The organism is Flavobacterium sp. (assembly GCF_027531905.1).
Classification (GTDB): Bacteria; Bacteroidota; Bacteroidia; order Flavobacteriales; family Flavobacteriaceae; genus Flavobacterium.
In genome coordinates this window covers 115,343-173,013 of the sequence record NZ_JAPZSU010000002.1, presented here as the reverse complement: position 1 = coordinate 173,013, position 57,671 = coordinate 115,343, and the positions used below count along the sequence as shown (strand labels likewise).

General features: G+C 35.3%; 50 protein-coding genes (2 of these 50 running past the window's edge). 36 read left to right on the top strand and 14 right to left on the bottom strand.

What is annotated here, in order from left to right; all coding sequences use genetic code 11:
- The 7 genes from acs to O9307_RS00925 all read right to left on the bottom strand — a co-directional run.
- Positions 1 to 273, bottom strand: partial view of an acetate--CoA ligase gene (gene acs / locus O9307_RS00955; RefSeq protein ID WP_298294353.1) — the beginning only. Its footprint begins 1,635 nt before the window's first position; the window shows 273 of its 1,908 coding nt (coding positions 1-273); the start codon lies at positions 271 to 273; the stop codon falls past the left edge of the window.
- Between the two features lie 369 nt (positions 274 to 642).
- Positions 643 to 2,112, bottom strand: a complete 1,470-nt coding sequence (ilvC, locus tag O9307_RS00950) for a ketol-acid reductoisomerase (RefSeq protein ID WP_298294350.1) — start codon at positions 2,110 to 2,112, stop codon at positions 643 to 645.
- 96 nt (positions 2,113 to 2,208) lie between these two features.
- Entirely contained in the window at positions 2,209 to 2,727 is a 519-nt protein-coding gene (gene ilvN / locus O9307_RS00945; RefSeq protein ID WP_159685444.1) for an acetolactate synthase small subunit, read from the bottom strand.
- A 5-nt stretch (positions 2,728 to 2,732) separates the two neighbouring features.
- Positions 2,733 to 4,427 (bottom strand): biosynthetic-type acetolactate synthase large subunit, encoded by a 1,695-nt coding sequence (gene ilvB / locus O9307_RS00940; RefSeq protein WP_298294341.1) that lies wholly within the window; start codon positions 4,425 to 4,427, stop codon positions 2,733 to 2,735.
- Positions 4,428 to 4,477: 50 nt separating this feature from the next.
- On the bottom strand, positions 4,478 to 6,151 hold the full coding sequence (gene ilvD / locus O9307_RS00935; protein WP_298294338.1) for a dihydroxy-acid dehydratase: 1,674 nt from the start codon (positions 6,149 to 6,151) through the stop codon (positions 4,478 to 4,480).
- Between the two features lie 250 nt (positions 6,152 to 6,401).
- Positions 6,402 to 7,517 (bottom strand): 3-isopropylmalate dehydrogenase, encoded by a 1,116-nt coding sequence (gene leuB / locus O9307_RS00930; RefSeq protein ID WP_298294335.1) that lies wholly within the window; start codon positions 7,515 to 7,517, stop codon positions 6,402 to 6,404.
- 26 nt (positions 7,518 to 7,543) lie between these two features.
- Positions 7,544 to 8,713, bottom strand: a complete 1,170-nt coding sequence (locus O9307_RS00925; protein ID WP_298294333.1) for a 2-isopropylmalate synthase — start codon at positions 8,711 to 8,713, stop codon at positions 7,544 to 7,546.
- A 153-nt stretch (positions 8,714 to 8,866) separates the two neighbouring features.
- Here O9307_RS00925 and O9307_RS00920 point away from each other — a divergent pair, with 153 nt between their 5' ends.
- Positions 8,867 to 10,411, top strand: coding sequence for a hypothetical protein (locus O9307_RS00920; protein WP_298294330.1), 1,545 nt, complete (start codon positions 8,867 to 8,869; stop codon positions 10,409 to 10,411).
- 40 nt (positions 10,412 to 10,451) lie between these two features.
- On the opposite strand, the gene O9307_RS00915 is transcribed toward O9307_RS00920, so the two are convergent.
- Positions 10,452 to 10,673: a hypothetical protein gene (locus O9307_RS00915; protein ID WP_298294327.1), complete on the bottom strand. Its 222-nt coding sequence runs from the start codon at positions 10,671 to 10,673 to the stop codon at positions 10,452 to 10,454.
- Between the two features lie 136 nt (positions 10,674 to 10,809).
- The gene (locus O9307_RS00910) at positions 10,810 to 11,409 is read right to left on the bottom strand and encodes an NAD(P)H-dependent oxidoreductase (protein ID WP_298294324.1); all 600 of its coding nucleotides are present in this window, start codon (positions 11,407 to 11,409) and stop codon (positions 10,810 to 10,812) included.
- A gap of 100 nt (positions 11,410 to 11,509) precedes the next feature.
- Between O9307_RS00910 and O9307_RS00905 the strand changes: the two genes are divergently transcribed.
- Positions 11,510 to 12,406 carry a LysR family transcriptional regulator gene (locus O9307_RS00905; RefSeq protein WP_298294321.1) on the top strand — a complete coding sequence of 299 codons (897 nt, stop codon included), beginning with the start codon at positions 11,510 to 11,512 and terminating at the stop codon, positions 12,404 to 12,406.
- Positions 12,407 to 12,448: 42 nt separating this feature from the next.
- Here the strand turns inward: O9307_RS00905 and O9307_RS00900 are convergent, their stop codons facing one another.
- The gene (locus O9307_RS00900; RefSeq protein ID WP_298294318.1) at positions 12,449 to 14,425 is read right to left on the bottom strand and encodes a dehydrogenase E1 component subunit alpha/beta; all 1,977 of its coding nucleotides are present in this window, start codon (positions 14,423 to 14,425) and stop codon (positions 12,449 to 12,451) included.
- A gap of 171 nt (positions 14,426 to 14,596) precedes the next feature.
- On the opposite strand from O9307_RS00900, the gene O9307_RS00895 reads away from it, so the two are divergent.
- The 8 genes from O9307_RS00895 (at position 14,597) to O9307_RS00860 (ending at position 20,628) form a co-directional block, all read left to right on the top strand.
- Positions 14,597 to 15,550 (top strand): 2-oxoglutarate and iron-dependent oxygenase domain-containing protein, encoded by a 954-nt coding sequence (locus O9307_RS00895; protein WP_298294315.1) that lies wholly within the window; start codon positions 14,597 to 14,599, stop codon positions 15,548 to 15,550.
- 117 nt (positions 15,551 to 15,667) lie between these two features.
- Entirely contained in the window at positions 15,668 to 16,051 is a 384-nt protein-coding gene (locus O9307_RS00890) for a GxxExxY protein (RefSeq protein WP_024981221.1), read from the top strand.
- A 64-nt stretch (positions 16,052 to 16,115) separates the two neighbouring features.
- Entirely contained in the window at positions 16,116 to 16,445 is a 330-nt protein-coding gene (locus O9307_RS00885; RefSeq protein WP_298294307.1) for a translation initiation factor, read from the top strand.
- A gap of 293 nt (positions 16,446 to 16,738) precedes the next feature.
- The gene (locus tag O9307_RS00880) at positions 16,739 to 17,605 is read left to right on the top strand and encodes a nucleoside phosphorylase (protein WP_298294304.1); all 867 of its coding nucleotides are present in this window, start codon (positions 16,739 to 16,741) and stop codon (positions 17,603 to 17,605) included.
- A gap of 9 nt (positions 17,606 to 17,614) precedes the next feature.
- Positions 17,615 to 18,151 (top strand): GNAT family N-acetyltransferase, encoded by a 537-nt coding sequence (locus tag O9307_RS00875; RefSeq protein ID WP_298294301.1) that lies wholly within the window; start codon positions 17,615 to 17,617, stop codon positions 18,149 to 18,151.
- Positions 18,152 to 19,003 (top strand): substrate-binding domain-containing protein, encoded by an 852-nt coding sequence (locus tag O9307_RS00870; protein WP_298294298.1) that lies wholly within the window; start codon positions 18,152 to 18,154, stop codon positions 19,001 to 19,003.
- A 20-nt stretch (positions 19,004 to 19,023) separates the two neighbouring features.
- Positions 19,024 to 19,956: a transglutaminase gene (locus tag O9307_RS00865; protein WP_298294295.1), complete on the top strand. Its 933-nt coding sequence runs from the start codon at positions 19,024 to 19,026 to the stop codon at positions 19,954 to 19,956.
- Between the two features lie 201 nt (positions 19,957 to 20,157).
- Complete coding sequence (locus O9307_RS00860; protein ID WP_298294293.1) at positions 20,158 to 20,628, top strand: DUF1572 domain-containing protein; 471 nt, start codon at positions 20,158 to 20,160, stop codon at positions 20,626 to 20,628.
- 53 nt (positions 20,629 to 20,681) lie between these two features.
- On the opposite strand, the gene O9307_RS00855 is transcribed toward O9307_RS00860, so the two are convergent.
- On the bottom strand, positions 20,682 to 23,867 hold the full coding sequence (locus tag O9307_RS00855; RefSeq protein ID WP_298294290.1) for a glycosyl hydrolase: 3,186 nt from the start codon (positions 23,865 to 23,867) through the stop codon (positions 20,682 to 20,684).
- Between the two features lie 156 nt (positions 23,868 to 24,023).
- On the opposite strand from O9307_RS00855, the gene O9307_RS00850 reads away from it, so the two are divergent.
- The 22 genes from O9307_RS00850 (at position 24,024) to O9307_RS00745 (ending at position 48,766) form a co-directional block, all read left to right on the top strand.
- Positions 24,024 to 24,566: a hypothetical protein gene (locus O9307_RS00850; protein ID WP_298294287.1), complete on the top strand. Its 543-nt coding sequence runs from the start codon at positions 24,024 to 24,026 to the stop codon at positions 24,564 to 24,566.
- Between the two features lie 26 nt (positions 24,567 to 24,592).
- The gene (locus O9307_RS00845; RefSeq protein ID WP_298294284.1) at positions 24,593 to 25,105 is read left to right on the top strand and encodes a GNAT family N-acetyltransferase; all 513 of its coding nucleotides are present in this window, start codon (positions 24,593 to 24,595) and stop codon (positions 25,103 to 25,105) included.
- Between the two features lie 212 nt (positions 25,106 to 25,317).
- The gene (locus tag O9307_RS00840) at positions 25,318 to 25,863 is read left to right on the top strand and encodes a TetR/AcrR family transcriptional regulator (RefSeq protein WP_298294281.1); all 546 of its coding nucleotides are present in this window, start codon (positions 25,318 to 25,320) and stop codon (positions 25,861 to 25,863) included.
- Positions 25,864 to 25,980: 117 nt separating this feature from the next.
- A complete protein-coding gene (locus tag O9307_RS00835) occupies positions 25,981 to 27,030 on the top strand; it encodes an alkane 1-monooxygenase (protein WP_298294278.1) in 1,050 nt (349 codons plus the stop codon).
- A gap of 18 nt (positions 27,031 to 27,048) precedes the next feature.
- A complete protein-coding gene (locus O9307_RS00830; protein WP_298294275.1) occupies positions 27,049 to 28,623 on the top strand; it encodes a GMC oxidoreductase in 1,575 nt (524 codons plus the stop codon).
- 409 nt (positions 28,624 to 29,032) lie between these two features.
- Positions 29,033 to 30,115 carry a glycine cleavage system aminomethyltransferase GcvT gene (gene gcvT / locus O9307_RS00825; RefSeq protein ID WP_298294272.1) on the top strand — a complete coding sequence of 361 codons (1,083 nt, stop codon included), beginning with the start codon at positions 29,033 to 29,035 and terminating at the stop codon, positions 30,113 to 30,115.
- 6 nt (positions 30,116 to 30,121) lie between these two features.
- Positions 30,122 to 32,149, top strand: a complete 2,028-nt coding sequence (locus O9307_RS00820; protein ID WP_298294269.1) for a S41 family peptidase — start codon at positions 30,122 to 30,124, stop codon at positions 32,147 to 32,149.
- Positions 32,150 to 32,243: 94 nt separating this feature from the next.
- The gene (locus O9307_RS00815) at positions 32,244 to 32,954 is read left to right on the top strand and encodes a YebC/PmpR family DNA-binding transcriptional regulator (RefSeq protein ID WP_298294266.1); all 711 of its coding nucleotides are present in this window, start codon (positions 32,244 to 32,246) and stop codon (positions 32,952 to 32,954) included.
- Positions 32,955 to 33,073: 119 nt separating this feature from the next.
- Complete coding sequence (locus tag O9307_RS00810; protein ID WP_298294263.1) at positions 33,074 to 34,255, top strand: hypothetical protein; 1,182 nt, start codon at positions 33,074 to 33,076, stop codon at positions 34,253 to 34,255.
- 485 nt (positions 34,256 to 34,740) lie between these two features.
- Entirely contained in the window at positions 34,741 to 35,358 is a 618-nt protein-coding gene (locus O9307_RS00805; protein ID WP_298294472.1) for a GNAT family N-acetyltransferase, read from the top strand.
- A 57-nt stretch (positions 35,359 to 35,415) separates the two neighbouring features.
- Positions 35,416 to 36,615, top strand: coding sequence for an argininosuccinate synthase domain-containing protein (locus O9307_RS00800; protein ID WP_298294260.1), 1,200 nt, complete (start codon positions 35,416 to 35,418; stop codon positions 36,613 to 36,615).
- Positions 36,616 to 36,946: 331 nt separating this feature from the next.
- Positions 36,947 to 37,924, top strand: coding sequence for an N-acetyl-gamma-glutamyl-phosphate reductase (argC, locus tag O9307_RS00795; RefSeq protein WP_298294257.1), 978 nt, complete (start codon positions 36,947 to 36,949; stop codon positions 37,922 to 37,924).
- A gap of 83 nt (positions 37,925 to 38,007) precedes the next feature.
- Positions 38,008 to 39,144: an aminotransferase class III-fold pyridoxal phosphate-dependent enzyme gene (locus tag O9307_RS00790; RefSeq protein ID WP_298294254.1), complete on the top strand. Its 1,137-nt coding sequence runs from the start codon at positions 38,008 to 38,010 to the stop codon at positions 39,142 to 39,144.
- A gap of 325 nt (positions 39,145 to 39,469) precedes the next feature.
- The gene (locus tag O9307_RS00785) at positions 39,470 to 40,666 is read left to right on the top strand and encodes a glutamate-5-semialdehyde dehydrogenase (RefSeq protein ID WP_298294252.1); all 1,197 of its coding nucleotides are present in this window, start codon (positions 39,470 to 39,472) and stop codon (positions 40,664 to 40,666) included.
- 70 nt (positions 40,667 to 40,736) lie between these two features.
- Positions 40,737 to 41,183, top strand: a complete 447-nt coding sequence (locus tag O9307_RS00780) for a hypothetical protein (protein WP_298294249.1) — start codon at positions 40,737 to 40,739, stop codon at positions 41,181 to 41,183.
- 88 nt (positions 41,184 to 41,271) lie between these two features.
- Positions 41,272 to 42,033, top strand: a complete 762-nt coding sequence (proB, locus tag O9307_RS00775) for a glutamate 5-kinase (RefSeq protein ID WP_298294246.1) — start codon at positions 41,272 to 41,274, stop codon at positions 42,031 to 42,033.
- Between the two features lie 64 nt (positions 42,034 to 42,097).
- Complete coding sequence (locus O9307_RS00770) at positions 42,098 to 43,072, top strand: N-acetylornithine carbamoyltransferase (RefSeq protein WP_298294243.1); 975 nt, start codon at positions 42,098 to 42,100, stop codon at positions 43,070 to 43,072.
- 8 nt (positions 43,073 to 43,080) lie between these two features.
- Entirely contained in the window at positions 43,081 to 43,857 is a 777-nt protein-coding gene (argB, locus tag O9307_RS00765) for an acetylglutamate kinase (protein ID WP_298294240.1), read from the top strand.
- Between the two features lie 54 nt (positions 43,858 to 43,911).
- Positions 43,912 to 45,012, top strand: coding sequence for a M20 family metallo-hydrolase (locus tag O9307_RS00760; RefSeq protein WP_298294237.1), 1,101 nt, complete (start codon positions 43,912 to 43,914; stop codon positions 45,010 to 45,012).
- A gap of 159 nt (positions 45,013 to 45,171) precedes the next feature.
- Positions 45,172 to 46,452: an argininosuccinate lyase gene (gene argH / locus O9307_RS00755; protein ID WP_298294234.1), complete on the top strand. Its 1,281-nt coding sequence runs from the start codon at positions 45,172 to 45,174 to the stop codon at positions 46,450 to 46,452.
- 144 nt (positions 46,453 to 46,596) lie between these two features.
- Positions 46,597 to 47,598 (top strand): DUF2157 domain-containing protein, encoded by a 1,002-nt coding sequence (locus O9307_RS00750; RefSeq protein WP_298294232.1) that lies wholly within the window; start codon positions 46,597 to 46,599, stop codon positions 47,596 to 47,598.
- 1 nt (position 47,599) lies between these two features.
- Positions 47,600 to 48,766, top strand: coding sequence for a hypothetical protein (locus O9307_RS00745; RefSeq protein WP_298294229.1), 1,167 nt, complete (start codon positions 47,600 to 47,602; stop codon positions 48,764 to 48,766).
- 48 nt (positions 48,767 to 48,814) lie between these two features.
- Here the strand turns inward: O9307_RS00745 and O9307_RS00740 are convergent, their stop codons facing one another.
- Together O9307_RS00740 and ytxJ are read right to left on the bottom strand one after the other, a co-directional pair.
- A complete protein-coding gene (locus O9307_RS00740; protein ID WP_298294226.1) occupies positions 48,815 to 49,339 on the bottom strand; it encodes a GNAT family N-acetyltransferase in 525 nt (174 codons plus the stop codon).
- 80 nt (positions 49,340 to 49,419) lie between these two features.
- A complete protein-coding gene (ytxJ, locus tag O9307_RS00735; RefSeq protein WP_298294224.1) occupies positions 49,420 to 49,809 on the bottom strand; it encodes a bacillithiol system redox-active protein YtxJ in 390 nt (129 codons plus the stop codon).
- Between the two features lie 255 nt (positions 49,810 to 50,064).
- Between ytxJ and clpB the strand changes: the two genes are divergently transcribed.
- Complete coding sequence (clpB, locus tag O9307_RS00730; RefSeq protein ID WP_298294221.1) at positions 50,065 to 52,665, top strand: ATP-dependent chaperone ClpB; 2,601 nt, start codon at positions 50,065 to 50,067, stop codon at positions 52,663 to 52,665.
- A gap of 196 nt (positions 52,666 to 52,861) precedes the next feature.
- Positions 52,862 to 53,119 (top strand): hypothetical protein, encoded by a 258-nt coding sequence (locus tag O9307_RS00725; protein WP_298294218.1) that lies wholly within the window; start codon positions 52,862 to 52,864, stop codon positions 53,117 to 53,119.
- An 85-nt stretch (positions 53,120 to 53,204) separates the two neighbouring features.
- Here the strand turns inward: O9307_RS00725 and O9307_RS00720 are convergent, their stop codons facing one another.
- The gene (locus tag O9307_RS00720; RefSeq protein WP_298294215.1) at positions 53,205 to 54,035 is read right to left on the bottom strand and encodes a M57 family metalloprotease; all 831 of its coding nucleotides are present in this window, start codon (positions 54,033 to 54,035) and stop codon (positions 53,205 to 53,207) included.
- 537 nt (positions 54,036 to 54,572) lie between these two features.
- Between O9307_RS00720 and O9307_RS00715 the strand changes: the two genes are divergently transcribed.
- Together O9307_RS00715 and O9307_RS00710 are read left to right on the top strand one after the other, a co-directional pair.
- Complete coding sequence (locus O9307_RS00715; RefSeq protein WP_298294212.1) at positions 54,573 to 57,287, top strand: S8 family serine peptidase; 2,715 nt, start codon at positions 54,573 to 54,575, stop codon at positions 57,285 to 57,287.
- 274 nt (positions 57,288 to 57,561) lie between these two features.
- Positions 57,562 to 57,671 carry the 5' end (the start) of a DUF808 domain-containing protein gene (locus O9307_RS00710; RefSeq protein ID WP_298294209.1) on the top strand. The gene runs 763 nt beyond the window's last position, so 110 of the gene's 873 nt are visible here — the first part of the coding sequence; the start codon lies at positions 57,562 to 57,564; its stop codon lies beyond the right edge, outside the window.

The window sequence follows — 57,671 nt, the reverse complement described above, 5'->3', positions numbered from 1 at the left end:
TTCGTCTGGATTGTTAGGCTCAAAAATGATGGCGTTTTTTTCACCTCGTTTGGCTAAATGTCGATCGATACAGTTTTTGGTGATATTCACTTTAGCTTCTGTAAACCACTTAACTTCAGCGGTTGCCATATTAAAATCTACTACTTTATCCCAATATTGATACCATGTAAAATTTTCTTCTGCAATTTTGCCCCAAAATTTCCTAGGTTCTCTAACCGATTTATTATAATGCTTAAAATATTGTTCTAAATTTTCGATCTTAAAATAACTCATGCTTTTAATTTTTTAATAAGGTATTAATGCTAATTTTTATTGCTTTTAATGGAAATCAAATATACTAATTCCAAAATTGATGTAAACATCATACCAAACAATATTTTAAGTATTTTCTATCGTTTTCATAAAAAAAGGCACACTATTTAAAGTATGCCTTTTGAAATAACAATTTAACTACAATTAACAACAATTTATAACATTTTTATTGGATTACATTCACTTAACTCTCTAATAAAGTTAAGTGAATCTGAGAATATCGTATCGTTTTGCCCAATCTTAAATTTAATAACTAATTCAAACTAAAACCATGAGAGTATCGATAAGATAGTTATTCAGCACACGCTCCCTGTGTGGTAATTCCATTTATTAACCTATTTTTTTCATCGCAGTCATAGATTCACGTAACCAAGCGCCAACTTCTTCTATTGGGTGTTGACGGATGCTATTATTAACAGCAATTAATACTGCATTGTCAATTTCATTTGAAGTAGAGAATGGTTTTCCAATCACATTGGTATCGATAGCTTGCATAAAATCTACCAACAAAGGTTTACACGCATGATCAAATAAATAACAACCATATTCAGCCGTGTCAGAAATGATTCTGTTCATTTCGTATAATTTTTTTCTAGCAACCGTATTAGCAATCAATGGCAATTCGTGCAACGACTCATAATATGCAGATTCTTCGATAATTCCAGACTCTGTCATGGTTTCGAATGCCAATTCTACCCCAGCCTTAACCATCGCAATCATTAAAACACCATTATCAAAGTATTCTTGTTCTGAAATTGGCGCCTCTGTAGGAGCTGTTTTTTCAAAATTAGTTTCGGCTGTAGCGGCTCTCCATGACAATAAATTGATGTCATTATTCTCCCAGTCTATCATCATGTTTTTAGAGAATTCACCAGAAATAATATCATCCATATGTTTTTGAAACAAAGGACGCATAATGTCTTTTAATTCATCAGCCAATTCATATGCCTCAATTTTAGAAGGATTGTTCAAACGATCCATCATGTTAGTGATTCCACCATGTTTTAAAGCTTCAGTAATTGTTTCCCAACCGTATTGAATCAATTTTGAAGCATAACCTGGCTCGATTCCTTTTTCTACCATTTTGTCAAAACACAAAATAGAACCCGTTTGTAGCATTCCACACAAAATGGTTTGCTCTCCCATCAAATCTGATTTTACTTCGGCAACGAAAGAAGATTTCAATACGCCAGCTCTATGACCACCTGTTGCCACTGCATACGCTTTTGCTTGCTCTAAACCTACTCCATTAGGGTCATTTTCTGGGTGTACTGCAATTAAGGTAGGCACTCCAAAACCTCTTTTGTATTCTTCTCGAACTTCTGATCCGGGACATTTTGGTGCACACATAATTACCGTAATATCTTTACGAATTTGCATTCCTTCTTCAACGATGTTAAAACCGTGAGAGTAAGCTAAAGTAGCTCCTTCTTTCATCAAGGGCATAATAGCACTTACTACAGCAGTATGTTGTTTATCTGGCGTTAAATTACAAACTAAATCTGCACTTGGAATCAGTTCTTCATAGGTTCCAACTTTAAAACCATTATCCGCAGCATTCATATAAGAAGCTCTTTTTTGAGCAATTGCCTCTGCACGTAAAGCATAAGAAATATCTAAACCAGAATCTCTCATGTTTAAACCTTGGTTTAAACCTTGAGCTCCACAACCTACAATGACTACTTTTTTTCCTGCCAAAGCTGTTATTCCATTTGCAAATTCGGATTGGTCCATGAATTCGCAAACGCCTAATTGTTCTAATTGTAATCTAAGTGGTAATGAATTGAAATAATTTGCCATTTTTTTAATATTTAATGAATGTAAAATTTTATAATTAATAGTTTTATTTGGTTTTGTTTTGAAATTCTAGTTATAGTAATTTCGAAAGCTATTGCTTTATAAATTCTCTAATATTGCCGAAATTTCCATTTTCGTTTTTGAAACTGAAATACGTCCTGATCGCACAAATTGCATGATTCCGAAAGGCTTTAACTTTGCATACAACTCCTCTATTTCAGAGCGCTTTCCTGATTTTGAAATCACAAAAAAGTCTCTCGAAACGGTTACAATTTGTGAATTGCTTTCTTTGATTATATTTTGAATTTGTCGTTCATCAAAAAGTAAACTGGATTCGATTTTGAAAATAGCGCTTTCCAAGAAAATTGTCTCTTCATCGATATGGTAAAAAGCCTTAATTACTTCAATCTGTTTTTCGATTTGACCTACGATGTTTTGTACCCATTTTTCGGTTGTATTTACTACAATTACAAATCGAGAAACGTTTTCTATCTCTGATTCGGATACGTTCAAACTCAAAATATTAATATGTCGTTTCAGAAATATGCCTGAAATCCTATTCAATAAGCCTACGTTGTTTTCTGAATATACAGAAATCGTGAATGTTTTATTTTCCATAACTTTTAACTTAATCTGATATCAGAAACTGAGGCTCCTGTTGGAATCATCGGAAATACATTATTTTCTTTTTCTACCATTACTTCTAAGAAATAGGCTTCTTTTGAAGCTAACATTTCAGCTACGGCAGCATCTAAATCCTCTCTTTGGGTCACCTTTTTGGCTTTGATATAATACCCTTCGGCAATTGCAATAAAATTGGGGTTAATCATCTCGGTAGACGCATAGCGTTTGTCAAAAAACAACTGCTGCCATTGTCTTACCATTCCTAAAAATTCATTGTTTAACACCACAATTTTTACTGGAACCCTAGTTTGAAAAATAGTTCCTAATTCCTGAATCGTCATTTGAAATCCGCCGTCACCGATGATGGCAACCACTTCTCTATCTGGCTGTCCCATTTTGGCACCGATAGCTGCAGGCAAAGCAAATCCCATAGTTCCTAAACCACCTGAAGTAATATTACTTTTTGATTGATTGAATTTAGAATAGCGACAAGTAAACATTTGGTGTTGACCAACATCTGAAACCATAATAGCATCGCCATTAGAGTGTTTGTTTATCATTTCAATAGTTTCTCCCATAGAGATTCCTTCTCCTTTTGGACTTAATTCATCGTTAATGACACTTTCCAATTCTATTTTGTACTTTTCCTTGAATTCGTTATGCCAAGCTTCATGTGATTTAGCTTCTACCAAAGGTAAAAGTGCAGCCAAAGATTCTTTTACATCACCTAAAACAGCTACATCCGTTTTTACATTTTTATCAACTTCAGCTGGATCTATTTCAAAGTGAATGATTTTGGCTTGTTTGGCGTACGTAGCTAAATTACCCGTTACACGATCGTCAAATCGCATACCAATGGCAATCAAGACATCGCATTCATTGGTCAAAATATTTGGCCCATAATTACCATGCATTCCAAGCATACCAACGTTTAAAGGATGATCTGATGGTAAAGCAGAAAGACCTAAAATCGTCCAAGCTGCTGGTATTCCTGTTTTTTCAATTACCGCTTTTAATAATTCCTCGGCTTGCCCCAAAATCACACCCTGACCAAAAACGATATACGGTTTTTTGGCACCATTAATCAATGTAGCTGCTTCAGCAACTTTTTGGTGATCCAAAACAGGTTTTGGAAAGTAACTGCGAACTCCTTTGCATTTAGTATAACTAAAATCAAGTTCATCAAACTGAGCGTTTTTGGTAATATCTACCAAAACTGGTCCTGGACGCCCTGAACGAGCGATGTAGAAAGCTTTAGCGATGATTTCAGGAATTTCCGAAGCTTCCGTGATTTGATAATTCCATTTCGTTACTGGAGTCGAAATCCCGATAATATCTGTTTCTTGAAAAGCATCAGAACCCAATAAATGTTTCCCAACCTGACCTGTAATGCAAACCATTGGAGTCGAATCGATTTGAGCATCGGCTATTCCAGTGACTAAATTCGTGGCTCCTGGTCCAGAAGTAGCTATCGCTACTCCAACTTTCCCTGTAGCTCTTGCATATCCTTGCGCGGCGTGTGTAGCGCCTTGCTCATGGCGCACTAACACATGATGCAATTGATCTTGAAATTTATATAATTCATCGTAAACAGGCATTATGGCTCCCCCTGGATATCCATAAACGATGTCTACTCCTTCTTCTAAAAGGCATCTGATAATTGCTTCAGCGCCTGTGATTTTATTTGTTACCATTGGTATTCTTATTTTGAAATGAAATTGCTTTCATTTTTTATATCAACTATCTATTTATCGGTTACACATCCTGTAGAAGCACTAGAGACCGATCTAGCGTATTTAAGTAAAACCCCTTTTGTAACTTTTAGTGGTGGTTGTACCCAATTGGCTTTTCGTTTTGCAAATTCTTCATCAGAAATTTTAAGGTTAATCGTGTTCTTGACGGCGTCAATGCTAATTACGTCTCCTTCTTCGATTAGAGCAATTCCACCACCATCATAAGCTTCTGGAGTGATATGACCTACCACAAAACCATGAGAACCACCTGAGAATCTACCATCTGTAATTAAAGCTACAGAATTTCCTAATCCTGCTCCCATTATGGCAGAAGTAGGTTTCAACATTTCGGGCATACCGGGACCTCCTTTTGGACCGCAGTATCTAATGACGACTACATTACCTGGTTTTACTTTTCCAGCTTCTATTCCAGGAATCACTTCAAATTCACTTTCAAAAACTACGGCTGTACCTTCAAAATATTCACCTTCTTTACCACTTATTTTGGCTACACAACCTTCTTCAGCAAGGTTTCCGTATAAAATCTGAATATTTCCTGTAGGTTTTAAGGCTTTTTGTATTTCATGAATCACATCTTGTCCATCATTCAAATCTGGAATATTCGCCAAGTTTTCAGCTACCGTTTTACCAGTTACTGTCATACAATCCCCATGAATCAAGCCGTTTTTCAATAAATATTTTAATACTGCTGGAACTCCTCCTGCATAATGAAGATTCTCCATCATGTATTTACCACTTGGCTTCAAATCTCCTAGCATAGGGGTTCTGTCACTGATATTTTGAAAATCTTTCAAGGTAATTTCAATATCAACTGAATGTGCCATTGCGATTAAATGCATAACCGCATTTGTAGATCCTCCAAGAACAGCTACAATCGTAATCGCATTTTCAAACGCTTTTCGAGTCATAATATCCCTTGGCTTGATGTCTTTTTCAAGCAATAACCTAATATATTTTCCAGCCTCTAAACATTCGTTTTGCTTTTGCTCACTCAAAGCGGGGTTCGATGAACTGTAAGGCAAACTCATTCCCAAAGCTTCAATAGCCGAAGCCATAGTATTGGCAGTATACATTCCACCGCATGCACCTGGTCCGGGACAAGAATTTTGAATTACTCCTTTAAAATCTTCATCAGAAATAGTCTTTTGCAATTTTTTACCTAAAGCTTCAAAAGCTGACACGATATTCAACTTCTCACCTTTCCATTCTCCTGAGTGAATGGAACCTCCATAAACCATAATGGCTGGTCTATTTACTCTTCCCATAGCAATTAAAGCGCCTGGCATGTTTTTATCACATCCCGGTATAGCAATCATAGAGTCATACCATTGCGCTCCCATTACAGTTTCGATAGAATCAGCAATCACATCTCTGGAAACCAATGAATAGCGCATACCATCAGTACCGTTAGATATTCCGTCGCTAACCCCTATAGTATTAAAAATTAAACCTACTAAATCGGCATCCCAAACGCCTTGTTTGACTTGTTTTGCCAAATCATTTAAGTGCATGTTACAAGTATTTCCCTCATATCCCATGCTTACAATTCCTACTTGTGCTTTTTTTAAATCTTCTTCAGTTAATCCAATTCCGTACAACATAGCTTGTGCAGCAGGTTGTGTTTCGTCTTGTGTAATTGTCTTACTGTATTTATTTAATTCCATGTTAGTGTATATATTTTAATTTTTGCGTAAAAAAAAACCTTCCAAATAATTTGGAAGGTTTATATGAAATATGTTTTACATATGTCTATACCATTCCTCTTGCCTGCGTAATAATCACGATGACATTAATAATAGAGGTAATAATAATGATATGTTTTTGCATTGTTTTAATAATAAAGTCCAAAACTAGTAAAAAAATTGGAACAAACAAGCAATATATCTCTCTATTTATAATGTTTCTCTTAAAAAGCTATACTATAGTTGATCGACCAATTTGCACAAAATCTTTTTTAAAGTACAAATCTTCTTCATCCATAATATGATTCGCAATAAAATCCCCTACTTCGTTGGTTCCAAATCTTGAATCTACCTTAAGATCAACCGTGACGACTTGATTGCTTATGGCAGCTTCTACCGCAGCAATAACTTTTTTAGCTTCTTCAAATAATCCAAAATGTTCTAGCAACATTGCCACCGACAAAATCGAAGCGATTGGATTAGCAATATTTTTATCTTTAGCTTCGGTATAACAACCGTGAATAGGTTCAAATAAAGAATGATAATCTCCAATAGAAGCAGAAGCCATTAACCCGATTGAACCCGAGATAACGCTTGCTTCATCTGAAAGAATATCACCAAACAAATTATCAGTCAATAAAACATCAAACTGTCTTGGATTCAAAATGATTTGCATTGCTGCATTGTCAACATACAAGAAGTTCAATGCAACTTCTGGGTAATCATTTGCGATTTCGGTCACCACTCTTCTCCAAAGACGTGAGGTTTCTAATACATTGGCTTTGTCGACTAATGTGACTTTTTTACGTCTAGCCTGAGCAGCTTTGAAAGCCAAATGCGTGATTTTTGCAATTTCAGATTCATTGTATTCACACAAATCCGAAGCATAGGTTTCGGTTTCGTTGGTTGTTTTTTTACCAAAATACAAGCCTCCATTCAATTCTCTGTATACAACAAAATCAGTTCCTTCTAAAACTTCTTTCTTAATAGGAGAAGAACTCATTAAATGAGGATAAGCTTTTATCGGACGAATATTGGCATACAAGCCCAATTCTTTTCTTAGTTTCAGTAATCCTTGCTCTGGACGAACTTTTGCAGTAGGATTATTATCATAAATAGGATCTCCGATTGCACCAAACAGTATACAATCTGTATTTCTACACAAATTCAAAGTTTGATCTGGAAGTGGTTTTCCTGTTTTTTCGATGGCAATGGCACCAATATAAGCGTCTTCAAAAACAAATTCATGGTTAAAAACCACACCAATTGCATTCAGCGCTTTTTTGGCCTGCAAGGTAACTTCTGGACCAATTCCATCACCAGAAAGTACAGCTATTTTTAAATTCATAATTTTTGTTTTTAATATTGTAAGACCTATGCGGATTGAATGTTAATTTTACAAACTTCTATAATTTGATGAATATCGGTATCAACTACTTCTTTTTTAATGTCGGCAAACTTTAAAAATTCTTGATAGACAATATCCAATTGCACTTTGGTTAGTTCATAACCTACTTTTTTAGCTCGGTATGCTAAAGCAGCGCGACCACTTCTTGCTGTCAAAATAATGGATGATTCATTGACACCAACGTCTAAAGGATCCATAATTTCATAAGTCGCTCTATTTTTAATCACACCATCTTGATGAATTCCTGAACTGTGAGCAAAAGCATTGGCACCTACTATCGCTTTATTAGGTTGCACAATCATTCCCATACTTTCAGAAACTAAGCGACTCATTTCATTCAATTGGCGGGTATTGATATTGGTATCCAAATTCAAATAAGGATGTTGTTTAAAAATCATAACCACTTCCTCAAGTGCTGTATTTCCAGCACGTTCCCCTATTCCATTAATGGTACATTCTATTTGTCTGGCTCCGTTAATAGCTCCTGCTATAGAATTGGCTGTAGCCATTCCTAAATCGTTGTGGCAATGGCATGAAAGAATTACATTTTCAATACCTTTTACGTTTTCTTTTAAATATTTAATTTTGGCACCGTATTCTTCTGGTAAGCAATAACCTGTGGTGTCTGGAATATTCAAAACGGTAGCGCCTGATTTGATAACTTCTTCACAGACTCGTGCCAAAAATTCATTGTCGGTACGACCAGCATCTTCAGCATAAAATTCGACATCTTCTACATATGATTTTGCATGAGCGACAGCCGCTTTAGCTCTTTCAATTACATCTTCTCTTGTCGTATTCAATTTGTGAATCACATGCGAATCTGAAGTACCAATTCCTGTATGAATTCTAGGTTTTTTGGCATGTTTTAATGCATCAGCAGCTACATCTATATCTTTTTTTACAGCACGTGTTAATCCACAAACTGTGGCATTTTTTACAATTTTGCTAATTTCTGAAACAGATAAAAAATCACCTGGACTAGAAACCGGAAAACCAGCTTCTATGATATCAACTCCCATTTCATCTAATCGATTTGCAATTACTAGCTTTTGGTTGGTATCTAGCTTGCATCCAGGAACTTGCTCTCCATCTCTTAGTGTGGTGTCAAAAATTTGAACTTTCTCTCTATTCATTTTAATTTATTTAATGTAATTTCACATCTCTAAACAAAAATAGAGTACGTTATACCAACACAAAAACCAATATACTCAAATATACTCTTTATAAAACCAATTAATTGTTTTTAATTAATTGATTTTCAGTGATTTAAAACATAATATTTTACAATGGCTAACCATCAAAAAGATTTTTTATTTGTACTGATAAAGTCCCTTTCTAAGTCTGAAAAACGTCAATTTAAGATTTTTGCCAGTCGATTGGAGACTAGTTCAAATACTAAATTCATCGAGCTTTTCAATATTTTGGACAAATCAGAAGTCTATGATGAAAAAATGATTTTAAAGAATGGATTAATCAAAAAAGTACAATTGTCCAATTTGAAATCATATCTGTACAAACAAATCCTTGTTAGTATTCGCTTAAATATTCCAAGTCAAAATATTCGCTATCAATTGCGCGAACAAATTGATTTTGCCACCATACTCTACAACAAAGGGTTATACAAACAGAGTTTGAAGATTTTGGATAAAACCAAAGCGTTGGCTCTTGAGAATGACGAAAAATACATGGCTTTTGAAATTGTTGAATTTGAAAAACTAATTGAGTCACAATACATCACACGAAGTATTCAAGGACGTGCAGACGAGTTAGTGATACAAGCCAAGGAATTAAATTACAAAAACACCATTTCGAGTAAGTTATCCAATCTTTCCTTGCAGTTATATGGAACAATGCTAAAAACGGGTTATGTAAAAAGTGATACCGAATACAAGTATATTGATGATTATTTCAAAAAACACATATCCAAGTTAGACGAAAGCAAGTTTGGTTTTAGAGAAAAATATTGGTTTTATAATGCCAATTTATGGCGTAGTTTCTTAGTTCAAGATTTTTTGGCAAGTTATAAATATGCCTCTAAGTGGGTAACCTTGTTTTATGACAATCCCAATATGATTTATTTGAATCCCGTTTTTTTCTTAAAAGGAAACAACTATCTTTTGGAGTCATTATACATGCTCAAATACAAATCAAATTTCAAAAAATACTTGGTTTTGTTGGAAGAAACTATCAAAGATCCTCGTTTTCCAATCAATGACAATATTGCCTGTTTGTCCTTTTTGTATTTGTATAACAATAAACTCAATTATCACATTCTCGAAGGCTCATTTGTAGAAAGCGAATATTTGATTCCAGAGATTTTGAATAAACTCAAAATTCACAACGACCATCTTGATGAGCATCATGAAATGTTGTTTTATTACAAGATAGCTTCTATTTACTTTGGAAACGAAAAATATGCAGAATGTATCAATTATCTTGAAAAGATAATCAATAACAAAAACTTATCGATGCGTGAGGATTTGATGTGTTTTTCTAGACTTTTATGCTTAATTGCTCATTATGAGCTAGGCAAAGATTTTTACATTGAAAACCAAATCAAAAACACCTATAAGTTTTTGATTAAAATGAATGATATGCATGAAGTGCAAAAAGAAATCATTCGTTTTATGAAAAACTTGAACTCTATTTATCCAAGTGATATTAAAAAAGAGTTTATAAAAATGAAAGAGCGTTTCGTAGAACTCGAAAAAAGCACTTACGAAAAAAGAGCCTTTTTATACTTGGATATTATTTCTTGGCTTGAAAGCAAAATTGAAAACCGAAAAATTAGTGATATCATTAAAGAAAAAGCCAAAATAAACAATCGATAAACAAGAAAAAGGAGGTGCAAATTAGTACCTCCTTTTTGGTTTATAATTCTTTTCTTCCTCTCAGAATATCTTCAAATGTACAGCATTTTACTATTTCCTGCTCCCCTTCTATCATCATTGGCAAATAAATCCATTCCACCTCCGAAAGATCTTCTTTTAAGTAAAAAGCGATGTCATCTAAATTGAAAAAACACTCTGTATCATATTGCACTTTATGAATTGTAGCATCTTGAATAAGAAGTTTTTCTTTAAGTGGTTTCATATTTAATTTCTCATACCGTTAGTTTTCAAAAGTAAACCATACTAGTTGAGTGTACAAATTTTTTATGCAGTTCTATTGGTAAAATGTTGCAAGGATTTCATTTGTAGTAATAATTTTGAATGAACCTACATTTATTTTATGATTGATTCAAAAACAATTTTTTCAAATGATTCTGATACATTTCAATGTAATTTTCAATAGTTGCATTTTTTTCAATATCATAAAAATGAATACTTTGTAAAGGTGTTAATCCTATAAATGCATTCATTCTGTGAAAACCAAATAATGGTCCTTCATCAACAGAATGTTGGTTGAAAAACTCACCTGGTAAAGTAAACGCTTCTTTGGGAGCATTCCACGAAGTAGTTACCATATATTTTCTTCCGTTAAGCATTCCTCCTGTTCCATAATTGATCGCAGGATTTTTTCTAGATCGACCATCGTTTTTGTAAATTCCTTTAGCATGACCTTCTGTGAAAACGATATCTAAATATTTTTTAAAACCATAAGGCAATTGAATCCACCAAATTGGAGTATGATAAATAATGACATCAGCCCAAACAAATTTCTCTACCTCTGCCTTTGGATCATATTCCTCATTAATATTAGTTGTTTTGACCTCAAATTCTGGATTGCTTTCAAAAAAAGTTAATGAAGTGTTGGCTAAAGTTTCATTAAATCTTCCTCCTAAATGACCAAATTTTTGTCCAGCATTAATAATAAATATTTTTTTCATGATGTATATTTTTAATTATTATGACGTTACAAAGTTACAACGAACTAAACTATTACGAAAACAATATAAATCATACCTTTGTATTATAATTATAATAGTTATGGTGAATTTTGAATGGTATCGAACCTTTAAAGCGATTTATAAAACAGGAACTTTAACGAATGCAGCAGAGGTGCTATTCATCTCTCAGCCTGGCGTAAGTTTGCATTTAAGTGCTTTAGAAAATTATGTAGGATATAAATTATTTGTAAGAAGTGGTAGAAAAATGATTCCAACGGAAAGAGCAAAAGTGCTCTACAATTTTATCGCTGAAGCATTGAATAAACTAGAAGAAGCAGAAAAGATGTTTCAGCGAAGCACCGAAAAAAACACACCAACCATAAGCGTAGGAATGTGTTTTGAAACCTTTCAAATCACTTTAGAACAGTTTATTTCAAGCTTGCCTTTTAATATTATTATTCAATTTGGATTGTATCCCGAGATGATAGAAAGTTTAGAAAAAGGAATATTAGACCTTATCATAACTCCGCAAATGGTAGTTAAAAACGGAATTGATTATCAAGAGTTTTCTAAGGAAACCATTGTTTTGATTGGAGGAAAAGATATTGATAGCAATGAGTTTAATGCAATACTTAAAAATCAGAATTTACATGAAGTAGAAGAATGGTTAAAACAGCAAAAATGGTATGGAAACACAGGAGATATGGAGCATTTGCGAAAATTTTGGCAAATAAACTTTAATAAAAATCCTGATTTTAGACCTAATTATATTGTGCCTAATATCAATTCTATTGTTCGTTGTTTAAGTTCTGGTATGGGTTTAGCCGTTGTTCCTGATCTATTTTGCAAAAATGAAATTAAAAATGGCACTATTCAATTAATTTGGGAAGGAAATAATCCTTTGATAAATAAACTCTATTTTGCTTCAAGAAAGAAAAACGAACATTCGGCTGAAATAAACTTAATAAAAGAAAAGTTTCTGTCTTTATTAAAATAAAAAGGTTGCTCATATTCTAGAATATAAGCAACCCTTTTGTTATTAATAAGCTATTAAATCCAGCAATTCTTTTTCGAATCTGCCTTTGGGCAAATATTGGTCTTCCAACGCCTTAGTAAAAGGGATTGGCGAATCCAAACTGGCTACTCGTTTTACAGGCGCATCCAAATACTCAAAGCAATTTTCCATAATCAATGCGGACAAATCACTTGCAATTCCGCCAAAAAGACTGTCTTCTTGAACAATAATTGCCTTTCCTGTTTTCTTTACAGAAGCAAAAATAGTTTCGGTATCCAACGGTTGCAAGGTTCGTAAATCAATCACATCAGCACTAAGCTGTGGATTTTTATCCAAGGTTTCCAATGCCCAATGAACAGTGGCTCCAAAAGCAATAATAGTGATTTGTTCCCCTTCTTTTAAAAGAGCTGCTTTACCTAAAGGAAGCGTGTAATACTCTTTTGGAACCTCTTGATAAATTGAACGGTATAATAATTTATGTTCGAAAAATAAAACAGGATTAGGGTCATTAATCGATTCGTTTAATAAACCTTTGGCATCATAAGGAAAAGCAGGATATACTACTTTTAATCCCGGTGTTTTGGTAAACCAAGCTTCGTTGGTTTGCGAATGAAAAGGCCCAGCTTGAGTTCCTCCACCGCAAGGCATGCGGACAACAACATCGGCTTTTTCCAACCAACGATAATGCGATTTAGCCAAAAGATTTACTATTGGATTAAAACCTGTAGACACAAAATCTGCAAATTGCATTTCCATTATGGCTTTATACCCATTAATGGACAATCCCATAGCGGCAGAGACTACTGCACTTTCGCAAATAGGCGTATTCCGAACACGTTCTTTACCAAATTCAGCCACAAAACCATCAGTTATTTTAAAAGCTCCACCATATTCAGCAATATCTTGCCCCATGATAACTGAGTTTTCAAAGCGCTGCATGGATTGTCTTAATCCTTGACTAATGGCATCTATAAAACGAATATTTTCAGTAGCTCCTGATGGTTCAACAATTTCTACAACGTAGGGTTTATAAACATCATTTAACTCTTCGTCGAAACTAGCTTCAATTTCTGGTTCGGCATTCGCCAAAGCCCAATCGGTATCGATTTCCTGTTTTATTTTTGCTTTGATTTCAGCATCTTCTGCTTCTGTAAGAATGCCATTTTGAAGTAAAAAGTCTTTATAATTCGCAACAGGGTCTTTCACTGCCCATAAATCCATCAACTCTTGAGGAACATATTTAGTACCGCTTGCTTCTTCGTGACCTCGCATTCTAAAGGTTTTAAACTCTAGTAAAATAGGACGAGGACGTTCAACCATCGAAGCTTTTAATTCACTAATCAAAGTAAAAACTTCCAAAATATTATTTCCATCTACAATATGACTTTCCATACCGTAACCTTTTCCTTTATCGGCTAGGTTTTCACAACGGTATTGTTCATTTGTTGGTGTAGAAAGACCATAACCATTGTTTTCAACTACAAAAAGAACTGGTAAATCCCATACAGCAGCAATATTTAAAGCTTCGTGAAAGTCGCCTTCACTTGTCGCTCCTTCTCCTGTAAAAACAGCTGTAATTTTATTATTCTTTTTCAAGGTGTTGGCCAAAGCAATCCCATCGGCCACTCCCAATTGAGGGCCTAAGTGCGAAATCATTCCAATAATTTTATATTCTTGGGTACCGAAGTGAAAACTGCGATCTCTACCTTTTGTAAAACCATTTGCTTTACCTTGCCATTGAGAAAATAATCGGTGTAAAGGAATAGCTCTTCCTGTAAAAACTCCTAAATTTCTGTGCATTGGCAAAATATACTCATCTTGGTCTAAAGCAGCGGTAATACCTACAGCAATAGCTTCTTGACCAATGCCTGAAAACCATTTGGATACTTTACCTTGTCGTATCAAGATTAACATTTTTTCCTCAATAAGTCTAGGAAGTAGTATTTTTTCATAGAGACTAATTAATTGTTCGTTGCTAAGTTCTTTTCTATCAAAAGTCATGGTTTTCGATTTTTATGAGTGCTTCAAAGATATAAAAATATAACAGTTTTGATTATTTTTGTTATATTTTTTGATTTTCAAATGATTTTTTAAAAAGTCAGAATTGAAAATATTCTTTACATTTGTAACTAGAAGTTTAAAAAGCTTCTAAATTATCAAAATTCAAATAATATGCAAAACATTCCTAGTGTTGACTTGCGTGATTTCCTTTCGGATGACCCGAAACGTAAACAAAAATTTGTAAATGAAATCGGAACAGCTTACGAAGAAATAGGCTTCGTAGCATTAAAAGGTCATTTTTTGAATGACGAATTAGTGGAGAACTTGTATACCGAAGTTCGTAACTTTTTTTCACTTCCTCTCGAAGTAAAAGAAAAATATGAAATTCCAGGTATTGGTGGACAAAGAGGCTATATTTCTTTTGGAAAAGAACATGCCAAAGGACGCTCAGCTGGAGATTTGAAAGAATTTTGGCATTTTGGCCAATATGTAAGCGAAGGTTCAAAATACGCTGGTGAATATCCTGCCAATGTTGAAGTTTCAGAATTAGCCAATTTTAATACAGTTGGAAAAGAAGCCTATCAAATGTTGGAGAAAACAGGAGTTTATGTACTAAGAGCATTAGCCTTGTTTATTGGTTTGGATGAATTTTATTTTGACCAATATGTAAAAGATGGTAATAGCATTTTGCGACCTATTCATTATCCTCCAATTACAGATGAGCCAAAAGACGGCGCCGTTCGTGCAGCAGCTCACGGAGATATTAATTTGATTACCTTACTAATGGGGGCTCAAGGAAAAGGGTTGCAAGTGCAAAATCACGATGGCGAATGGATTGATGCTATGGCACAACCTGACGAATTAATGATTAATGTTGGTGATATGTTATCCCGTCACACCAATAATCGTTTGAAATCAACCATTCATCAAGTAGTGAATCCTCCAAGAGAATTATGGGGAACCTCACGTTATTCTATTCCGTTTTTCATGCATCCTGTTAGCGATATGAAGCTGAATTGCTTGGAAAATTGTATCGATGACCAACACCCTAAATTGTTTGATGATATCACTGCTGGCGATTATTTATATGAGCGTTTGGTGGATTTGGGTTTAATCAAAAAATAATTTTTTTACTTTTATACAATACAAAAGATGTCAAGCTCGCTTGATGTCTTTTTGTTTTTATAAAAAAAAGGAACGCGGATAACGCAGATTTTACAGATTTACGCAGATTAATTATTTATGAGTAGTATTTTACATCAAGAATTAACCAAATCAATATTAAAGATATTTTTTGAAGTTTATAATGAGTTAGGATACGGTTTTCTAGAAAGAGTGTATCAAAATGCTTTGTATTATGAACTTAAAGCAAATGGATTTCACGTTGAAGCTCAAAAGAAAATCAAAGTTTATTATAAAGAGATTGAAGTTGGGGATTATTTTGCCGACATTATTGTAAATGATTTAGTAATTTTAGAATTAAAAGCGCAAGATTATTTGGTTGAAGCGAATGAATTTCAAATATTGAATTATTTAAAAGCAACTTCGTGTGAAGTTGGTTTACTTTTAAATTTTGGCAAAAAACCTGAATTCATTAGAAAAGTATATCAAAATAATAGAAAATAAGACTTCATAAATCTGAAAAATCCGCGGCATCAGCGTTCAAAAACATACACAAAACACACAAAAAATGGATTTACAAGACCAATTAAAGCATCTTTTTCCAGATTATCAACCCCTTCCTGACGAACCTTTCGAGGAAGTAGCGCACGAATTGTACGTGCAAAAAGAACCGATGATTTGTAAATACGAAAAACGAAAAGGCAAAGCCACCACGATTATAGAAGGCTACGAAGGAACCGATGAAGATTTCAAAATTCTAGCCAAAGAAATAAAAACAAAATTGAGTGTTGGCGGTACTTTCAAAGAAGGAGCGATAATCATTCAAGGGGATTACCGCGATAAAATTATGACCCTTTTAAAAGAGAAAGGCTTTAAAACAAAAAGAGTTGGAGGGTAAATCCCCCTAACCCCCGAAGGGGGAATATAATTAAGTTAAGAGATTTTAGATTGAAGGTTAACGATTCTTGATTTTAGATTTTGGAGCAAGTGAATAAAAAATTAAATGATTTTCAGTATCTTATACATCCGAAATCAAAAATCGTTAATCAAAAATCAGCAATCAAATTATTGATTATTTCTTAACTTAATATAATTGCTCCAAGGGGGGAATAGTATACTTGATAATTAATATAAACTACACCTATTCACCTCTAATAGGCATTCCCCCTTTGGGGGATAGGGGGCTTTGTTATGATAAAAGATTCCGAATTAATACTCAACCCTGATGGTAGTGTCTATCATCTTAACTTAAAGCCAGAACAAATTGCAACTACAATTCTGTTTGTGGGTGATCAAGATCGAGTAGAAAAAATCACTAAGCACTTTGATGCTGTTGAGTTTACCGTTCAAAAAAGAGAATTCAAAACGCAAACCGGAACCTATAAAGGCAAGCGAATTAGTGTGATTTCTACTGGAATTGGTCCAGATAATATAGATATTGTACTCAATGAACTCGACGCTTTAGTCAATATCGATTTAAAAACCAGAAAGATAAAAGACACCCTAACAGCGTTACGAATCATCAGAATTGGAACTTCAGGTTCTCTACAAGCTGATATCCCAGTAGATCATTTTGTGATGGCGCAATACGGACTAGGATTAGACAATATGCTTCGCTCCTATTTGATTGATTCAATTTCTGAAACTCGTTTGGAAAAAGCCTTTATCGAACATACCCACTGGGATTTAAAAAAAGGAACACCTTATGTTATTGGTTGTTCCACTGAGTTGGAGCAATTAATTGAAAGTGAACAAATTCATAAAGGAATTACGGCAACAGCTGGTGGTTTTTATGGTCCACAAGGACGTGTGTTGCGTTTAGGAATTCAAGATTCAGCATTGAATTCTAAAATGGATTCCTTTAGTTTTGAAGGGCATCGCATTACCAATCTAGAAATGGAAACTAGTGCTATTTATGGACTCGGTAAGTTACTAGGACATCATTGCTTATCTATGAATGCCATCATTGCCAACCGCGCCAACGGTACTTTTAGCCAAGATCCTTATAAAGCCGTAGACGAACTTATTTTGTATACGCTCAATAAACTAGCCCAATAATTACCACAAATGGATGTACTTCTCGAAACTGACCGATTAATGCTGCGACCATTTACGCTTGACGATGCCGAAGCCATGTTTTTTATGGATTCCAATCCTAATGTTCATAAATATTTATGGAACAAACCCGTTCAAGATATTACAGAAATCTATCCGGTGATTGAATCGCTTCAAAAACAATATGCAACCAATAAAATTGGCCGTTTTGCTACTTTTTTAAAAGAAGACGGACAATTTATCGGTTGGACAGGTATTAAATTCATCAACGACCATATAGAAAACGGAAACACCAACTTTTACGATTATGGATACCGCTTGGACGAGCGCTTTTGGAACAAAGGATACGCCACCGAAGCCACAAAATTTTGGCTGGAGTATGGTTTTAATGAAATGCAAATACAAGAAATGAATGCTTACACCCACACCCAAAATGGTGCTTCCAATCATATCTTAAGCAAATGCGGAATGCAGTTTATAGAAGAATATACGGCTGAAGATGGCATCAATTGGAAATGGTGGCAACTATTGAATCCAAATCAAAAATAAATGACAACAATACGAATAGCTGGTGTTCCAGAACATTTTAATTTACCTTGGCATTTAGCCATAGAAAATGGAGATTTTAAAAAAGCAGCCATCGATTTGCAATGGACAGATGTTCCAGAAGGGACGGGTAAAATGTGCCAAATGCTTCGCGATGGAAGTACGGATATTGCTATTATTTTAACCGAAGGTATCGTAAAAGACATCACCGCTGGCAATCCTTCAAAAATAGTTCAAGTGTATGTTGAAACTCCATTAATTTGGGGAATTCACGTAGCAGCCCAATCCAAATACAAGACCTTAGCGCAACTTGAAGGCACCAAAGCCGCCATTTCAAGAATAGGCTCTGGTTCTCAATTAATGGCGTATGTCAATGCTGGTAATCAAAAGTGGGACGCTAATTCCTTGAAATTTGAAATTGTAAATACGATTGATGGAGCTGTCACTTCTTTGACCGAAGGTACTGCTGATTACTTTATGTGGGAACGATTTATGACCCAACCACTTGTAGACAAAGGAATTTTCAGGAGAATTGCTGATTGTCCCACACCTTGGCCTTGTTTTGTTGTTGCTGTTCGAGAAGAAATTCTAAATCAAAACCCTGATGTAATTGCAAAAATACTTGAAGTAATTAATTTCAATACATTAAATTTTAAATCGTTACCGAATATCATTGAAAAGTTAGCAGTACGTTTTCATCAAAAAGAAGAAGACCTTGAAAAATGGTTGGCTTTAACCGAATGGTCACAAAATCAGTTAAGTGAAAATGTGTTAAACAATGTCCAAAATCAATTGTTAAAACTCGGAATTATTGATAAAAAAAGTACATTTGCTGAAATAGTAAAAGTGGTATAATCGTACTCCTTTTTTAAGATATGATAGACCAAAAAAAAATTGATTTAAATAAGCTAAAAACCCAACTTCAAGTCAAGAAACCTTGGGACATTATTATTATATCTTTTTTGAACTTGGTCATCACCTTCCCTGTTTTCATCATTATTCATCACAATGTTATTGATTTCAATTGGCCTTTTAATTTAGACAGAATTCTTATATTCTTGTTGGTCTTCATTGCTATTCATTTCGTTCTGAATGCAATGCGAACCTTTATGATGATTGTCATTCTGATTTATTTTTTTGTTCTTATTTACGGGAGCATTTTTGGAAATTACGGATTTAATAGCGTCGTTGAAGATTACAATTCAATGGTCTATACAATGTCTGACAGTCCTTACCCTCAAGACATTATTATTGCCAAACTCCTTCCCTTTCCCAATAAATCAAAGATTTTGAGCGCCATTGAATATGAAAATCCAAAAGTGCGCAATTTTGCCATTATGGCTACTACAAAACACTTTCGAAATCTAAAAGGATATAGCGATTACAGAACCATTATTCAGTGTTTTGCTGTTTTCAAGGAAATCAATTCGCGTTGGAATTACGTTCACGACCCTAAAGAAGGCGATTATATTGCTACAGCAACAGAATCTTTGATGTATTTCTCTGGCGATTGTGACGACCATTCCATACTTATGGCAGCTTGTGTTAGAGCAATTGGTGGCACTCCAAGATTAATTCACACCAAAGGGCACATTTATCCTGAAATCTTAATTGGCTCGATGGAAGATTTAGAAAAAGTGAATTATTTAATCAAAAACGAACTATTCCCGAGAGAAAGTGCCAAGAAACAATTGCATTATCACATCGATGAACGCGGACAAGTATGGATGAATTTGGATTATACCGCGAAATACCCTGGAGGCCCTTTCTTATTCGAGGAAATTTTAGGAGCCTTGACCTTAAACTAGATTATTGCTTTGTTTTTTGATGCAATTGTCTACCAAGTTCTGCTAGAAAAGGAAATCCAATTGAATCGTATTCATAAATTCCATCGTTAAAAATTTTGTTTTTCTGTATATTTAACCAAGATACAAACACGGTTCTTAGAATCATACTTTAGATAAGGGATTGGATTAGACAAAAGACTAACTTCATTTAATCAATACATTATGAGTCATTTATTAACTTCACAAATTGCATTGCATTTAAAACAGGTCTATTTTGGTGGGAATTGGGCCACCTCAAATTTTAAAGACCAATTGGCTGACGTGAGTTGGCAAGAAGCGAATTTTGCTTTGAAAGAAGGGAATAGCATTGCCACCTTACTGTTTCATTGCAATTATTATATAGCTGGATTGATTCCGGTTTTGCAAGGTGGAAGTCTTGACATTAAAGACAAATTTAGCTTTGACAGCCCTAAAATTACTTGCGAAGCAGATTGGAAACAATTGAAAAATAAATCTTGGGAAGAAGTACAACTTTTTGCGACATTGATTGAACAATTGCCGGATAGTTGTCTTTTTGAGGATTTTGTAGAATCAAAATATGGAAACTACTATAGAAATTTAATTGGTCTAATTGAGCATTTTCATTATCATTTAGGGCAAATTGCATTGCTAAAAAAGGAAGTAAAATCATAAAAAAAGGCAGTGAACGGAATCCATTCACTGCCTTAAGCTCAAAGTCATTTATCTTATTTGGTCCAAATTCCTCCTACGCCAGCTTCCCATAATTTTTTGTTGAAAGCAGGCAATTCTTGATTGAGGATTTGATTGCCTTCGGTTTTTAATTGTTGCCATTTGGTTTGGTATTCCTTCCACAAGTCCTTTACGGGTTGCGTCACTTTTGGAACAACGCTTTCGGATTGATTGATTAGGTATAAGAAATCGGCATTGAACTTATTGGGGAAGTTTTCTACGTCATCATAAGCCTTTGATTTTCTTTGCACCATCAATTCGTCCCAAGCTTTCATTTTCTGTAGCACTTTTTTTCCTTCTGCTAGTGTTGTAGCTTGTTCGGGATGTGTGGCCAATTGTGTGGTTAATGTTGTTAATTGCTGTTGTTTCGAGTATAACGTATTAATTAAGGTTTGCATTTCATTGAAAGCCTGTTCCATCTCGAATTTAATCGCGTGGTATTCTTGATACGCTTGGTCTGTGGCTTCAAACAAAGGATTGGCCAACACTTTCGCTTGAGTGGTCAATTCTTGCGTTGGCGTTTTGATTGCAATCGTATACTCACCAGGACCAACTTTATGTCCTTCATAACTTCCTTCAATATATACATTTGGATTCCCAAGTAATGCCGCATATCGCAAGTCCCAAACGAATCGGTTAAGGCCTTTATTTTTAGACAGTACAGCATCCGCTTTTGGACCACCATCATAGGATTTGAATTCAGTATCCGCTTTTGAACTGAAAGTTCGAATCGTATTTCCAGCTTTATCCTTGATTAGAATTTTGACTTCATCCGTTTCTTTCAATTCTGGTAATTGATAATACAGCACTACTCCAGAAGCTGGATTTACACCTCGTGTAGTTCCCATACCAGTAAACTCGGCATCGGTTTGATCCAATTCGCTTCCGCTATTGGTTAAATAGGTTGGATTAGGAGTAAAAATTTTGAAAGTGTCATTTTGGGTATTCCCTGATGTATTATCTTTCGCAAATTCACGGATGAGATTTAAATCGTCTAAAATCCAAAACCCTCTTCCAGAAGTTGATGCAATCAAATTGTTTTGATGTACTTTCAAATCAGTGATAGGTGTTAGCGGTAAATTCCCTTGAAAAGATTGCCAATGCAGTCCGCCATCAAAAGAAACAAATACCCCTAATTCGGTTCCGGCATACAATAGGTCTTTTACGGTGTCATCTTCGCGAACAACGCGGGTAAAAGCGTTCGCTGGAATTCCTTCGTTGCTTTTTTTCCACGTTTTACCATAGTCTGTGGTTTTGTATAATCCTGGTGCGTGGTCGTTGAACTTGTATCGTGTCGTTGCCACATAAGCAGTCGCCTTATCAAAAGGAGACACTTCAATGGCGTTGATTAGGCATTCTGCCAAATTAGCTGGAGTTACATTCTGCCAAGTTTTACCTCCATCTCTAGTTACATGTACCAAACCATCATCACTACCGGTATATATTACTCCTTTTTCTAGAGCGGATTCTTGAATATAACTTAGGGTTCCGTAGTTTTCAGCTCCAACGGCTTCATTAGTAAAAGGGACTCCTGGTTTTCCTTGTTTGCTTTTCTCGTTTCGGGTCAAATCAGGAGAAACTTCTGTCCAACTTTGACCTAAATTTTCGGTTTTTAAAAGCAATTGAGAGCCGTGATAAAAAGTATTGGGTTCATGCCTACTTCTAATAATAGGCGCATTCCAGTTGAAACGGTATTTCATGTCTTTGGCATCGCGTCCTAAATACAAAATTGGCGCTGCCATAACGTTGGTACTGGTTTTGGTTTGCGTATCCAATACTTCGATGGTTCCTTGATAACTTCCACCCAAAACAAACCTAGGATTGGCGGGGTCAAAAGCTAAGAACGCACTTTCGCCTCCAGCCGAAGCAGTCCATTCTTTTTCGGATATGCCATAGCCATTTAGGTTTCTGCTGGCGATTTTAACCGAGGTATTATCTTGTTGTCCTCCGTAAATATTGTATGGAAATTGGTTGTCTACCGCTATTCGGTAAAACTGACCTGTGGCATAGATGTTTTGACTACTCCATGACTTGCCTTTGTTGAAACTAATCGCAGCTCCTCCATCATCAGCAATAATCATATTATTGGAGTTTTTAGGATTGATCCATAAGTTGTGATAGTCTCCATGTGTTTTGGAAATGTCTTCCCAAGTTTTTCCACCATCAGTGGAGCGCATCGCTGGAGCACTCATTACGTAGATTGTATTTTCGTTATTCGGATCGATAAACAACTCGATATAATACCAAGCTCGTTGGATCAATCGATGATCTGTAGTCACCTGAGACCAAGATTTCCCCGCATCATTAGAAACATACAATCCACCAGCTTCTTTTTCCCAATCGCTTTCAATTAGCGCGTATACTTTTTCGGGATTGGAAGGAGCTACTGCTATTGCCATTTTTCCCATTGCCGTAGGAAGCCCCTCTTTTAAAGGAGTCCAAGTAAGTCCACTATCGACTGACTTATAGAGACCACTACCTGCTCCCCCACTTATTACTTGCCAAGGCTTTCTTCCGTGTTCCCAAAGGGCAGCATATAAAATTCTTGAATTAGTGGCATCCATAGAAAGTTCAACAGCACCCGTTTGATCGTTTTTAAACAATACTTTTTGCCAAGTGTTTCCGCCATCTGTTGTTTTATAAACTCCTCTCTCAGAAGATTTACCGTAAAGTGCCCCTTGAGCCGCTACATAAACAATATCTGGATTTTTAGGATCAATACAAATACGGGCAATATGCTGTGTAGCCTCTAATCCTATCTTTTTCCATGTTTTCCCTGCATCAGTACTCTTGTACATTCCATCACCATGATGGGTCATTACGCCTCTTACAGCGTGTTCGCCCATTCCCACATAAATCACATTAGGATCACTTTCGGCTACACTAATAGCGCCCACCGAAGTCGTTTTAAAAAAACTATCCGAAATAGGAGACCAACTTACTCCCATGTCTTGTGTTTTCCATAAACCACCTCCTGTAGTCCCCATATAATAGGTCGATGGATCTGATGTAACTCCAGTAGCCGTAACGGATCGTCCACCACGAAAGGGACCAATAGAACGCCATTTGGCTGCTTTAAAATGAGCGTTTAAATCGGTTGCAACTGCAGTTTTGCCTTTTTGCGCCGATACAGCCGTGCTTAAAACTAGGAAAAGAATTCCTAAAAGAAGTTGTTTATTCATACGAGTGCTATATTGTGTTGTTTCAAAAATAGACATTGTTTGGCTAACAATTGCATTCTTACTAAAAATCATTTTTTGCTATCTTTTAAATTTAAACTTAAGGTAACAGTGAATTCCTAAAAAAACTATATTTGAACTTTCTAAAACGATACTATCATGAAAGCGTCTTTTTCTCTATTACTGTTGTCTTCTTTGCTTCTTTTTTCATGTAAAAAAGAAGAAGAAACTGCCTCAACCAACGAAAGAACCAATGTAGTTCCTTTTACACAAATGGCTACCGCTCCTGCGACTGCTGCTCCACCGACAGCCTCAAATAATTCCGCTTATGTCGGTAAAGAAGAAAAAAAGGAAAGTGTTATGTATCAGTACAAATACACTATGGTGAAGAATCCAAATGCGGTTGCTACAACAACCAAAATAGTCACTCCTCCTGGGATAAATCCACCACACGGACAACCTAAACATAGATGTGATATTCCAGTGGGCGCACCACTTAATTCACCAGCAGCAAAAACTGCACCGGCGCAAAAAACAACAATTGTCTCTACTCCTACCGTCACTAGTGCTACAAATGCTGTTCCGCCACTTTTGGCCACTACTCCCGAAGCAACCCCGACAGCAGAAGGTATGAATCCACCGCATGGACAGCCAAAACACCGTTGTGACATTGCCGTTGGCGCGCCTTTACCCAAAGAATAATACAAAAACCATTTTATTTATAACTCATGATTACTCAAGCTACCATAGCAGATGCTGCTGAACTATCGATATTAGTTAACTCAGCCTATCGTGGAGAAACTTCCAAAAAAGGATGGACCACCGAAGCAGATTTGCTTGAAGGAACACGCACGACAGAAGAAGAGTTAAAGACAATTATTACATCGTCAAATCACTATATCTTAAAGTTTACACAAAACGAAAAAATCATTGGAAGCGTCTTACTAATTGCAAAAAAAGAAGTGTTGTATTTGGGAATGCTAACAGTATCTCCCGAATTACAAAATGGTGGTATTGGTAAACAACTCCTTCAAGCTGCTGAACAACTCGCTCAACAACTTGAACTTTCAAGAATTCAAATGACTGTAATAGGAATTCGAAAAGAATTGCTGGCTTGGTATTTTCGAAACGGTTATGAAGATACAGGATTGCGCGAACCTTTTCCTTTTGGTGAAGGAGATAAAGCCCTTACTTCGGCACCATTGGATTTTATGGTATTAGAGAAAAAAATCACTTCCTAGCGACCTTATTCTTTTCTGAAATTTAGACTTAATCGATACTTTACAAAGTGAATTTTTATTTTTTCATTATTTAAAAAATAGAAAAAGAAGTATGTTATTAAAAGAGAAAGACGTTATTTAACAAAGCGTTTTGCAGTAGAGATCGATGGTCTATATTTACTTTACTTAATGCAATTATAATTACTTCATCAATTGTATTTTAATTTTTTATAATGAAAGAAACAATTAAGGATCCTTGGATAAAAATAGGCTACGATTTGTTTGCTAATGATGGCCCCAAAGGGTTAAAAATCGAATTATTGGCTAGAAAAGTAGCCAAAAATAAATCCTCTTTTTACCATCATTTTGCCGATATTGAAGTTTTTACCGATCAATTATTAGCCTACCACCTTAAACAATCTAAAGCAATAGCTGAGGAAGCTATGAGCTGCAAAGCGATTGATCCTGATTTGATTCATTTGCTAATAAAGGTAAAAACTGACATTCTTTTCAATCGACATTTGCGTATTCATAGAGATAATCCGGTTTTCAAAAAATGTTTTCTTGAAGCGAACCGACCCGTTGAGGAAGCTTTATTACCGATTTGGACCGCAGCCTTGGGATTGAATACTAAGAAAAACTTAGCAAAAATCATTTTAAACTTAACCATCGAGAATTTTTATCTTCAAGTTACCGATACCAATCTTACCTACGAATGGCTAGTCAGCTATTTTGATGAAATCAAAAAAATGGTAGTGGCTATGGAAATTTCAAATTAAAATCAAAAAATAAACGGTAGCGTCTAAAAAAATGCTATTTATTGGGTCATATTTGTACAACACTTTGAAGTAAATATGTTAATTCAATTTAAAACTTCTAAATCAATTGTACTAAGTATGAAAATAATAAAATGGAAATACCTAACGGTTTACATTACCCCCTTAGTTGTGATTTTTTCGCTACTAAAAACGAATTATTGGTCCTATTTTGCTCTTTTTTTCATTTTTATGATAATTCCGCTTTTCGAATTATTCACCAATAAAAACGACTATAATCTGAGTAAAATTGAAGAGGAAATTGCCGCCAAGGATTCTTTATATGATTGGGTGCTTTATGGACTGGTTCCTTTGCAATATGGTATTTTAATTTTCTTTCTATTCCAAGTGTCCTCCGACAATTATGATACTGCAACAAAGATCGGTTGGACCACAGCTTATGGTATTGCCTGCGGCGTTTTAGGAATTAACGCGGCGCATGAATTGGGACACAGGAATACCAATAAAGAGCGTACGATGAGTAAAATGCTTTTACTCACTTCGCTCTACATGCATTTTTATATCGAACACAATAGAGGGCATCATCAAAATGTGGCAACCAACGAAGATCCAGCCTCAAGTAAACTTGGCGAAACGGTTTATGCTTTTTATATTCGTTCTATTTTTAAAGGATGGCTCTCGGCTTGGCGATTAGAAGCGAATCGGTTGAAAATTGTAAAAAAATCATTCTGGAGCAGCCAAAACCAAATGCTAGGATTTCAAATCGTGCAACTATTGCTATTGCTTTTGATTTTTGGAATCTTTGGTTTAAGTACAATGGTCTACTTTTTGGCAGGAGCATTTATTGGGATTTTGCTATTGGAAACCGTGAATTATATTGAACATTATGGATTAAGAAGAAACAAAAAAGGAGAACGCTACGAACGGACCTTACCCATTCATTCTTGGAATTCCAATCATCCTATTGGGCGTTTATTACTTTTGGAACTCTCGAGACATTCGGATCATCATTACATTGCCAGCAGAAAATACCAATTATTAAGACATCACGAAGAAAGTCCGCAAATGCCCACGGGATATCCAGGTATGATGCTCTTATCCTTTGTTCCGCCTTTATGGTTTTACATTATGCATGATCAACTTCAAAAGTTTACTATACGTACAGAATAAATTTACTAAAACAGCAGCATGGCAACATCTTTCGATTATGATTATGTAATTATTGGCAGTGGTTTTGGAGGATCTGTTTCGGCATTACGTTTGACTGAAAAAGGACATAAAGTAGTTGTCATAGAAAAAGGAAAATGGTTCACTAAAGCCGAAGATTTCCCTAAAACCAATTGGAATCTAAAAAAATGGCTTTGGCTACCTAAATTAGGATGGAATGGTATTTTAAAACTCACTTTTTATAGACATGTTGCCGTGTTAAGCGGAGTTGGCGTTGGTGGAGGTTCTTTGGTTTATGCTAATACACTACCCATTCCAAAATCACCTTTTTTTAAGACCGGACAATGGAATGAATTATGTGATTGGGAAACTGAATTAGCTCCTTTTTATGCTTTGGCTAAAAAAATGTTGGGTGCCGAAAAACATCCCTACCACAGTAAAAGCGATAAAGTAATGCAACAATTGGCTTCCGAATTAGGAGAGCCACAATCATTTGAAAAAACAGATGTAGCCGTTTATTTCGGAAAACATGGAGTAACAAAGTCCGATCCATACTTTGACGGAAAAGGACCTGATAGAACTGGTTGTATACAATGTGGTGGTTGTATGCTGGGTTGCCGATACAATGCCAAAAATACTTTAGACAAAAACTACTTGTATTTAGCACAACAATTAGGATGTAGCATCAAAGCAGAAAAAGAGGTCTATGATGTAGTTCCTTTAAGCGAAAATGGCGCTGATGGATACGAGATCTACTTCAAAGACTCGCTTTCGTACTTTCCAAAAAAAGAAAAAATTACAGCAAAAGGAGTCGTTTTTTCGGGAGGTGTATTAGGAACACTAAAATTATTACTCAAACTACAATCGACTTCGTTACCCCATCTTTCCCAAACGCTTGGAAAAGGCGTTCGAACCAACTCTGAAAGCTTAATTGGAGTCACTACTTTTGACCGAGATATTAGTTTCTCTGACGGAATTGCCATTGGCTCAATTGTGCACATAGATGAAAACCGACATATAGAACCCGTAAAATATTCTGCTGGATCAGGCTTTTGGAGGCTATTAATGGCGCCAATGATTCAAGGACATTCATTGGTGAATCGATTAGCAAAAATGGTTTTAGCCGTTATAAAGCAACCCTTAACCTATCTCAAAACCTTTTTTGTAGATGATTGGAGCAAAAGAACGCAAATTCTATTGTACATGGAAAGCATTGAATCAACACTAAAAATGCAACGCTCCAAATGGGGTTTTCTGAAAACGCAACTTGACAAAGGTCCCGCACCAACAGCTTTTAATCCCATCGCTCAAACTTTGGCAAAAAAAGTAGAAGTTATTATCAATGGCAAAGCAATGGTTGTCAATACCGAAGCCCTATTCGGAATCCCAACTACAGCGCATATTTTGGGAGGAGCCTGTATGGGCAAAGATGCCAATGAAGGCGTAATCAATCAAAATAATGAGGTTTATAATTACAAAAACATGCTTATTTGTGATGGTAGCATGATCTCTGCAAATATCGGAGTCAATCCAAGTTTAACCATTACAGCGCTTACAGAAAGAGCAATGAGCAGAATAAAAAACAAACAGTACTAATTAATGTAGTGTGCAAATTGTTCAGGGCATTCGTATTTAAAAAAGTGATTCTACCCTGACTTGTGTAGGTTTTACTTTTTTACATAATGTCTATACTAATACAAACTATCCTTGTTTTTTTTAACCATTTAAGGCATTTAAGGTCATATAAGTTTGGTCAATATACGCCTCTTACTTCTTACATTTGGGATTTAGCCGTCGTTCTATTCTCTTAAAACGAAAACAGGTTAGAATAGACAATTGCCAAAATAAGGTACGATTCTACATTCATTTTTTTCAAAATCATAATGATTTTTGATTTTACTACAATAATTTTAAAAATATAGAAATGAATATAGATAATGAATTCTTTGTTACCCAAAATTAAATCAATAAATTAGCGCCACTAATTTTTATACAAAAACACACAATGAAAAATACGGCGCTTACGCACATACACGAGGGATTAGGAGCAAAAATGCTACCATTTGCAGGATACAATATGCCAATTCTTTATGAAGGAGTAAATGTAGAACACGAAACCGTGCGTAACGGTGTAGGCGTTTTTGACGTTTCACACATGGGAGAGTTTATTCTTTCGGGGCCAAATGCCTTGGCTTTGATCCAAAAAGTAACTTCTAATGACGCTTCGACCCTTACTATTGGAAGAGCCCAATATTCTTGTTTGCCTAATAATGATGGTGGAATTGTAGATGATTTAATCATTTACAAAATGGAAGAAGAAAAATACCTTTTGGTGGTTAATGCTTCAAACATTGAAAAAGATTGGAGTTGGATTTCTTCACACAATGATTTAGGGGTGGTGATGGAAAATCTTTCGGATGAGTATTCCTTATTAGCTATTCAAGGACCAAAAGCGGTAGCAGCCATGCAATCATTGGCTACCATTGATTTATCGGCTATTAATTATTATCACTTTGAAGTAGCCGAATTTGCAGGTTTTCAAGATGTAATTATCTCCGCAACAGGATATACTGGTTCTGGAGGTTTCGAAATTTATTGCAAAAATGACCAAGTTGAAAGTATTTGGAACAAAGTTTTCGAAGCTGGTGCAGCATTCAACATTAAACCAATTGGATTGGCAGCAAGAGATACTTTGCGTTTAGAAATGGGATTTTGTTTGTATGGAAATGACATCAACGATACAACTTCACCTTTAGAAGCTGGTTTAGGATGGATTACTAAATTCACAAAAGAATTTACAAATTCAGAAAACTTAAAAAAACAAAAAGAAGCTGGCGTAAGCAAAAAATTAGTGGCTTTTGAAATGCAAGAACGTGCTGTACCAAGACAAGACTACGAAATCGTAGATGCAACTGGGGCTGTAATCGGTATTGTAACTTCTGGAACCATGTCCCCTTCTATGAATAAAGGAATTGGTCTTGGCTATGTAACTACTGCCAATAGTGCGGTTGATAGCGAAATTTTTATTAGAATTAGAAAGAATGATGTTCCTGCCAAAGTGGTAAAACTCCCTTTCTACAAAAAGTAAACGATTATGAGAAAAATTTTACTGGTAGCCTTAGTGTTCTCTAGCCAAATATGGGCTCAAAATAATGTTGCCGCTTGTAAAATTATTTCCAAAATAAATGCACTTATTCAAAAAGAGCATGTACAACCTAAACCGGTAGATGATAGTCTATCGGTTTTTGTTTTTGATAACTTGATTAATGATTTAGATCCCGCTCGTAATCTCTTTTTTAAATCAGAATACGATTCTTTAGCTAAAAATTATCGCCTAAAAATTGATGATTTACTACAAAATGAAGATTGTCAATTTATTTCCACAATTGAAAACATTTATAAAAAAGGACTTCTTCGAAACAAAATTCTTTTAGAAAAATTAGCAACAGATAGTATCGATTTTTCTTTTCGAGATACCATCAGAATGTATAAAAAAGCCTTTCCTGTGTACATGACAGAAAGTAATTTTGAGAAAATATGGCGAAAAAAAATACGCTTTGATGTTTTAACTGAAGTGGCAGGTAGCAGCAAAAATTTAGATTCTATCCAAACGCACTTCAAATCCCTCAGCGACTACTATAAAGAAATCGGTATTCAAAATGAGATGTGCAAAATAAATAATCAACTCAAACGAAAAAGTACGATTGCTGAAAAAGTATATTCTTTTTTCTGTACATATTTTGATCCGCATACCAATTATTTTAGTGTCGACAGTAAGTCCAATTTTGTTTCCTCATTATCTAAAGAACGACTATCACTAGGATTCCTGGTGACTTTAAATGAAAAAAATCAAATCATCATAGATGAAATTGATCCCAATGGACCAGCATTTAAAAATGGAAAACTCAAAAAAGGAGATCAAATTCTTTCCATATCCAACGAAAAAGAAACACTTAAAGTTACTTGTGCCTCACTAGAGGAAATTGGAGAATTAATCATTTCTGACGTCAATAAAATCATTACTTTGGGGATCAAGAGAAAAGGAGAAAAAAGTTTTAGCGTAACACTTGAAAAAGAAGTCATCAAAGACGAGCAAAATACTGTTTTTAGCTATGTTGTTGAGGACAAGAATAAAATTGGTTACATCAAAATTCCAAGTTTTTATTCCAATTTTGAAAGTAATGACAAAACAGGTTGCGCTGATGACGTAGGTACAGAAATCGTAAAACTACAAAATGACAATATTGATGGTTTAGTCATTGATTTAATGGATAATGGAGGTGGATCAATGGAAGAGGCTATAAAATTAGCAGGCTTGTTTGTACACCACGGCCCTATTTCTATAGTGGTTGATAACACCAAAAAACAGCAAGTTATTCAAGATCCTTATCGTGGTTATTTATATAAAGGTCCAGTAATCATTCTGGTTAATGGGAATTCGGCTTCGGCTAGTGAATTTTTTGCTGCCATTTTGCAAGATTATAATCGAGCAATGGTTATAGGAAGCAGCACACTCGGCAAAGCGACCATGCAAACTATTTTACCCTTAGAAAGCGCGGAAGAAAATTTTGTAAAGGTTACCATCAATAAATTCTACCGAATTACAGGCAAAAGCCATCAAAGTATTGGGGTGATTCCTGATGTTCAAGTTCCAATAATTTATGAATCAATCGTTCAAAAAGAAAAGGATTATCCAACAGCTTTCAAAAACGATGTATTACCAACTTCAATTACTTTTAAGCCTTATGTAAAAAACAAATTGATCAATCAATTGGCTAAAAATAGTCAAAAACGTGTGTTTTCGAGTTCATACTTTAAAAGCATCATTGGAATGAACAAAAAAATTGATGAATTGGTCAAAAACCCAAGAACAATTATTCCAATGCAAATTGATACCGTTTTCGAGGAACAAAAAGCAGTAACTTCTCTATGGGAAAGCATTAGCTCTTTTAAGGACGAGAGCATCAATTTGAATGTAAAAAACTCTTCTTTCAATGAGTCGCTTTTAGAAGTCTATCCCTCCGAAAGAACTATCAAAGAAACACAAATCAAAGCATTAAAGAACAATCATTACTTAAATGAAGCCATTAAAATCATTAACGACTATTTTGTTTTAAAATAATAGGTTGCATTATAAAAATGAGGCAAAAGAATCCGAAATGAATTTGGTAAAATAAGGAATAACTGTATTTTTGCAGTTCAAAATAAAAATAAAAATGGGAAGAGCTTTTGAATTCCGAAAAGGTAGAAAAATGAAACGTTGGTCAGCAATGGCCAAAGCCTTTACTAGAATTGGTAAAGATATTGTAATGGCTGTAAAAGAAGGCGGACCAAATCCTGACGCTAATTCTAGACTAAGAGCCGTTATTCAGAACGCCAAGGCAGCCAATATGCCTAAAGACAACGTAGAACGTGCCATTAAAAAAGCAACCGATAAAGATACTGCCAACTATAAAGAAGTTTTATTTGAAGGGTATGCGCCTCACGGTATCGCATTATTGATAGAAACCGCTACAGATAACAATAATAGAACGGTTGCCAACGTAAGAAGTTACTTTAATAAATGTAATGGTACATTGGGAACACAAGGATCTGTAGAATTTATGTTTGATCATACTTGTAATTTTAGAATTCCAAAGGAAGGAATCGATGCTGAAGAATTAGAATTAGAATTAATTGATTTTGGTGCCGAAGAAGTTTTTGAAGACGAAGACGGAATTTTAATTTACGCTCCATTTGGTAGCTTTGGAACCATTCAAAAAGAACTAGAAAACAGAAGCTTAGACATCTTATCTTCAGGTTTTGAAAGAATTCCTCAAATTACCAAAAAACTTACCGAGGCCGAAATAGCCGACGTAGAAAAATTGATAGAAAAACTTGAAGAGGATGATGACGTGATGAACGTTTATCACACCATGGAAGAGTAAATACAATCATTAAATTAAATCCGGCAAGTTAAAATGTCGGATTTTTTTTGGCACCATATTTGAAATCTCCCAGAAAAAAAAGTCAAATTCAAATCTTAACTCAAGAAATTACTTTAAAAATGAAGAAAACTACTCTTATTTTAATACTTCTTTTTATTATTAGCAGTTGTGGGGTAAAAAAAACGCAACAATTAGTTAGTACTGGAAACTATGACGAAGCCATAAACAATGCTTTGACTAACTTAAAAACTAACAAAGACAAAAAAGGAAAACAAGATTACATTTACCTGCTCGAAGAAGCCTTTGCCAAAGCCAAAGAAAGAGATTTGAACAACATTCAAATGTTAAATATTGAATCTAATCCGAATCAAATAGAAAAATTGTATAACCTCTATGTTCAATTACACGATCGTCAAGAAAAAATAAAACCTGTACTTCCTTTGTTTTTACAAAAAGAAGGTAGAAATGCAATTTTCCCTTTTGATAATTACAATAGTCAAATTGTATCCACAAGAACTATTTTGGCTGAATACTTATACAAAAAAGCGTCACAATTGATGAAAACCAATACCAAAGTAAACTTCAGAAACGCTTTTGAAGAATTGACCTATCTCAATAAAATTAGCCCAAACTATAAAGAAGTAAATCGATTATTAGACGAGGCCAAATTTAAAGGAACCGATTTTGTTTTGGTAAAAACCAAAAACGAAACCAATATGATAATTCCTGCGCGTTTGCAAACCGATTTGTTGGACTTTAGTACGTATCGTTTGAATAATCCTTGGATCGTGTACCATAATGCTCCAGAAAAAGGAACCAATTACGACTTTTACATGATGATTCTTTTTAGAGACATTTTCGTTTCGCCAGAACAAATCAAAGAACGTGAATTTGTTAAAGAACGTGAAATAAAAGACGGTTACAAAAAAGTAATTGATGCTAACGGCAAAGTGGTATTAGACGAAAAAGGCAAAGAGGTTTTGGTTGATAATATCAAAAAAGTAACGGTTCAAATCTACGAATATCGTCAACTTAAAACCTGTCAAGTAACAGCAAAAGTTGAATTTGTTTCCACAAAAGGCAATCAATTACTTCAATCTTATCCAGTTACCAGCGAATTTGTTTTTGAAAACATTTATGCCACATACAAAGGAGATCGAAGAGCCTCAGATGAAAGTTACTTTAGAATCTTCGATCGTCGAGCAGTTCCATTTCCTTCCTCAGAACAAATGGTATATGATACAGGTGAGGACTTAAAGTCAAAAATAAAACAAATTATGAATTCAAATCGATTCGAATAAAAAAAACAGCTTTTCAAAAATCAATTCTTCTCTATATTGTTGCTAAAAAAGTGATTTTGACTTTAAAAATCACTTTTTTTGCTTTTAAAAATAAATTTTGTTGAAATTTAACAATTTTAAGTAAAATTTGATTTTTTATAAAATTTTATATTGTAAATTTGCAGCAATGAAAAATACAAGTTTACATATAACTTCTATCTACCGGATAAATTTGCTTGCCACTTCTCCCGAAGTGCGGATGCTATGCCTATAGTCTCCAAAAAGTGTTTTCTATATTTTATCCTTTTTCATTTTTACAATTTTGAAATCAAATCCATTTTTTAATGGAGTTTCAAATCTGATTGAAACTCAATATAACTTTATAAGTAACTGTTTTTTGTTTTGCAATAAAACAAAAAAAGAACAGTGCTTTTAACAGCTCATTGACTATGATTGCCTTACAAAAAAGAACCAAACGATTTTTAACCTCTAAATCGAATTCCGAAATGAATATTTCTATAGTAGTAGCACAAAAAGAGCACTATGCATTTGCTGCAGAAATTTGTGATACAATTGAAACCTCGGCCTTACAAAGAGGAACAGGAATAGCCAAAAGAACCCCAGAATACATCCAAAAGAAAATGGAAACCGAAAATGCGGTTATCGCCATAATCGATGGGAAATTTGCCGGTTTTTGTTATATCGAATCTTGGCAACACGGTCAATTCGTAGCCCATTCAGGTTTGATAGTTCACCCAGACTTTAGAAATTTAGGATTAGCCAAAAAAATCAAAACATTCGTTTTTGAGTATTCCCAACAAAAATACCCAGAAGCAAAAGTTTTTGGCATCACGACTGGATTAGCAGTAATGAAAATCAATTCCGATTTAGGATACAAACCTGTTCCCTTTTCTCAATTGACTACCGACCCAACTTTCTGGAAAGGTTGCCAAACGTGCACCAATTTTGAGATTCTAAAAAGCAAAGACTACAAAATGTGTTTGTGCACCGGAATGCTGTATGACCCAAAAGAAAAACAAAAAAAACCACCGAAACACCCGTTCAATGTCCGGATTTGGAATCGTTTAAAAGAAATCAAACAAGCCCTTTTCTTAAAAAAATAATAGTTCAAAAAATAAAAAACAACGTTTTGTCAGGCACAAAACATCAAAAGATATACAATGGAAAATAAAAAAGTAGTATTAGCCTATAGCGGAGGATTAGACACTTCCTATTGTTTAAAATATTTAAAAAACGAAAAAGGATTCGAAGTACATACCGTATTAATTAACACGGGTGGATTTGATGATGCCGAGTTAAAAGCTATCGAAGACAGAGCCTACGAATTAGGAAGCACCAAACACGCCAACCTTACTATTCTAGACAAATATTACGACAAAGCCATCAAATACTTGGTTTATGGAAACGTCCTAAAAAACAACACCTATCCGCTATCCGTGAGTGCTGAGCGTGTTTTTCAAGCCATCGAAGCCATAAAATACGCTAAATCCGTTGGAGCCACAGCCATTGCACACGGAAGTACTGGTGCAGGTAATGACCAGATTCGTTTTGATTTAATTTTCCAAACCATCGCTCCCGAAATCGAAATTATCACTCCTATTCGTGATTTAAAACTATCCCGACAGGAAGAAGTTGACTATTTAGCCAAAAATGGTGTGCATTATTCTTGGGAAAAAGCACAATACTCTATAAACAAAGGCCTTTGGGGAACTAGTGTGGGCGGAAAAGAAACCTTAACTTCAGGACAACCTTTGCCAAGCGAAGCCTACCCTTCGCAATTGCAAAAACAAGGAGAAGAAAAAGTAACGTTGGAATTCCAAAAAGGAGAATTGGTCGCGATCAATGGCAATGCCGACAAACCATCGAATAATATTGTAGCCTTAGAAAAATTGGCAAGCGCTTACGCCATTGGCAGAGACATTCACGTGGGCGATACCATCATCGGTATCAAAGGAAGAGTTGGTTTTGAGGCCGCAGCCCCATTAATCATCATCAAAGCGCACCATTTGTTAGAAAAACATACACTAGGCAAATGGCAACAATACTGGAAAGAACAATTGGGCAACTGGTACGGCATGTTATTCCATGAAGGGCAATTTTTGGATCCTGTAATGCGCAACATCGAAACCTTCTTAGAAGACACGCAAAAAACAGTCAATGGAACCGTGACTGTTGCTTTAAAACCCTATCATTTCAGCTTAGACGGCATCGAGTCGCCAAACGATTTAATGAACACCGGCTTTGGTCAATACGGCGAAATGAACAATGCTTGGACGTCTGACGATGCCAAAGGATTTATCAAAATTCTAGGCAATGCACAAAACATATTTTCATCTGTGAATAACGAAACTTACGAATAGTATAAAAATTGATTAGGAGCGAAAGTTCAGGCATTTTAGGAAACATTAGTTCCCGCTATCCGTTGCAATCTTTGTAGGCTGAACCCCAGCCCACAAAGGATTTCCACTACTATCGGGGCTAGAGAGGAAATATTAGGATTTTCAGGTTTATCCTGCAAGGTTTTTTTCAAACCTTGTAGGTATTAAATAACCTAAAATATACCTGCAAGGTTTTTTTTCAAACCTTGTAGGTATTAAATAAACTAAAATATACCTACAAGGTCAAAAAAAGACCTTGCAGGAAAAGCAACAAAACGCATTCAGTTTTATAGCATATTTAAAAATAAAAATTATGATTACTATTGGAATTATTGGCGGTTCGGGTTATACGGCTGGCGAACTCATCAGAATCTTGATGTTTCATCCCAACGCCCAACTCGACTTTGTGTACAGCACCACCAATGCTGGCAAACCACTTTCTGTAGCGCATCAAGATGTCTTGGGCGATATCGAAATGAATTTTACAGATACCATCAACCCAAATGTAAATGTCCTTTTTCTATGTCTAGGTCACGGCAAATCCAAAGCTTTTCTATCCGAAAACCAATTTGCTACCCACACCAAAATCATTGACCTAGGTAATGATTTCAGGTTAGAAAAAGACGCCGTTTTTGAGGGTAAAAAATTTGTATACGGCTTACCCGAACTGAATAAAAATGACATCAAAAATGGGCAATTCATCGCCAATCCAGGTTGTTTTGCCACCGCAATTCAATTGGCTTTATTGCCTTTGGCGGAAGCCAACTTACTCAATAGCGATGTACACATCAACGCCACAACAGGAAGTACGGGAGCTGGAGTGAGTCTCTCAGAAACTTCACACTTTAGTTGGAGAAACAACAACATGTCGCATTACAAAGCTTTTGAACACCAACATTTGGGAGAAATAGGCGAAAGTTTACACCAATTACAAGAAGGTTTCAAAAACGAATTAATTTTCATCCCTAACAGAGGCGATTTCCCAAGAGGAATTTTTGCCACGCTTTACACCCATTGTGAGGAAAGTTTAGAAGATGTTGTGGCCAAATATGAAGCCTTTTACAAAAACGAACCGTTTGTAACCGTAACCACAACCAATATCAACCTAAAACAAGTGGTTCAAACCAACAAATGTATTATTAGTTTGATGAAAAAAGGCAATCGTATTTTGATTACATCGGTGATCGATAACTTAGTCAAAGGCGCTTCAGGTCAAGCCATACAAAACATGAACTTGCTTTTTGGACTAGAAGAAAATACCGGTTTGCATTTGAAACCAAGTGGATTTTAAAAAAATTTGTTTAAAGTTAAAATGTCTAAAGTTGCTCGTGTAACCTTAAAACTTAAACTTTAAACCATAAACAAAAAACAACAATGAACCTATTCGACGTTTACCCATTATACAACATCACCCCTGTAAAAGCAGTAGACTGCACCATTACAGATGAAAACGGTGTGGAATATTTAGATTTATACAGCGGCCACGGAGTTATCTCCATTGGTCACACGCAACCGCATTATGTGGCGAAACTAAAAGAACAATTGGATCACATAGGATTCTATTCTAATGCCATCCAAAATCCGTTACAAGTAGAATTAGCGCAGAAATTAGGCGAATTGTCAGGTTATGATGATTACGCATTGTTTTTGTGTAGCTCAGGAGCCGAAGCCAATGAAAACGCTCTAAAATTAGCGTCTTTTCACAACGGAAAATCGAGAGTAATTGCGTTCGATAACTCTTTTCACGGAAGGACATCGGCAGCAGTGGCGGTAACAGACAACAAAAAAATTGTAGCGCCCATAAATGCGCAACAAGTAGTTACTTTTTTACCACTAAACCAAATTGATTTGGTAGAAACCGAATTACAAAAAGGCGATGTGTGCACCGTGATTATTGAAGGAATTCAAGGTGTAGGCGGTTTAGATGAAGGCACTACTGAATTTTTTCAAGCCTTAGAAAAACTGTGCAAACAATACGAAGCGGTTTTGATTTTAGACGAAGTACAATCGGGTTATGGAAGAAGCGGGAAGTTTTTTGCGCATCAATACCATAACATCAAAGCGGATATTATTTGTTTGGCCAAAGGAATGGGCAACGGTTTCCCAATTGGAGGGATTTTGATTGCTCCACATTTTAAAGCGAGTTATGGCTTGCTAGGCACCACTTTTGGCGGAAGTCATTTGGCATGTGCCGCTGGAATTGCCGTTTTGGATGTAATCAAGAGCGAAAAGTTAATCGATAATGTGAATGCCGTTAGCGAATACTTTATGAAAACCATCCAACAAGTGCCTGAAATCATCAAAGTAAAAGGAAAAGGATTGATGCTTGGAGTAGAATTTGATTTTGATGTAAGTGCGTTACGCAAGAAAATGATTGTAGAAAAACATATTTTTACAGGAAGTGCCAACAATAAAAACTTATTGAGAATTTTACCGCCCTTGACCATTACCACAGCGGCAATTGATACCTTTATCGTTGCCTTGAAAGAGTCGTTGGCTGAATTGAAATAAGAAACTGTGTGAGTATTCCTTGCCAGTCTGCTGCGTGAGGGCAATGTCATTAAGTTAAGGAATAATCAATAATTTGATTCCTTATTTTCGATTAACGAATTTTGATTGCTGATGTATAAGATACTGAAAATCATGTAATTTTTACTTACTTGCTCCAAAATCTAAAATCAAGAATCGTTAATCTACAATCTAAAATCTCTTAACTTAATGACATTGTGCGTGAGGAATAGTCCCGATTTTTTCATCGGGAAGCGGAAAACCTGACCTACTGAGCCTGTCGAAGTATAAGAAAAGACAAGCCCAAAAAATTAACTAACCAAAAACTATGAATACACTACTAACCATCGAAAAGAGAAACGCCGTTTTAACCACGATGGCGGCTTTGCTAGCGCAGGAACGAACGGCGTTGAAAAGTAGTAACCAACAAGATTTAGCCAATTATTCCGGAGAAGATTTGGCAATGGAAAAACGTTTGTTGGTCGATGATGCCAAAATTGACGGTATGATTTTGTCCTTGCAACAATTGGCCGGTCAAGAAGACCCTGTGGGGAAAATTCGCTTTGAATTTGTTCACGATAATGGTCTTAAAATTTACAACAAGACAGCTGCATTTGGCACTGTTTTAATTATTTACGAGTCTCGACCTGATGTAACAGTTGAAGCGGGTGGTATTGCTTTTAAGTCAGGAAATAAAATCCTTTTGAAAGGCGGCAAAGAATCATTATTGTCGAATCAAAAGATTGTAAGTCTTTGGCATCAAGCTTTGAAAAACAATGGTGTAGCAACGGATTGGGTAGAATACCTGAATTACGATAGAGCACAAACCCAAGCTTTTTTGGAAAAACCAACTCAAAAGGTCGATTTAATTGTGCCACGTGGTGGAGAAAAACTAATTGAATTCACCAAAAAACACGCTACTTGTCCGGTGATTGTAAGTGGACGCGGTAATAATTTTGTGTACGTAAGCGCCGATGCCGACTTAGATAAAGCAATGACAATTATTATTAACGCAAAGACCTCAAATATATCTGTTTGCAATGCTTTAGATAAAGTATTGATTGATGTTAATTTACCGAATTGGGAAGCCTTTGCTAACCAATTATTCCGTGCTTTACAAGAACAAAAAGTGACTGTTTTGGGAGATGCCACAATTGCCAAAACAAGCCAAATTCCCCAAATTGATTCAGATACTATTTGGTATGAAGAATTTTTGGATTATAAGATTGTAATTGGCACTGTTTCTTCTAATCAAGAAGCAATAGCTAAAATCAATAAATATTGCGGAGGTCACTCAGCTGCTATCATCACCGAAAGTGAAACTACAACCCAAGAATTTATGGATAACGTTGATGCTTCATCCGTTTACCATAATGCTTCGACTCGTTTTACCGATGGAGGGCAATTTGGTTTAGGTGGAGAACTCGCTATCAGCACTGACAAATTACACCAACGCGGCCCAATTGGTTTACAACATTTGGTCACCAACAAATGGTATATTTACGGAGAAGGACAGATTCGATAGGGACATTGTAGGGAAAAGTCGCGACTTGTCCTTACAATGTCCCTATCCAATGCGAAATTTGTTCATAATAATGCAAAATAAAAATATGCTGACAAAAAATCAAATTAAAATATTATACGATAAATATCTCGAAATCATCAAACTAGAAACTATCGAATTAGGATGTTCACCAACTGAGGTTAGACATTTAATTGGACGACTCGGTGAGTTTTATTGCGCCTTGAAAACAAACGGAACATTGGCGTCAGAAACAAATCAACATGGATTTGATGTTATTTCTGAGGATGGTAGAAGAATAAGCGTCAAAACGACTGCTCAAATAAATGGTTTTGTTTCAATAAATAAAAACACATTAAATAAAGTCGATGACATAATGATTATACAATACATAAATGATGATTTACAAATCATTTACTATGATAAAATTGAAAACGCAACAAAAGATTGTAGAATTTGGAAGGATAACTTTGAATTAGACATATCAAAGGCAAAAAAAATGTATTTAATCAAAGAATAAAGGATTTTAAAAAAATAAAAATAATTTGCGAACGTTGCGTTTTAATCGTTCCAATTATAAAAAAATTGCGCCCTTTGCGGTTAAAAAAATGACAAAAAAAAGAATATTATTAAAATTAGGCAGCAATACCTTAACCAAAGAAACCAATCATATTTCGAGAGGAAAGATTGAGGATATTGGAATGCAAATTGCCGCCTTACAAGACCAATACGAATTCATTATTGTAAGTTCTGGCGCGATTGCCGCTGCCAAACAGTTTGTCAAGCTGGACAATAATGACCAAGAAGTCTTTGTAAAACAAGCCTTAGCATCTATTGGGCAACCCCATTTGATGCGTATTTATCACGAAAATTTCAGCGATTTAGGATTGCATATTTCACAATGCCTACTCTCCTACTCTGATTTTGAGAAAGAACAATCCAAAGTCAATATCGTGAATACCATCAATGTTTTGGTCAAAAACAATTACATCCCGATCATCAATGAAAATGACACGGTGGCCACAGACGAAATCAAGTTTGGTGACAACGATAAATTAGCCGCACTAGCAGCCGTTTTATTGAATGTAGATATTTTGATTATTGCTACCAATACCAATGGCATCTACACCAAAGCTTCCATCAACGATATGCTTCCATCAACCATTGAATTAGTAACCGATTTGTCTTTGCTAGAGAAAGAAATAGGCGATAAAAAGTCGTCTCACGGAACTGGCGGAATGCAATCAAAAATTGAATCGGCAGCAATTGCCAAAAAGGCCAATATTGAGACTTGGATTGTGAATGGTCTAGAGGATGATTTTATGCGGAAAGCGCTGCGGAATGAAATCCCTTTTACTAAAATTATTTAACTTAGAGCCACTAAAAATCACAAACTACAAATCCGCTTATTCAGCATTCCAATAAGATAACGCTATGAATTACACCTCAATAAAAGAAATCGATTCCCTAAAAAAATGGGTAAAACAAGCCCTAAAAATAAAAAAAGACCCTTTGAAAAATCAAAAGCTAGGTAAAGATAAAACCCTAGTTATGCTCTTTTTCAATCCAAGTTTAAGAACGCGTTTGAGTACTCAAAAAGCGGCCATCAATCTAGGAATGAACGTAATGGTAATGAATTTTGGAGCCGAAGGTTGGACTTTAGAGTTCGAAGACGGCACGATTATGAATCAAGGCGCCTCAGAGCACATCAAAGAAGCCGCCGAAGTTGTTTCGCAATATTGCGACATTATTGCTATCAGAGCTTTTGCAGGACTAACGGATAAAGACAAAGATAATGCAGAAACGGTATTGAGTGGTTTTGTAAAATATGCCACTGTGCCTATTGTCAATATGGAAAGTGCTACGGGTCATCCGCTACAATCCTTAGCCGATGCGATTACGATGGACGAATTCAAAACCAAACACAAACCTAAAGTAGTACTGACTTGGGCTCCCCATCCAAAAGCATTACCTCAAGCCGTGGCCAATTCGTTTGTAGAAATGATGCAACTGCAAAGAGATATGGATTTTGTAATTACACATCCTGAAGGTTATGAATTGAATCCTGAAATCGTTAAAGATTCGGTAATAGAATACGATCAAAATAAAGCTTTTGAAAATGCTGATTTTATTTATACCAAAAACTGGAGCAATTACAACGACTACGGGAAAGTGACAAATACCGATGAAAATTGGACGGTTACCGCCGACAAAATGAAGTTGACGAACAATGCCAAATTCATGCATTGTCTTCCGGTGCGTCGTAATATGATTGTAGCCGATGAAGTGATTGATAGCGAAAACTCCATTGTGATTCAGCAAGCCCATAACAGAACTTTTTCGGCACAATTGGTTCTGCAAAAAATATTAAAAAAATTACCTAATAAAACCAAAAGTTTGGAGTATTAATGCAGAAAATGAAACACCTAACAATAGTAAAAATCGGCGGTAATATCATCGATAATTCAGCCGAACTGCAACAGTTTATTTCCGATTTTTCGAAGATAGAAGGTTATAAAATATTGGTGCACGGCGGTGGAAAATCAGCTACCAAAATGGCGCAAAGTATTGGTTTAGTCCCACAAATGATTGATGGAAGACGCATTACAGACGAACCTATGCTAGACGTAGTAGTGATGATTTATGCGGGCGAAATCAATAAAAACATAGTGGCGCAATTACAAGCGAATGAAACTAATGCAATGGGTTTCTCTGGAGCTGACGGTAATTTGATTCAATCCACCAAAAGAAATCATCCCATGATTGATTACGGTTTTGTGGGCGATGTACAAAAAGTAAACACCGCGCTACTAGAAACACTGATAGAAAACGAGATAACACCAGTTTTTTGCGCTATTACACACGATAAACAGGGACAATTATTGAATACAAATGCCGATACGATTGCCAGTGAATTAGCCATTGCTTTGTCGCAAGTATTTGAAGTTACTTTGACGTATTGCTTCGAAAAACCAGGTGTTTTGTATGATGCTGAAGATGATACTTCCGTCATTGAAAACATCAATAAAGAATTGTACGAGCAATTAAAAACAGAAGGCGCCATTCATTCAGGGATGATTCCAAAACTAGACAATTGCTTTAACAGCTTGTCCAAAGGCGTTCATAAAATAAAAATTGGACATCACAAACTATTGAAAGACAACAACGCAATTTGTACGAATATCACATTGTAGATTACTAACAACACTTTCAGAGTTTTGAAGTCTGAAAGTGTTAAATTAAAAATTTTGAAAACCATAGCAACCCTTACACAAGAAGCCATCGTATTACTAAAAGCATTGATTGCTACTCCTTCCTTTTCTAGTGAAGAAGAACAAACGGCGCTTTTAATCGAACAATGGTTCCAACAAAATAGCATTCCCTTTGAGCGGGAAAACAATAATATTTGGGCGTATAACCAGCATTTTGATGCGGTTAAACCTACCCTTTTACTGAATTCCCATCACGATACGGTAAAACCCAACCAAGGCTACACCAACGATCCTTTTGAACCTATTGAAAAAGACGGGAAATTATTTGGTCTCGGTAGCAACGATGCTGGAGGTTGTTTAGTGGCTTTATTGGCCACTTTTGTTCATTTTTATGCTCAAGAAAATTTGCCTTACAATTTGGTTATGGTTGCCTCCGCAGAAGAAGAAAGCAGTGGCAAAAACGGGCTGAATAGCGTACTTAAACATTTGCCAGAAATTGATTGTGCCATCGTGGGCGAACCTACATTAATGCAACTCGCCATTGCCGAAAAAGGCCTTTTGGTTTTGGATGTAGTCGTAAAAGGAACCGCAAGTCACGCGGCACATCATAATCCTGACAATCCTATTTACAATGCGATGCCCATCATCAGTTGGTTTAACAGTTACCAATTCGAAAAAATATCAGAAGTTTTAGGACCTGTAAAAATGACGGTAACCCAAATCAACGCAGGAAAACAACACAACGTAGTACCTGCTGAATGCCATTTGGTAGTCGATATTCGAGTAAATGATTGTTATAGCAATGCAGAAATATTAGATACGATAATCCCCCCAACCCCCAAAGGGGGAGTAAAAGATTTGGAGGTAGAAGTTGTTGTAACACCGCGTTCAATGCACTTAAATGCTTCATCTATTCCCGTTTCGCACCCTTTAGTACAAGCAGGAATCGCGTTAGGTCGCACCACCTACGGCTCTCCTACGCTTTCGGACCAATCGGTGTTGAGTTGCCAGTCGTTAAAACTTGGTCCAGGAGAAACCCTGCGGTCCCACTCGGCAGACGAATTTATCTACATCAATGAAATCGAAGAAGGAATTGAATTGTACATTAAAATATTGACAGATTTTTTTAGGAGCTAATCCCGCTATCCGTTACAATCTTTTATGGCGAACCCCGCCATAAAAGGATTTTCACTACTATCGGGGCTAGGAATAAAATAAAACGAGAAATTAAATCTAATAAAGACACTTAGCGAAACTCTGTTCTCCTTTGTGGTGCTTTGTGAAAAATAAAATAATATGAAACTCTGGGAAAAAGGAATACCAACCGACAAACAAATCGAACATTTTACGGTAGGAAATGACCGTGAACTCGATTTGGTTTTGGCCAAATACGATGCTTTAGGCTCTATCGCTCACGCTAAAATGTTGGCTCAAATAGAATTATTGGATGCTACAGAAGCTGATGATTTAGTTTCAGCTTTACAAGATATAATTGTAACTATCGAAAAAGGAGATTTCGAAATCGAAGACAGTTTTGAAGACGTACATTCCAAAATCGAATATTTATTGACCGAAAAACTAGGCGACGCTGGTAAAAAAATACACACAGCACGTTCTCGAAATGACCAAGTGTTGGTGGATGTCAATTTGTATCTGAAAGACGTTGTCATAGCTCTCAAAGAACAAGTAAAAACGCTATTCGACTTGTTGATGGAATCCGCTGAACAGTATCAAAATGTCCTGTTACCCGGCTATACGCATTTACAAATTGCTATGCCATCATCCTTTGGCATGTGGTTTTCCGCTTACGCCGAAACTTTGATAGATGATATCACGATGTTGAATGCCGCCTTGAAAGTGGTAGATCAAAATCCATTAGGTTCCGCCGCAGGTTATGGCAGCTCCTTCCCTATTAACCGAACCTTTACTACTCAGGAATTAGGCTTTGCTACTTTAAAATTCAATTCCGTTGCAGCACAAATGAGCCGTGGAAAATCTGAAAAAACAGTCGCTTTTGCTATGAGTAGCGTGGCTGCGACTTTGGCAAAATTCTCTATGGACGTTTGTTTATATATGAGCCAAAACTTTGATTTTATTAGTTTACCAGCTCATCTAACGACTGGTTCAAGCATTATGCCGCATAAAAAAAACCCAGATGTTTTTGAACTAATCCGTGGAAAATGCAATAAAATTCAAGCCTTACCTTATGAAATCACTTTAATCACTAATAATCTTCCTAGTGGCTATCACCGTGAATTTCAATTGTTGAAAGAAGGATTATTTCCCGCTATCCAAAATCTAAAGGCTTGTTTGGACATCGCGATTTTTTCCATCAAAGACATCAAGGTAAAAGACAATATTCTAGCCGATCCAAAATACAATTACCTATTTACCGTAGATACCCTAAACGAAATGGTAGTAGCAGGCATGCCTTTTAGAGACGCCTACAAAGCGGTAGCAGAACAATTAGAAAACGACACGTACCAATCACCAAAAGCCACCCAACACACCCACGAAGGAAGTATTAATAATTTGTGTTTGGAAGAAATTAAAGAGAAAATGAAAAACGCTTTTTAAAAAAATATGCTAAATACCTAAAGCCGTTCTACTTTCTGTTGGAACGGCTTTTTTTTGGTTCTTTGTAAAAAAAGAAAGAATAAGAGACTTTTAATGTGACTTCAAAACAAATAGCTTATTTTTGATTAAGCCAGAATTCAAATTATGAAAACAAATACTTACAAGAGTAAAATCGCTACCGCATTGCAAGAAAAAGGGTTTATGACCAATAAACAACTAGGCGCCATTGAAGAGTACCAAAAACTTGGCATTTTTTCTTTGCATATTGAATTAAGACTTCTACTTTATTTATCCGTACTTCTCTTTACATCAGGAATTGGAATTTTAATTTATCAAAATATTGACTCAATTGGTCACGATGTTATAATCATTTGTCTTTTTTTACTAATTGCCATTAGTCTTTATTTTTGTTTCAAAAAAGCAAAAGGATTTCATAAAGAAGAAGTTGCCTTTGATAATCCAATCTATGACTATTTAGTCTTACTCATTGCCATTCTAAGTTGTATTTTCATCGGGTATCTACAATTTCAATATACGCTCTTTGGTAAAAATTATGGAATAGCAACGCTTGTCCCAACTATTATTAGCTTTTGTTATGCCTATTATTTTGATAACAAAAGTGTCCTTAGCATTGCAGTTTCCGGTCTCGCAGCTTGTATCGGTCTGACTGTAACTCCACAGAAAGTTCTTGATACCGAATTTTATTCTAATGACACTCTAGCATTTTCTGCTATTGGATTAGGACTATTGCTTATTATATGGACCATTTACAGCTCAAAAATAAAATTGAAAATACATTTTAATTTACTCTATCTGACTTTCGCTCAACATCTAATTTGTATTGCCACAATTAGCAAACTTTCAGAAAAAGAAGTTCCATTATGTTTTCTATTTGCCTTGCTTTTAGGTGGAGCAACGTATTATTTTTACAAAATGAGTAAAGAATATGATGCCATTTCTCTTTTTGTATTCGCTCTGCTTTATGGTTATGTAGGTTTCAATGTGCTTTTATTCAAAGTACTTGATGCTATTGAATTCAATGGTCTCTGGGAGGTTTTGATTTATTTGTTTCCTGCTTACTTCGTAGGCTCTATCGTTTTATTTATTCAATCTGTAAAAAAGTTTAAACAACAAAAAATTAATTAAAATGAGAGCTTACGACGAAAATAAATTAACGAACATCGTTTTAATTGAAGAAACTGATATTTTTTTGAATGCTGATTTTATCAATCAAGAACAAGCTGATTGTATAAAAAACAATTTACCTGTTTTTAAGTCACAAAAAAACCTACTACTTCGCCTGGCATTTTTCATCCTTGGAAGCCTACTTTATGCTTCAATTTGCGGCACCATCTCAATCATTGGGATGCAAATTGGAGAATCCTATTTCCGTTTTTGTTTTTATCTTTTTGCAATAATTGGATGGGCTGCTGCTGAGTTTTTAGCCCAAGAAAACTATAAAAATTATGGTATTGACGATGCTTTTATTTTGGGAAGTATTTTAAATCTCGGCATTGCCATCGGAATCACTTCAGATCAATTTGAATTAGTCATCGCAATTTTTGTGGCTATAGCTTCTTTTTTGTTGTATAAAAGATTCTTACACCTTCTATCTCTTCTTGCCTTTTGTTTCGCTGCAAGTGTTACTTTTTTCTATGCTTTATTAGAAATAGGAACCATTGGCAAAATCATTTTACCATTTGCTACTCTGCTATTTGGCATATTATTTTATTTGTTTACTAAAAGAAAATTAGCGCATTTACAACACTTATTTTATCATAAAGGATTAGTACTAGGTAATAGTTTTTGCTTAATTCTAGTCTACCTTTCTTGCAATTATTTAGTAGTAAGAGAACTCTCTTCTCAATTACTCGGAGTATATCTAGAACCAGACCAAGACATTCCATTTGCCTTTTTCTTTTACTTTTTTACCATTGCAATTCCAGTTCTTTACTTGGTACTAGCTCTAAAAACGAAGGATAAGATCTTATTATGGATTGGTGTTTTTTGCGTTGCCTTTTCAATTTTTACGATTCGATATTATCATTCACTACTGCCAATTGAAATTGCAATTACATTGGGAGGAATTTTACTTTTTAGTATAGCCTCTTTTTCGATTAAGAAATTAAAAAACAAAACTAGCGGAATCACTTTTGAGGTGGATAAATTAACTCAAAAGAAGGATTTCATAAACGCAGAAGCCTTGGTAGCTGTTGCATCCTTTGGCATAAAACCAGAAAGTAAAATAGAGGAATCTCCTATGAATTTTGGTGGTGGGGATTACAGTGGTGGTGGCGCTTCAGGAAGTTTTTAATTAAAAAAGCACTCTTTTAAAATTTAAAAAAAGAGTGCTTTTTTAGTATTAATTATTCAATTTCAAGCGCATCATAATATCGGTCTGCTCGTCATCGCCTAACTTAAAAATGTGTTTGTCAAAAGCCACAAAACCATTTTTAGTATAAAAACGCATCGCTCTAACATTATTTTCCCAAACCCCTAACCATACGTATTCGACACCTTTTTCTTTAGCAATAGTTATGGCTTTATCATAAAGTAATTGTCCCACACGCTTCCCGTGAAAGGCATTCAGTACATAAATCCGTTCTATTTCTAGCGCTTTGTTATCTTTTAATTCGGTCTGAGCATCACCAAAATTAACTTTCAAATATCCAATGATTTCATTGTCATGGGTAGCAAAATAGAACTCAGAATCTTTTGTAAGCAACTCTAAAGCAAGTTTTTCAACAGAAAAACCTTTGTCCAAATAGTTCTTCATGTTCTCTTCCGAATTAAAATCAGAAAAAGTTTCCTGAAAAGTCTGTATTCCTATTTTTTGCAATGGAAGAATTTCATTAGGCTTTACTTTTACTATTTCAATAGTCGTCATTTTATTATTTTTTTGATGTTAAATCTAGTACATTTCAGCCCAGAGAATAGTATTTTAATTTATTATCTAAATGAAATAAATTAAACGTACTTTTTCAAAACCCCTGCTTCAATATCACTATGCGAGGCATCATAAATGGCTTTTCCTTCCTTAATCAAGATCAATTGAGGCGATTGATGTTGCACGCCAACACGAGCAGCAATTTCATTTGAAATCTCACGATACGTAATCAAATCCAAGAAATAGGCATCCATAACATCGTGCAAATCAAATTCGTTTTCAAATTGTTTTAAGGCAAATCGACTAATACTACAACGGGTACTGTGTTTGAAAATAAATATGGGCTTTTCATTAGAAAGCGCTGTTAATTCGTCTAATTGCCCCATCAATTGCAACGGAATCCAATTGACTTTACTAACCGATTCTTTTTTTTCTTCTGAACTACCAAATAAGGAATTAAATAGGCTCATTTTGTCTCTTTTTATGTCTTTTTGTCGTTAAATAATACTAAAATTTAAAAATAAACAGTCAAAATGTCCGTAAATTTATATTGGAATACCATTTGACGCTTTATTCACAAAAGTAAGCAAAAGCCCCCTAACCCCCAAAGGGGGAAAAGTAATAACCTAATTTAGTTCTTTCACCTAAGTGAAAGTTGGGAATAAATTATTAAAATCCTATTGACCCCTAGTAGGAATTCCCCCTTTGGGGGTTAGGGGGCTAACATGAACATAAACAAATTTACCATCAAATCCCAAGAGGCCATTCAGCACTCCCAACAATTGGTGCAAAGCCTAGGACAACAACAAATAGAAAACGAACATCTCTTCAAAGCTATTTTTGAAGTAGACGAGAATGTAGCGCCATTTCTTTTGAAAAAACTGAACGTTAACGTGCCTTTGTTTCTTCAAATTTTGGATAGTCAAATTCAAAATTTTCCAAAAGTAACCGGTGGCGAAATTCAATTGTCGAGAAGTGCGAACACAGCGCTCAACGAAGCCGAAATTATTGCCAAAAAAATGAATGATGAATTCGTTAGTATTGAGCATTTAATCCTAGCGATTTTTGTTTCTAAAAGTAAAGTTGCCCAAATCCTAAAAGATCAAGGCGTGACCGAAAAAGGACTCAAAGCTGCGATAGACGAATTGCGCAAAGGCGAACGCGTTACCTCGGCTTCTGCGGAAGAAACCTATAATTCCTTAAACAAATTTGCCAAAAACCTCAACGAATTAGCCAAAAACGGCAAATTAGATCCCGTGATTGGGCGTGACGAAGAAATTCGTCGTGTCCTTCAAATTTTAACCCGTAGAACCAAGAACAATCCGATGTTGGTGGGAGAACCTGGGGTGGGTAAAACCGCCATTGCCGAAGGCTTAGCGCACCGAATCGTAGCAGGCGATGTTCCAGAAAACTTAAAAGACAAAATTGTTTTTTCTCTAGACATGGGAGCGCTTATTGCGGGTGCCAAATACAAAGGAGAATTCGAAGAACGTTTGAAATCGGTAGTCAAAGAAGTCATTGCTTCTGAAGGAGATATTGTGTTATTCATAGACGAAATTCACACGCTGGTAGGAGCTGGCGGTGGCGAAGGTGCCATGGACGCGGCCAATATTTTGAAACCAGCTTTGGCGCGTGGCGAATTGCGTGCTATTGGAGCCACTACTTTGGACGAATACCAAAAATACTTTGAAAAAGACAAAGCATTAGAACGTCGTTTCCAAAAAGTAATGGTTGAAGAACCCGATACCGAGAGTGCCATTTCGATTTTGCGTGGAATCAAAGAAAAATACGAAACACACCACCAAGTACAAATCAAAGACGAAGCTATTATCGCTTCGGTGGAATTGTCGCAACGCTATATTACCAATCGATTCTTACCCGATAAAGCTATCGATTTGATGGACGAAGCGGCTTCTAAATTACGTATGGAAATCAACTCCAAACCCGAAGAACTCGATGTACTCGATCGAAAAATCATGCAGCTAGAAATTGAAATCGAAGCCATCAAACGCGAAAAAGACGAAAGCAAGCTAAAAGTGTTAGGCTTAGATTTGTCGAATTTGAAAGAAGATCGCAACGAAATTTACGCCAAATGGAAATCTGAAAAAGATGTAGTAGACAATATTCAGTTGGTAAAAACCGAAATTGAAAACTTCAAATACGAAGCCGAACGTGCCGAACGTGAAGGCGATTACGGAAAAGTAGCCGAAATTCGTTACGGTAAAATCAAAGAAGCACAAGAAAAATTAGCAAAACTAACGCACCAATTACAGGAAAATCAATCCGGAACTTCTTTGATTAAAGAAGAAGTAACTCGTGAAGATATTGCCGAAGTCGTAGCCAAATGGACCGGAATTCCCGTAATGAAAATGCTTCAAGGCGTACGCGAAAAACTATTAAAATTAGAGGATGAGCTTCACAAACGCGTGGTAGGACAAGAAGAAGCCATCGAGGCAGTGAGCGACGCTGTTCGCAGAAGTCGTGCAGGCTTGCAGGACATGAAAAAACCCGTGGGAACCTTCCTTTTCTTAGGAACTACCGGTGTAGGTAAAACCGAATTGGCCAAAGCCTTAGCCGAATATCTATTCGACGATGAAAATGCCATGACCCGAATCGACATGAGCGAATACCAAGAACGCCACAGCGTGAGCCGATTGGTTGGAGCGCCTCCGGGTTACGTAGGTTATGACGAAGGTGGACAATTGACCGAAGCCGTGCGAAGAAAACCTTATTCTGTGATTCTGTTAGACGAAATCGAAAAAGCACATCCTGACACGTTTAATATCTTGCTTCAAGTGCTGGACGAAGGTCGATTAACAGACAATAAAGGACGCTTGGCCGATTTCAAAAACACCATTATCATCATGACCTCGAATATGGGAAGCCAAATTATTCAAGATAAATTCGAGAATTTAAAAGGTAGTGTAGAAGCCGCAACCGAAGCTGCCAAAGTAGAAGTGTTAGGCTTACTAAAACAAACCGTTCGTCCTGAGTTCATCAACCGTATCGACGAAATCGTGATGTTTACCCCGCTGACCAACGCCAATATTGCTCAAATTGTAGGTTTACAATTGAAAAGCGTGACGAAAATGTTGGCACAACAAGGCATCACCATGGACGCAACTCCCGAAGCGATAAGCTATTTATCCAAAAAAGGCTACGATCCTCAATTTGGGGCTAGACCTGTAAAACGTGTCATTCAGCGTGAAGTACTCAACGAGTTATCGAAAGAAATTCTGTCGGGCAAAATCACCACCGATAGCATCGTTTTGATCGACGCCTTCGATAACCAACTCGTTTTTAGAAATCAAAGTGAATTGGTATAATAAACTTGATTTTACAATTAAAACCTTTTAGGATAACTCTGAAAACATTTCAAACAGCACCAGTCGAAAGATTGGTGTTTTTTTGTAATTCAAAACACAAGAATTCAAAAATCTACTTAAATTCATGTATTTTTGCTTTTTCTTTTAAAGAAATGTAGTTTTTTATATTTTCTATTTATAACACAGAGTACTAATAATGGATATTGTTAAATTTAAAATCACCCCGAAAACGATTAAAGTAGAAGTTCGTAATTCCAATAATTACGTCTTTAATTTTAATAGTGCGGTGGAAATCGATAAACAAGACCGAGACGTTTTATTAAAATTATACAATGCCTTAGATCTTCTTTTCAAAAAAGAAACTTCTATTGAAACTAAAAATTACATTTCCCCTAATCAAACCAACATCTTAGATCAAATCAAGGAAGTTGGTGCTGCTGATGAAAAATTGTAATTCTTATTTAGATTCAAATAAAAAAAAGGCTGTCTCTAAAATGTAGACAGCCTTTCCTAATTTTAATATAGCCCCCAATCAAAATCTAATATAAATAATTAAGAGCAGTTATGTCGTTACTGTTGAACGCTCCTGTTTCACTTCCGCTAAAACAAGCTCTCATGTAAGACGTAGCATCATAACCAGAAGGAGTTCCAGGAATTAAAACGGCACCAACACCTGCAGTTCCTTCACTCTGATTAGATCCACAACTCTGACGACTAAACCAATCGGTATGGCGTAAACCTATACAATGCCCAATTTCATGCGCAGAAACGTGTGCATTTACCCCAGTAGAATAGGTGTCCAATCCAGAATATAATGTTATACTGTTGTAAGGCAATCCTCCTGTAGGAAAACCAGCTACCCCACCTGCGGAACCTGTTTGTCTTCTTACTACAATATTAGCACCCGTAGTACTAGAACTAAACGTTAGCGTAAAAGTAATTGACAATCCTAGACTATTATATCTATTTATTGCAGCCTGCAATCCAGCACGCATATTAGTAGATAAAGCACTAGTTCCTGTACCAGTAAGACCAACAACTCTTATAGTTCTTGGTGCAGATACTAAATTATTAGTACGATACTGTTCTGTAGTTATACCACCATGAAGATCCATTTTGTCCAATTGTGCTTTGGTGATAAGAATATCTCCTTCGATTAAAAAGGCATCTTCAGTAGTTCCGTCTAATTTAGTGTTCTTAACCACTTTGACATCTTTGTTGTTCAATGATAGTGAACTAATTTTACCCAATATTTCAGGTGAAATTTGAGTGGCTTCTTGGTTTAATGAATTGGTATCATCTTCTTTGTTGCAAGAGAATAGTGTCACCACAATTAATGACACAGCGAAAATTGTTTTTAATTTTCTCATTTGTTAATATTTTTTAGGTTAGTTAATGGTTTGATTTTGAAGGGGCTACATCAAAACATCAATATCAAATTTAGATATTTTTAGTATTATTAAACCTATAAAAATCATATTTTAACAAAACATTATGATTTTGTTAAGTAAATGTTTGTCGATATTTTATAAAAATATGAGCAAAATCAACAATTGAGAGTAAATAAATCAAAATCAGATCATTAAACACAAAAAAATCAATCTTAAAGATAAAATCGACTAAAACATATTTTTTATAAAAAATAGAGACGAAAATTAAATTGAATAATCATCTTTCTTTCATAAAAGAAATAACCTTAAGGAACTTGTAGTTGGTTATTGAAATAAAATTAAATAAGTATAATGTTACAAATATTTTAATAACTTTGATTAAAACAGAAAAAGGTAACTCTTTAAATAAGAATACAGTAAAATTAGCTTAGTACCTTTTGTATAATAAAAGATGTAAGTGTCAAACCTTACTTAGTTTTCATTAGATTTAACAAAATGTAAAATGTCCCAAAATACATGAAAACACGATGCACCTGCCTACTTCTCTTTTTAGTTACAACGATTTGTATTTCTCAAAACTTCGATAAATGGAAGCAATATCTAGAATACAATAACGAAAAAAGAAGTCAAAAATATTATTTCACAACTTTGCAAAATGCCAATATCTACAAATACAAAGTAGTAAAAAAACTAGACGATAGTTTTTGTATCATCGAAAACAAAAGCGAGACAACTAAAAGATTACCGAAAGAGATAATTGCTACTAATAATCTCTGGAAACTACCTGTAGACTTTTCTATGCACCTGCGAAATGAACAATACGTAATAGCCACTGATGATATACAATCTCTATTGACCGATTTGAAATCAATTTCTCCTATACCAATAGAATATATAAACGATAAATTGGTGAGTATAAAAAGCAATAGTGATAAAATAATGCAAATCATTACCTTTACTAGTGTTGTATCAGTAACTCGAGAATCATTTGAACCTAAAACAGAAAGCAAAATTGTAGATCAAAATTTTACAATCAATAATATTACAAAAGCGAATACTTCTTTCCCGCTAATTACAGGGGAAAACCAAATCGTATCTATCAAAGATGATTTCTTCGATTTGAATGATATTGATTTATTGAACAAACATATTTCTTCAACTACACATTCCACTTCTGTATCAAGTCACGCAAGCTCAATGGCGACAATAGCTTCTGGCCTAGGTAATAGTTCGATTTTAGGAAAAGGAGTTGCACCAAAGTCAAAAATACAATCCTCTGATTATTTAAAGATATTTCCTGATGACATCAGTACATTCCAAGGTTCGACCACTCAGAATCATTCGTATGGCACCTTAATTGAAAACTTTTATGGTTCTTTAGCCAATGCCTATGATGAACAACTCTTCCTCAATCCTAATATTACTCACTGCTTTTCGTCAGGAAATAAAGGAATCGAAGGTTATAAATCTATTACTGGAAATTTTAAACAATCCAAAAATAGTATCGTGGTAGGTTGTATAGACCAAAATGAAACAATTTTGTCCTTTTCTTCCAAAGGCCCAGCATACGATGGACGAGTAAAACCTGAAGTGGTAGCCTATAGCACACAAGGAACATCTAACGCTACAGCACTAGTCACTGGAATAATAACGCTTATGAAGCAACATTATCGATCCAAAAACAACGTCGCTTTGACTAATGCACAAACCAAAGCCATTTTAATTAATAGTGCCAAAGATGTTGGGAATATTGGCCCTGACTTCAATTACGGTTACGGAAATGTTGACGCCTATAATGCCCTAAAAACAATAAGCAAAAATAGAATAATTAACGGGACTTCAACTTCAAATCAAACCAATTCACATCTTGTTACTATTCCTGATAATTCCAAAAACCTCAAAATAACGATGGTTTGGAACGATTTACCTGCTGCAATCAATAGCAATATTAGTTTGATGAATGATCTTGATTTAGAACTTATTGCCCCAGACAACAAAACCTATTTACCTTGGGTACTTAACCCCGACGCTCCACAACAACCCGCTACAAGAGGAAAGGATAAAATCAACAACATAGAACAAATTGTAGTTGAAAACCCTACAACGGGAACGTACACCATTCAAATCAGTAGTAAAACTCTCGCCTCAGTTTCTCAAGATTATAGCATTGCTTATGAATACGAAGTAAACAACCATTTTGAGTGGAATTATCCTTTACAAAACGACAATTTCCCCTATGATGGAAGAACGATATCTCCTTTCAAATGGACTTCCTCATTTACGGGTACTTCTGGGCAATTGTCTATTAGTTATGACGATGGACAAACTTGGGAAATCATCGCCAACACTATTACTCTAGATAATAAACAGTTTACTTTTACTCCCGCTGAGCAAAAATTTACTAAAGCAAAACTAAAGATGAAGATTGGAGGCGTCGATTACCTCTCTGAAACGTTTACTATTTCTTATGATTTAAACATTAATACCACTTTGGTTTGCGATGGTACAACCGAAATTACTTGGGAAAAACCTAAAAATGTAGTGGCATTTAACCTTTATGAATTAATTGGGGATAAAATGCAATTCAAAACCCAAACCACCAATACTTCCTATACATTTAGCAATGAAAAAACGATTACTGTAGCTCCTCTTTTCGGAAATAACGAGGGAATAAAAAGTGAAGCAACCTTACAATTTCTAGCAAATTCAAATTGCTACTTTGAATTCTCTTTTGCCGAAATTTTTGAAGAAGATAAAATCAAAATAAAAGCAAGTCTTTTCAGCTTATACAACATTAAAAAAATTGAGCTTATAAAAGTTGTCAATACCACTGAAAATATCCTCGCAACAATTGATAACATTAATTCAAAAGAGTTCTTTTTTATAGATCCAAACCCAACCAAAGGGAATAATAAATACCGAATCAATATCGTTTTACAAACCAACAACAACATAAGTTCTTCTGTTCTTGACGCTAACTATCTCGGAAATGATTTCTTTTTTGTGTATCCAACTTTATTGAAAAAAAATCAAGAACTAATCGTAGAAGCCAAAAAAGAAGACGCTTCAATATTTTATTTATACAACCTAAATGGTCAAAATACGATGACTTGCCCTTTAGTTTCAAAAACCAATACCGTTAATTTAAAAATCAATTCGGTAGGTGTTTATGTTTATAAAATAGTAACAAGTTCAGGTGAAGCACAAACTGGAAAAATTGCCGTGTTTTAGGTATAAAAAAAAATATTCATAATCAAAAAGTTGCCATATATAAGAACGGAAAATCAATGCTCTTCTTGGATTATAGTTTCTAGCCAGATAATTAGCTCTAATACTTCTCATCATTTGTAAACAAAAAGTAAAATGCTTCAAAAAAAGGTGAATTTTATCTAAAATCGAATGGAAATTCAATCAAAAATGTAGTAGTTTAGCTGAATTAAACGACAAAAAACAATAATCAAATTAGCTCTTTAGCTATAACTTTCACTAAACTAAATAATTATATATGGGATCAGGTTTTTTTGCACTTTTAGATGATATTGCAGCAATAATGGATGATGTGGCAGCAATGAGTAAAATTGCTACCAAAAAAACAGCTGGAATTTTAGGAGACGA

What these genes read in the sequence shown, in the direction of transcription:
- ilvC (WP_298294350.1), bottom strand. Translation starts at nt 2,112, where the DNA reads ATGGCAAATTATTTCAATTCATTACCACTTAGATTACAATTAGAACAA.
- ilvN (WP_159685444.1), bottom strand. Translation starts at nt 2,727, where the DNA reads ATGGAAAATAAAACATTCACGATTTCTGTATATTCAGAAAACAACGTA.
- ilvB (WP_298294341.1), bottom strand. Translation starts at nt 4,427, where the DNA reads ATGGTAACAAATAAAATCACAGGCGCTGAAGCAATTATCAGATGCCTT.
- ilvD (WP_298294338.1), bottom strand. Translation starts at nt 6,151, where the DNA reads ATGGAATTAAATAAATACAGTAAGACAATTACACAAGACGAAACACAA.
- leuB (WP_298294335.1), bottom strand. Translation starts at nt 7,517, where the DNA reads ATGAATTTAAAAATAGCTGTACTTTCTGGTGATGGAATTGGTCCAGAA.
- O9307_RS00925 (WP_298294333.1), bottom strand. Translation starts at nt 8,713, where the DNA reads ATGAATAGAGAGAAAGTTCAAATTTTTGACACCACACTAAGAGATGGA.
- O9307_RS00920 (WP_298294330.1), top strand. Translation starts at nt 8,867, where the DNA reads ATGGCTAACCATCAAAAAGATTTTTTATTTGTACTGATAAAGTCCCTT.
- O9307_RS00915 (WP_298294327.1), bottom strand. Translation starts at nt 10,673, where the DNA reads ATGAAACCACTTAAAGAAAAACTTCTTATTCAAGATGCTACAATTCAT.
- O9307_RS00910 (WP_298294324.1), bottom strand. Translation starts at nt 11,409, where the DNA reads ATGAAAAAAATATTTATTATTAATGCTGGACAAAAATTTGGTCATTTA.
- O9307_RS00905 (WP_298294321.1), top strand. Translation starts at nt 11,510, where the DNA reads ATGGTGAATTTTGAATGGTATCGAACCTTTAAAGCGATTTATAAAACA.
- O9307_RS00900 (WP_298294318.1), bottom strand. Translation starts at nt 14,425, where the DNA reads ATGACTTTTGATAGAAAAGAACTTAGCAACGAACAATTAATTAGTCTC.
- O9307_RS00895 (WP_298294315.1), top strand. Translation starts at nt 14,597, where the DNA reads ATGCAAAACATTCCTAGTGTTGACTTGCGTGATTTCCTTTCGGATGAC.
- O9307_RS00890 (WP_024981221.1), top strand. Translation starts at nt 15,668, where the DNA reads ATGAGTAGTATTTTACATCAAGAATTAACCAAATCAATATTAAAGATA.
- O9307_RS00885 (WP_298294307.1), top strand. Translation starts at nt 16,116, where the DNA reads ATGGATTTACAAGACCAATTAAAGCATCTTTTTCCAGATTATCAACCC.
- O9307_RS00880 (WP_298294304.1), top strand. Translation starts at nt 16,739, where the DNA reads ATGATAAAAGATTCCGAATTAATACTCAACCCTGATGGTAGTGTCTAT.
- O9307_RS00875 (WP_298294301.1), top strand. Translation starts at nt 17,615, where the DNA reads ATGGATGTACTTCTCGAAACTGACCGATTAATGCTGCGACCATTTACG.
- O9307_RS00870 (WP_298294298.1), top strand. Translation starts at nt 18,152, where the DNA reads ATGACAACAATACGAATAGCTGGTGTTCCAGAACATTTTAATTTACCT.
- O9307_RS00865 (WP_298294295.1), top strand. Translation starts at nt 19,024, where the DNA reads ATGATAGACCAAAAAAAAATTGATTTAAATAAGCTAAAAACCCAACTT.
- O9307_RS00860 (WP_298294293.1), top strand. Translation starts at nt 20,158, where the DNA reads ATGAGTCATTTATTAACTTCACAAATTGCATTGCATTTAAAACAGGTC.
- O9307_RS00855 (WP_298294290.1), bottom strand. Translation starts at nt 23,867, where the DNA reads ATGAATAAACAACTTCTTTTAGGAATTCTTTTCCTAGTTTTAAGCACG.
- O9307_RS00850 (WP_298294287.1), top strand. Translation starts at nt 24,024, where the DNA reads ATGAAAGCGTCTTTTTCTCTATTACTGTTGTCTTCTTTGCTTCTTTTT.
- O9307_RS00845 (WP_298294284.1), top strand. Translation starts at nt 24,593, where the DNA reads ATGATTACTCAAGCTACCATAGCAGATGCTGCTGAACTATCGATATTA.
- O9307_RS00840 (WP_298294281.1), top strand. Translation starts at nt 25,318, where the DNA reads ATGAAAGAAACAATTAAGGATCCTTGGATAAAAATAGGCTACGATTTG.
- O9307_RS00835 (WP_298294278.1), top strand. Translation starts at nt 25,981, where the DNA reads ATGAAAATAATAAAATGGAAATACCTAACGGTTTACATTACCCCCTTA.
- O9307_RS00830 (WP_298294275.1), top strand. Translation starts at nt 27,049, where the DNA reads ATGGCAACATCTTTCGATTATGATTATGTAATTATTGGCAGTGGTTTT.
- gcvT (WP_298294272.1), top strand. Translation starts at nt 29,033, where the DNA reads ATGAAAAATACGGCGCTTACGCACATACACGAGGGATTAGGAGCAAAA.
- O9307_RS00820 (WP_298294269.1), top strand. Translation starts at nt 30,122, where the DNA reads ATGAGAAAAATTTTACTGGTAGCCTTAGTGTTCTCTAGCCAAATATGG.
- O9307_RS00815 (WP_298294266.1), top strand. Translation starts at nt 32,244, where the DNA reads ATGGGAAGAGCTTTTGAATTCCGAAAAGGTAGAAAAATGAAACGTTGG.
- O9307_RS00810 (WP_298294263.1), top strand. Translation starts at nt 33,074, where the DNA reads ATGAAGAAAACTACTCTTATTTTAATACTTCTTTTTATTATTAGCAGT.
- O9307_RS00805 (WP_298294472.1), top strand. Translation starts at nt 34,741, where the DNA reads ATGAATATTTCTATAGTAGTAGCACAAAAAGAGCACTATGCATTTGCT.
- O9307_RS00800 (WP_298294260.1), top strand. Translation starts at nt 35,416, where the DNA reads ATGGAAAATAAAAAAGTAGTATTAGCCTATAGCGGAGGATTAGACACT.
- argC (WP_298294257.1), top strand. Translation starts at nt 36,947, where the DNA reads ATGATTACTATTGGAATTATTGGCGGTTCGGGTTATACGGCTGGCGAA.
- O9307_RS00790 (WP_298294254.1), top strand. Translation starts at nt 38,008, where the DNA reads ATGAACCTATTCGACGTTTACCCATTATACAACATCACCCCTGTAAAA.
- O9307_RS00785 (WP_298294252.1), top strand. Translation starts at nt 39,470, where the DNA reads ATGAATACACTACTAACCATCGAAAAGAGAAACGCCGTTTTAACCACG.
- O9307_RS00780 (WP_298294249.1), top strand. Translation starts at nt 40,737, where the DNA reads ATGCAAAATAAAAATATGCTGACAAAAAATCAAATTAAAATATTATAC.
- proB (WP_298294246.1), top strand. Translation starts at nt 41,272, where the DNA reads ATGACAAAAAAAAGAATATTATTAAAATTAGGCAGCAATACCTTAACC.
- O9307_RS00770 (WP_298294243.1), top strand. Translation starts at nt 42,098, where the DNA reads ATGAATTACACCTCAATAAAAGAAATCGATTCCCTAAAAAAATGGGTA.
- argB (WP_298294240.1), top strand. Translation starts at nt 43,081, where the DNA reads ATGAAACACCTAACAATAGTAAAAATCGGCGGTAATATCATCGATAAT.
- argH (WP_298294234.1), top strand. Translation starts at nt 45,172, where the DNA reads ATGAAACTCTGGGAAAAAGGAATACCAACCGACAAACAAATCGAACAT.
- O9307_RS00750 (WP_298294232.1), top strand. Translation starts at nt 46,597, where the DNA reads ATGAAAACAAATACTTACAAGAGTAAAATCGCTACCGCATTGCAAGAA.
- O9307_RS00745 (WP_298294229.1), top strand. Translation starts at nt 47,600, where the DNA reads ATGAGAGCTTACGACGAAAATAAATTAACGAACATCGTTTTAATTGAA.
- O9307_RS00740 (WP_298294226.1), bottom strand. Translation starts at nt 49,339, where the DNA reads ATGACGACTATTGAAATAGTAAAAGTAAAGCCTAATGAAATTCTTCCA.
- ytxJ (WP_298294224.1), bottom strand. Translation starts at nt 49,809, where the DNA reads ATGAGCCTATTTAATTCCTTATTTGGTAGTTCAGAAGAAAAAAAAGAA.
- clpB (WP_298294221.1), top strand. Translation starts at nt 50,065, where the DNA reads ATGAACATAAACAAATTTACCATCAAATCCCAAGAGGCCATTCAGCAC.
- O9307_RS00725 (WP_298294218.1), top strand. Translation starts at nt 52,862, where the DNA reads ATGGATATTGTTAAATTTAAAATCACCCCGAAAACGATTAAAGTAGAA.
- O9307_RS00720 (WP_298294215.1), bottom strand. Translation starts at nt 54,035, where the DNA reads ATGAGAAAATTAAAAACAATTTTCGCTGTGTCATTAATTGTGGTGACA.
- O9307_RS00715 (WP_298294212.1), top strand. Translation starts at nt 54,573, where the DNA reads ATGAAAACACGATGCACCTGCCTACTTCTCTTTTTAGTTACAACGATT.